Genomic DNA, 44,767 nt, shown 5'->3' with positions numbered 1-44,767 from the left:
TTCTAGGGAAGTTACCGATCGAATGGATCGTTCGTTTTGATCGCCTGACTCAAAAGTATGCCTCTGATGGGGCTCTTCAAGTTACAATTTCTGGTTAATCAACAGGCCTGAAATTATTGATTACTATGAAGAAATTATGGGCAAATGCAGATCTTTTCTATCTACAAGCGGAGGAAGTCCTATCCCTGAGGATTTCCCACCAATAGAAATCATAGAGGACAAGCCTATTTTTACTTTAGTTGATACCATGACAATCCCAGGCACAATACCAAGTGCAATTGCAAAATTGAAGTTTATTGGCGAAGGTTCATACGCGAAGGTATTAAAGTATAAAGATCCACATTATAATTCTTACTTCGCCGTAAAACGAGCGGAAGGTGATTTGCGACCTGATGAGCTGGAGCGATTTAAAAATGAATTTAACGATCTTCGAACCCTGGATAGTCTGTTTGTCATTAAAGCCTATTCCTATGATGATGAGAAGAATGAGTATGTAATGGAGTACGCAGATGAGACATTGTCAAAATACATCAACCGGAGCAATTCTACACTAACGTTTAGCAAAAGAAGAGTTTATGTAGAACAATTGATTCGTGCTTTTGATTATATTCATTCAACAGGAATACTCCATAGAGATATCAGTTACACGAATATTTTAGTAAAGCATTATGGCGATGGTGCTTCCTTCTTAAAGGTATCCGATTTCGGTTTGGTAAAACGACCTGATAGCACTTTGACCAGACAAGGAACAGAAATCAAGGGAGCTATTAATGATTACACTGACTTAACTGCAGTTGGTTTCGAAAATTATGAAATAAGACACGAGACTTATGCACTTGGAAAAGTCATTTATTTTATTCTTACTGGTCGAACAACTGGGTATCATCGTGAAACCAATGAAGCGTTGAAGGAATTTATATCAAGAGCAATTTCTCCATATAAAAGCCAGAGGTTTACTAGTATTGAAGAAATGAAGGCTGAATTGTATTCAAAGGTGTTCCCTTCACTCCGCAAAGAATCTGCCGAGTAGGTAATTACCATTACTCAATCAACCATCCTATTCCAAGGGTGGTTTTTCTGTTTCATAGTTTGGGGTAAAATGGTTATTAGGCTACCAAAACTTGAAATGAGGAAGCATGATGAATTCATATATTTTAGATAGCGCTTTGCTCGATAAATTCAAGCAAGCCGTAAGCGATTATGACGATTTCCTGATTAACACATACAGCAACTACAACGGCAAGAACCTTTGGAGCCTGATCTGCTCTGCGAAGGACTGGCTCTCCGTCAGCGTGAACGGTTTGCCGTATATCGACTTGAACCACTCACATGATGATGTTCGTTCATTGAATGTTCTACAGTTGATCACGACATACGACATTGTCCTTCAATCCATCGAGCAGCTCCATCGGGTATTTGAGATGGAACACCCACTAAAGAAGGACGATTCGGTATTCAATGCGGCAGTTCCAGACGATGCCTACTTCGCGCAGATCCGGGCATGCTTCGGGGCGCATCCGGTTGATTTGCGAAGTGCTGATGGAACCATGCCAGACAGGAAGAGTACGGACAAGTACTTCGCCTCTTGGTCTAGTGATGTCAGCAGCAGTATTGGAGGTAACGATGATTATTCGGTGTATCTATACAGTAACAATCCCGATACGGTTCAGCCGATTCGCTTCTCCATGAGCTTTGCCAAAATTCATGAGTATACGATTAAACGATGCTCCCTCTTATCGAACGTGATCAGCGTAATTGAGAAAAAGCATGGTATTTTTATCGAGCAGCAGCGGCAGCGTCCGATCTCTCGTCACAGCGACGATGTTGTCGAGCAGCTCCAGATTCTCTTGAAGGAGAACAGTACTCGAATTCGTGAGGGTGATGGGTATCATTATGACATCGAGACGCTGATCGAGCTGTTCACTGCTCCGCAGGATTTTCCCGAGCAGGAACGGCAAGAAGTAGCGCAATACCTGAATTCGTTGCATGTATTGGTCGATGAGCTATTCGAAGCATTCCAGAGCATGACATTTAATGAAGACGGTATGGCGCATGGCTACCTTCTACATTCGAGATCGTCTAAGTTCTACGGACTTCACTACGATCTGGAGAAGGTGTTCGAGTATTTGAACAATCCGTATTTCAGTGCTGATCGGGTCGACTATCACCTCAGACGTCTAATCAGTGAAGGGGTTCTCCCGCCTTACGTTAGTCCGCAGATGGACAAGCGGGACTTGCAGCTCCTGCTCTTGGCTAGGCTTACCGAGAAACGCTAAGCAGACAATTTCGATTATCTTCAAGCTTGACATATATGTAGCAATTCGGAGACAGCCTTTATGCGCTGTCTCTTTTTCTGTAGATTTCTGTCGACTTGGTGGAAGGTATTGGGAGGTTATCTGTTGAATTAACGAGTACAGATATGGCTTCGGGCTATAGGGGGTTCCTGCTTTGAAAGATGATGATCAGCGGATTGACGAGGAGAAGTTAAAGATAATGGATGTCCTGAAAGGTCTATTTGGCGACAGTGATTCGCTCGAAGATCTGAAGCGAATGCGTAACTATAAGCCGATTCCTTTAAAGCGAAAAGGCGACATCGAGTACGAAGTTAAGTATCAATCGTCTCAGATTGAAGGCGAGGGTCATCGTGTCCTCAATATCGTGACCAATAAGTATAACGAACGAGTCATCGTATACCGCCTGTATTATGATGACGATCAAGACGATATCAATATCAATTTGCGTATTCGGATCATTACAGATAAGGGTGTAAAGCTCCCGACCCAATATCTACTTACACGTATTCCAAAAGGAACAGCGCATTCAGATAGCAGATATTCGTATCGAGGGCGCTCACGTTAATCGCGGCTACGGCTCCATCGTCATGAGCGAGATCATAAAGCTCGCTCACCAGTTAGGTATCAGGTTCATCGACGGTTGGATTTCCGGTGTAGACCTGGGATCACATTGATCGGTCGGCTCACTTCTATAGGAAGTTCGGATTTGACGTCTTACTGAATGAGGGGTCTGGAAAGATTCTTTGGTTGAATGAGGAACTTGGGCTACTCGGGAAGAGTTTGAATCATTACTGTCTAACTCGACAAGCCTATAAACCTTATGGAATAAAACTCTCAGGTTGAGTCTAAACTATCAAAGTGAATTTAATAGACTCATTAGTAAATTAATTAAGGAGATGGTTTGGCAGTGGGAATTACTTATGAAGCATGGGTCAATAGAATTGTTAGTAGGTCGGATTTGACAGGACGGCTCACTCATTTGACTAGACCCGCAGCCGGAATTGATTTATCTGGAAAGTCCTTTGAAGAGATAAATCTACTGGCTTCGATAACTTAATCGAAATATTAATAACAAAGCAACTGAAAGGAAGCGCCAAAGATGCTTATATTGTTGGTGATTCAAAAGCCGTATGCTTCCAAGATGCTCCACTCTACGCTATTGTTCAAAATGTAGAACATGAAAAATTTCGGAGAAGTCAAAACCCGAAAGAAAAACTACGTTATTGTGGGGTAGGACTTTCATTCGTAAAATCTCAAATGTATAGAGAGTATGGTGCACGGTCAGTGATTTACGAAGAGACACAAACCGCTAAAGATTTTCTTCACAAGGATGAGTGGTGGAGAATTGTCGACAATGAGTTCATTTATAACGAATCCACGAAGGAATGGGATATAACTGATTGGACGCATGAGCGCGAGTGGAGGGTCAAGGGAGATATGGTATTTGACTTCGATAAAGGTCATCTTCATATCGTCTTATATAACCCTGCATGCGTCACAAAGTTCCTGATGGATTGTCCAAAAGAACTTATAAGTCAGATTCATGGGATCTCTACATTGAAAAGTATTTTGGTGTAAGCAGTGGACAGCCCTTATTAGATACCTTAATAAGGGCTGTCTGCTTGAGTAGGATGGCTATATGTTAGTATTGGCTCAGGGATGAAGGAATGAATTCGCGATTCAACATATCATTTTGGTGAAATATGTATATGCGGAAAATATAGAATTGAAGGTGTTCTAATGACAAAAACTATCAAGAGATTGAAGATTTATCGACTAAACTCTTTTAAGACAACGAAGATCGGTCGAAGTTATAGCTACTTATACTTTTGTAAGAGCAGGTCATTTCAGGTTAATTTTAATAATGCAAAGTTTAAGAACGTAAACTTCAGAGGTGCAATCCTGACCAAGTGTTTCTTCAAGAAGGCTAGTTTTGATGGGGTTGACTTTCTTGGGACTAACTTAAGGAAGGGGAATTTTGAGGGGGCTACGTTCAGAAACTGTATTTTTGTCGGAGCGCTACTCGAAGGGTGTAACTTTAGGAGTGCTAAGTTTGAGAATGTTATTTTTGTTAATACATCTTTTGAAGATGTAAAACACTTGAATTTAGGAACTGGAGTTACAATCCTAACCGCGTACCCCAAGGTTACAGTAAGTGATGAGTTGCAAGATGCACTTAATGCTTTGATTGAGAACAAAAATGTATTCACTTTTAGAGTCCTGCACTTATCGACCACGAAGCTTAACCACTTGAATTTGAAGTTACTCTTAGATAAGTTTCCTGAACATAAGCTAGTTAGAGGGTTGAGGAGACTGAAAGATCGTAACGAAAAGTTCCTGACATTCAAGTGTGTTGAAGATTATTTGCGCGCATATCTTCAAATGTGATATAACAGAATTGTCCCGCCTCATCCAATCGAGAGGTTGGAATTCAATGTCGATCGGGGACATGGCATAATGGATAACATTCGGGAGGTGATGTCTATGGTCGGTGAGGTTGCTACGGTGATGGGCTTTGTTGCTTTAGTCGTTGTCAAATTAATCGATTGTATGGCTCTCTCTCGATTGTGTGAGGTAAAATAATTCATCCGACATATTTCCACTACCAACAAACAAGTGGTATCGGTTTTTATTTTTAATAAGCATCCAACCCAACCACCCACCGTCCCAAGGGTGGTTTTCTATTTGTCCATCACTACCTTCCTCGCTCTGAATCCATCGGAAATAGCACACCTATCGAAAATTTCCTCAACAATATTTTCAAAAATCCGGATAAATGCGTTAAAAAGTTTGAGAAAAAACACATAGTAGTAGGCGGTAATTTTCTTGGCTAGGAGGGGTTTATATTGCACGAAGGCTTATCAGACCTCACCTTTGGCGTAGAGGTCGAATTTAGCGGTATTACGTGCGAACGTGCCGCGCAAGTCTTGGTGGAGGTATTTGACACGACCTTTGCCCGATTCGGCGGATGGGATAATGAAGAGTTCCATATTCCAGACCCCCAGGATCGTATCTGGAAGGTCGAGAAGGACGGATCGGTCGATGCTGTTCGTAAGGAAGGGAAAACTGTCGTACTCGCAACGGACAATTACAAATGCGAGTTGGTATCGGCAGTCCATTGTATAGCATTACACCATCAAGCATCTGCAGAGTTTCTCGCTACAGATGCTTTTTTCATTCCAAAAAATACAACTAAAACGATGAGGATAACTTGAAATAACGCCAAAAAGAAGCTAACATACAACAAATCTTCCTTTAGGAGGCGTTCCCATGAAACCCATCCGCCTGTACCAACTCGACATCGATCCCGCCAGCGAGCAACACTTACTCTCCCTCACCCAGCGTCACCTGAAGCTGGTAATTGAACACGGTCACCGCCAGACTCCTCCCGACCGCCGCGCCGATATCGGCAAAGAAGTTGAAGCTATCCGCACAGAACGCGAATCTATAATCGCCAGCCTGAGACAGCAGGCAGAATTACAGGTGGCGGTATGAACAAGGATCGTTGTCCACTCAACTCTGATGCTGCCCTCGTTTCCAGAATGGATGCAAGCTGGCTTAGATAAACGTTTTATGGAAACGGCAAATCAATTGAGCATGCGTCGATTGCAACCGCAGGAGGTTGAAAAGAGCGATCACCTGTTGGAGCGCTTGAAGGCTTCGCTTTCCTTCGATCAGTATCAACTGGTGCTGGAATGGGATGAGCTACAGAATCATCGGAATACGGTTGAAAAGGAGATGATGTATCAGGCAGGAATTAAGGACGGGCTGCGGATGGCGAGGCAAATACAAGAACTGATTACCGAATGAGAATGACGAACCCGCCTTGAAAAGCTCAGGCGGGTTTTAATGTGCAGCCTTGATCAGATCGTTGCCGTTGATGTCCAAAAGCTCGAATGCTTTCCCAACCATGGCTGTATCTTGATTAAACAGATGTGTAGCTTTTTCATGAATGCCGCTTTGCAAGGCAACATGGTTTAATTGTTGAACCATATAATCAGAGTTGCATAAGGCAACGACTTTCTTACCGTAGATGGTCAGTTCTTGTTGAAATTGTATCGCTTTTTCTGCGACTTCCGGCGAGTAAACAGCGATCTCTCCGTCTGCAGCCTTCATATCGCGATGATCCACAAGAATGCTGAGTTCGTCTTTTCCGAACGAGGAACAAATGCCGATCAACGTCTTGGACATATACTCTACATTAGCGCCTGTTAATAAACCGTGGACTTGAAAACTCAGCACCTTCTTGTCACTGTCCAACGAGTAGCCAAACCGCTCCAGGAACGGAATGGTGAAATCCTTTTGCTGATAGGCTGGTTCAGCTAAAAAGCGCTCGTTCGAAAAGAAATAAGCAATGGAAATGTTCAGTGCGGTGGCAATTCTTTCGATATTGACAATGCTCACATTACGTTCTCCCCGCTCAATGCCACTGATGTAGCTTCGATCAAGTCCTGCTCGGGCTGAGAGTGTTTCTTGGGACATTCCAGATCGTGCACGTAATTCCTTACATCTCAGTCCAACTTGTAGCTTGATATCCACTTCGACATCCCCCGTAAAACAATGCTTGATATAAAGAGATATCGGCAAAACGTTGTTGAAGCTTTAGAGTTGGCGTGTAATGGGGGATTATAGTCAACAGCTTTCTGTATGCACCTGAAGTAAAATAATTAGTGATGAATTGAAGGATTCAGTCATTATGATTCTGCTTCAACTTCTCATATTCGGCTTCTACGATCTTGAAGAAGGCAGAGGGGGATATTTTAAGCCCTTGGCAAAGTTCAAAGATCTTGCTGACTGAGGGTTCGTTTTTACCGACCTCGACTAACGATATGTAAGAACGGTCAACTTGGCAAAGACCTGCGAGATCCTCCTGACTTAATCCCTGTTTGATTCGAGTAGCTTTAATGGTTTTACCAATGACTTGCTTTATGATCAATGAATGGTCGTTCAAGGGGAAAACTCCTTTTACAACCATTGTCAGTATGGTATAATCCAAATGCCAGATCAAGTATTCAACAAAAAGTAAATAAGTGTAATCGTTGGTGTGGTAGGGTAAGTGTCGAGCTCTCGACACAGAATAAACAATAGAGGTATATTCGTGGTCAATCATAAGAGGAAGGTTGCCGTAATCCTTAGTACGGCTTTAGTGACATCAATGCTGGCTATAGGTGGCGTAGTCTCCGCGCAGAGTAAGTCTGGCGAAATGACAGTGTTAGCTGCATCACAGCAGTACCAGAAAGTTAACGTAGTCATAGACGGTGTTCTCCAGACGTTCGACCAGTCGGCTATTGTCAAGAATGGCAGCACGATGGTTCCATTGCGCGGGGTATTCGAAGCTTTGAAGGCGGAGGTGGAGTGGAATCAAGCCACTCGAACAGTCACTGCTACAAAGGATACTACCACCATTATTTTGGGAGTTGACGAGACTTACGCCTTTGTCAACTTGGTTCCAGTAGAGTTAGCGGCAAAAGCCGAGATCATCAATGGTTCTACAATGGTACCACTTCGCTTTGTATCTGAGGCGCTTGGAGCTAGGGTCGATTGGAACGCTGAGACGTTCACCGCCACCATAACAAGTGGCGTCAATGGCATCGTAGTGTTATATGGAAAGCACACCTATGGCTCAAAGAACCAAGCGGAATATGATAAGGTCATGGAAATTATAAATGAAAAGGTAAAGACAATCGATACCGTACCACTTGATTCGCGCGGCAGATTTGAAGCTCTTTTTGAAGCGTATCTTTACGAAGGGGACAGAGCAGCAAACTATCCTTCAGACTCGAATGAGCATAGGGGGTTAACCTTGGCTCACGGTACATTCGGTCCGCTCTTGGAGGCGGGGCTTACCGCTGACCAAGCCGCTCATGCATATAGAACATCGATGCTGGCTACCTCCTTCATACCGGGAAATGTTGATTCAGAAGATTTTTCGAAGAGATCGGCTTTTGATTCCCTCGTACATAAGGTAAGAGATTGTTATAGTGAAGCCCACATCTACTCCTCGGTCTTTGATGTTATGGGCTACAACACAGCTATTTTTGCTGCAAAAAATCACGCTGACGGAATTGCTGTGAATAAGGGTAAAAACGTATCAGCTACCATTGGAAATAGATATCATTCTATCATGGTTGTTAAAATCAGTAATATTTGGTACACAACAGAGGCTGGACATTTTTATAAGGTAGACCTACAAGATCTATTCGATAAGGGGCTGGTCGTTCACGGCCAACCTACTAACGGCGCAGTGATAAAAAAGTAACATGGTACCTCAGAGAGGTTGATGCTTACCAACATTAACCTCTTTTCTGTGTCTGGAGGCATTTTTCTTTAAGGTTGGTGCTTCTTTGGTGATGTGATCATTGTATGCGGTTATAATTTAATGAAATTAGGAGTTAAGTTCTTGTGAATTGTATATTTTATCTATAACAAGAATTAGGATTTGAAAATAGCAGTCTTTTATAGGAAAATGGGTACTTTTCATGGAGTTAGCTGTGTTCACCTGATTCCAAACCCTCCGATTAGTATTCTTTATTAGTGGTAATTATTGACGCAGATTTACTGGCTTCTCTGTGACATTTTTATGCTTGGTAGTAGTTTGGACGTAGCGGCTTATTAACCCGCTGTTTTATTATGGATTCCCCTTCTCAGGATTTTTTGATAGAATTTACCTAGAGGTAATCGACAAACTTCGCACTCCTACTTGAGATGCGATAAACTTCAACGAGAGGAGAATCTTTATGTTACAGTTGGTCAGGGAACGCAGCAGCTTAGACGCTAGCACACAAACTAAGGAAATGGCGAACCCTGTTGCTGATCTATGGGAAATTGAATTATTATACGGCAAACATCCTTTATATACGGAGAGCACATATGGTGTCCGATTCACAACGAAGCTTGAGGGTGGAGCTTCGAAATGCTTCTTGGTTATCGATCTGCGGGATCGTTTCGATGAATATCTCAGAGACTTAAATGTCTTTGGGAGTATGGAGAAGCCGAGCTACATAAAGCCATCGACTACGTGAAGTATCTTAAAATTAACGGTATTTTCAGAAGAGTGCCAGACTTGCTGGCGGAGATGGAAGGATCGGCAAGTATGGATGAGAGCTTGGAACTGTTCGAAATGGTGTCAGATGCGGTTATCAGCGATCCTGATGCTTTTCCAACGATTAGTTCGGATGCCTATAAACATGGTGTTAGACCTTCTGAAGCCGGTTTTTCTTTGCGGTTAGCCCACCCACTTGCTTCTTCCGAAGGCGAGTGAGCTCGCGAAGCTCACGAAGGTCTGCTTGAGGGACAAAACTTGGCTCGATCAAGCCGTGCCTGAGAAGTTTAGCGATCCATTCGGCATCGGATACATCGGTTTTGCGTCCCGGTACATTTTTGATGCGCTGGGCATTGGCAAGGGTAATGTCGAAGTAGCCTTCGAGCACATTGTAAACGGGACGCCAGTAAATGCCGGTACTTCCATGGCAATATGAGTGATTTCCTTGGATTCAAGCCATTGCAAGAGCTCGAACAAGTTTCTCGTCATGGTAGAAAAGGTTCTGGTTTCAACGGTCAACGCTAGGGGTATCTCCTGCAAGTCCTGTCATGGTGCAAACGACAATACTTTCTTGATGGACGTCCATGCCGGCACAATGGGTAATTAAGGTTTCCATAAAGTGAAGCTCTTCATGGTAAGGTACGCAATTGGTGGACTGGAAGGAAAAATAGCCATTTTTCTGTACGTGGTCATCCCTTCCGTAAAAGAGAGCCAACAAAGGGTTGTACACGCTTCGAATCCTCACTGTTTTATTTCCAGGGTCGAACCACCATAAAAAAACTGCGTGTTTATTCCAATTGCGTTCCTTACTAGTATGGAAAAGCAGAAAAACCGCTAAACCTCATGCAGTACTTTTCATGCTGGGGTTGCGGTTAAAAAACCATGGATGTTTTATTAACAATCTGTTACCTGATGTAGCAGGTAAATCCGGATTGATTTCTTTCATTATTGAGGGCAGGGCAGAGGCGTTGGATGATTTATGCATACATTGGTTTTTGGAGCATCATTTGCAGGAGCGGACATCGACGCAAGCCATTTTTTTACTTGAGGAAGAATACCTGTATACACATGTTCCGAATATCCTTCTTCCCTATGGGAAATCTATTCAAGTGATAGAGCCACAGAATCTAAAGAATAAGCTTGTGGCGCTTGCTTCAGAGTTAATGGAATATTATCAAGCTTAACAACTTCACTGACAGCAGTCGTCAGTGAAGTTGTTTTATTATAAGGATACCCACTCATTACAGATGAAGGGTTGCTGGTACTTACTAAATTTGATGAGGAGCATTTAGAAAATGAATCATACCGTATATCTTTATGTGTTTGATACCATGTCCGATTGGGAAATCGGTTATGTAGCCGCCGAACTGAACTCTGGGAGATACTTCAGACAGGGGCTGGCTCCAGCAAAAATAGTCACCGTTGGGATCGAAAAGACTCCAGTAACTACAATGGGCGGATTGAAAATAATGCCTGACATTACAGTGGATGAGTGCAGTATTAAGAGCGTAGATGCACTGATTTTACCCGGTGGAAATACATGGACAGAAGCTATTCACGTGCCCATATTAAAAATGGCCGAGATGTGTGTAAAGGAAGGGATAGTAGTTGGAGCAATTTGCGGTGCTACCTTCGGACTTGCTCAAGCAGGATTGTTAGATTCACGTTGGCACACAAGCAATGATTTGGCCTACCTTAAAATGATTTGCCCTTCTTACACGGGCGAAGAATATTACAAAGTGGAATCTGCTGTCGCCGATGGGAAATTGATCACTGCATCCGGAGTAGCTCCATTAGAATTTTCTGTTCATGTTTTAAAAGTGCTAGATGTATTTTCTCCCAAAACATTAGACGCTTGGTATCGTCTTAACAAAACTCATGAACCTAAATACTTCTACGAGCTAATGAGCTCAATCCAATGACAGTATAGGGATACAAGGCATGTGGAGTGCTGTGTGTGGTTGGTTAGGGAGTAGTGTTTTGGAGCCACATTTACCTGCTTTAATAAATAGCTGCTTTGCCCGAAGCTTCTAAAGTTCGGGCTATATTTGTTATAACCAAAGTAATTAATTCAGCGCAGGGCATTTGATGAGGCTTCCGTTCGTCGGATGGAGAAATGATAGAATGTCATGCTTTTTTTTGAAAGAATCCGGAGACAGCTGGACCGGATGAATGATATGGGGACCGTGGATACTGGCAGAAACGCCGATTTGGTCCTTCTGGACGCCAACCCTATAGAAAGCGTACAAAATCTTCATGGTATTAACGCTGTGATACGGGCGGGTGCATACCACGATAATCAAAAGCTAAGCTCAGTGAAGGAAAGGCTTGGAACAAAGTAGAATCTAAGGCCAAAATTATCCGCATGATGACAGAGAATCCTGCAAATTTTATGATATGGAATTTTCAATAACTTTGTGATGTTCAGTGTTTTCAAATGTCACAGTAAGACGCGGAAAAGGTATGCCTAACTTCTTTGCTTCTCTCACAACTTCAAGTACCGCAAAACCTGCTTTACTATTGTTGTATTCCATGAAAAGTCGTGGTAAGCTGCCCTTTGCAAAAATAACCTTGTTAAAAAGCGTGCCGAGAAGTGCCGGTGGAATCTTAGTCAACAATAGAGAAATCCTATCAATCTTTGCGCCTCTTGCTTTAAGTACAGGGATAATTTCCCTCATATTCTTACCAACATTTGCGAATGAGTCACTATGATTCATGAGTGCTGGAAAACTTCCCAGTTTTAACACCTCGGTCTCTATAGCCGCATTCATGGCAAAGTGACCCCATAGCCAGTTTTGCATATCCTTTATCCAACTAATTTTAAAATGGGCACTTTCAAATAGTTCTTTGACCTTGTTGTTAATTTGTTCAGTGCCTACACGTGGTTTTTCCAGAAATAGCATTTTCAAAAAGCCACCTCTAAGCCTATTGTCCGCGATGCCGCCTCCTCCTCCTGGGAACCCAAAGACAACATTGTTCATAGACAATGGTAAGATCGATGATTTCAAATCTTGCCAAACATTATTGAAAATTAGGACAGGGGTGTTTCCAGCAGCAGTCGATAGTAATTGTGCTGCTTCTGGAAGTTGTTCCGTGTTGACACTCACAATAATGAGATCATAATTTGGGCTCAGCTCCTCATGCAGTTTGACGTTCCAGCTTTCTTTTATTAGCTGTTTCCCTCTTCGTGCGTCCCACATTTCAAGCTCTATGTTGCTTCCGAAGGATTCTTTTCTCCCTTTTCTAACGTAAAACTCAACTGTATGCCCTGCCTTTTCAAAAGCCCAAGCATATTGGGTCGATATTACACCTCTACCGAAGAATAAAATTCTCATATTGCCTCCTAAAAATATATAGTAATCCTTGTTAATGATCAAACAACGTGTTGTATAATGTTATTGTATAAATTCACTATACGGTCATCAACCATCAGATTTTTAATATCTGTCGTATAATCGATTGAACAGAAAAATGGAGGCAAATAATGAATAAGCAACCTGAAATTACGGACAAAACAAGGCAAACCTTTATAAATGTATTCTGTGATTTATATAGCCGAAAACCAATTGAAAAAATATCCATTCAAGAGATTGCTAACCAATCAGGATATAATCGCAGTACATTTTATCAATACTTTACGGATATCTATGAGTTGTTGGACTGCGTTGAAGAGCGTGTCTTGAAATCCATTAACGAGGAAATGGCAGGCAGAGAGTTTTCTACACATACTTTCCAAGATGCACTTCAATGCTTGGAAAATGCAGAGGAAATTTCAATTCTTAAAGCCCTCTTGGGCGACTATGGTTCTGTTCATTTTGTTGAACGCCTGAAAAGAGAAATTCCCTTTGAGAGATTGATTGTGGACTTTCCAACAAATGATGTCTTAGCACCATACATAATTGAGTTTTACATATCAACATTAATATCTATGTTTCGCCTTTGGATACGCAACGGCAAAGATCTATCGTCGGAAGAATTGGTCAAGTTGATAGATAGCCTATTTGCAAATGGGATAACACCTTATCATATCTTTGGCATGGTCAATCCGCGGCGCCCTGATTCGAATAAAAAGTAAGGGGACGAGGAGAAACCATTAATATTGCCGTTCAAACCCTAGCCATTGTTAAGATTTTTACAAGACCGTCCTCCGGGCGGTTCTTTTTTTGAAAATTCTATGAAAATATGGCTTGTAAAATATTGACTACGAACAAATGTTTGGTATTATAGAGTTATAGAACATATGTTCCTACTATTCGAAAAGGGGTGCAGACGCCATGATCGCTAACAAAATCAGATTTATTGAAAGAGATTTTTACAGGAAGGTAATGTATGAGAATAGCGAGTTTTTATCGGAGGATCAGATCGATAAGATTCTTGACTCTGCTGATGTCCCCTGGGAGGATATCACATTCAAGTTTTACGATAACGGATCCATGGAGATTTTCGATAACAATACAGAACAGCTTATTTCTATACAGGACCTTCGTGGTGCTGCTTACGACTTTTACGTGAGGCAGAGAATACGGATCATTCGCTCCAATCTGCAAGCCAAGATCTTGCAATCGGCTTAATCATTTGGACACCTCGGACGCAGATCCCATCGGGTTGATCTTGACAAGATAGGAGTATCTCATAAGACTTGCAGCAACAACGCATCCAGAAGATGTATGGTTGTTGCTTTTTTGTGTTTCATTCGACCTTTGCGGTGTATATAATCGATTTGTCCATATATTAAGGCGTTATCTTTATATGACAGCAGGAGCAGGGGTTGTAAAATTTATGGAGTAAAGCGGTTCCACCATTACAGATTGATCACTTTGCATTTGGCTTAAAGGAGGAATGTAAGTGCATGTGAATCGGGATCAAGCTGTGATCGCGATCGACATAGTGGTCCCCTACACCGGTGCGGAATTGTTATGTGCAATCTGGGCAGAGGAGGAGCAGGAAATTGATTTCTATGGCGATCACGCCGCCGCTGCTCGTTGTACGACCGCCTTTGCAGCGATGGAATTAATGCGCTGCTTGAGCCGGACGATGCCGACCATTCCCATTCGAATCGTTGAGGCTTCTGCGGAAGGCGGGTTTACGATCGCCTTACACATCGCCGATCCGCTCCGGACGGATGAAGCATTTGTGCTCGAACGTAGCGGGGAAGGTGTTGTCATCACAGGGACGGGGAGAGCCGGTGTGCTATATGGGGCTTATGAACTTCTGCGAATCCAAGGATGGCGCTGGTACGCCCCCGGTGCTGGCGGAGAGATTGTACCACAACCAAGCAGGCAATTGATCCTTCCCAATGATAGGATTGTTGGCAAAGCGTCTATGGATTTGGGTCGTGGCTTCGACTTCGAATACGTATCGATGGAATCCAACACGTTCTTTCTGTGGATGGCAAGGAACCGCTTGAATGTAACGGCCTATCGTCCTGCTACAGCCGCATTCTGTCGTAAGCTAGGAATGGTATTTAAAGTTGGCGGTCACATCTTCGAGCCCCTTCTTGATACCGATCGTGTTCTTCCCAGCGGCAGAACGATCTGGGAGCAATCCCCGCAATGGTACGGCTTGCCAGCGAACGGGGTTCGAAGCAAGGAAGAAGCGTTACGCACTCAGTTTTGCGTATCACAGCCGGACTTGATTGACTATTTGGGCGGGGCACTCGTTCGACGGCTGCAAAAGGATTGGCGGGAAGCAGACCGTATTGATTTGTGGGGATTCGACACATGGGGACACGCTTGCATGTGTCCATCTTGCCAACGACTAGGCAACAGTGCTGACCAGCTTCTTCACTTCGTTGCCGGGATCAGGGGTATAGTCAACCTAGCTATGGAGAGGGGACACCTTCATCATCCTGTGCGCTTGATTGTTTGTGGTTATGAAGGGACCGGTACGCTCGTAGGTCCACAGCGTTCAGTACCGGAGGTGATAACCGCCGCTGGCGATATGGTCGTCTATTATCCGATTAACCGCTGCTACGAGCATGATATGGAAGCGGCAGGCTGTTCGGCGAACCAACGATATCATGCCGCTCTGCTGAGCTGGTGCGAGCACCAAACGGCTCTGCCTATCGTCATAGGCGAATACTATAACGTATCCAAGTTCGAAGACTTGCCATTGTTGTTCACGACTCGACTGGCGCACGATATTCCCGCCTATTACCGGATGGGGGTGCGGGGGATTACTTATATGCATGTCCCCCTTGTCAATTGGGGAATGCGAACTCTGACGCAACTGCTGTATGCGCAATTGAGCTGGGATGCCAAGACCGATATGGACAACTTCTTGCAAGAGTACTTCTCCAATTGGTATGGCCCGCATGCATCAGCCATGCGAGAAGCTTGCAGCTTGATCGAGCAGGGGTGGAGCGGTATAGCCGATTGGCGCGCATGGAAGAAAGACAGTGTGTTATCGCTGCTTCTGGCTTGGAATGGAGCGAGGCCGGATCAACCACTTGCAGTGAGCGACCACTTCAGCCATCAAGCTGCTGATGCAGTGAAATCAGGCAGAATGTCAGTCGCCCTTTTGGAGCAAGCGCTGAGGCTGATCCATTCAGCACTGGACGCCGATAAGGCCGTCCATCCACAGCAACAACCCACAGGCTGGAAGGTGGCGCTCAATCCGGTTGATGCTCGATCGCAAGCATTCACAGAGCTGCAATATGAGCTGCGCTTAGGCGAAGATCGGCGGTTGCTGCTGTACGGAATCGACACTCTTCAGCTGCAGGTGGAATTTGTTGAGTACTATAAGGCTCTGTTCATGGGGGAACAAACAGATGCAGATTCATCCTGGCACAGGATCGAATCTATTGCGGACCGGATGGATACGTATTTCGTGCCAATCGGATACGAACAACCGGGTGCAGGTATAGAGAGCAAGGCTGGATTAACGCGCAGCCAGCTAAGGGAATTGATCCGACGCTGTCGGAACTGGCGTCATTTGCAGGCTCAGAGCGAAGTTCAGAGACAGGGATGAAAGCGAGGAGAACCTTATGGCAACCGATCCATTAACCGATTCCTTCATTCGATGGGACACGGCACAGCAAGGTGAATATACAATTCAGCTTCCTCCATCGGAAGAGGCATCCCGTTTTATTGACTTACCGGTCCACTCCAGTAACAAATCGATGTTGGTGGTTGAGCTTATCGTGTCAGATCGCCATGATGAGGTCGTCCATGAAATGTCAATTGTTGTTGAGTGGGCGGGGCTGGAACACATGTACATCCTACTGCCGGAGGATGCACGGCAGAGCGCCTATACCATCGCGCTTCGTGCTCGGGATTACACATTTGCTGGCACTGTATTGGCAATCGGAAGTCCTCAATGGCTATCGCAGCGACCGCTCATGCCGATCAACGCAAACGAATGTTTATTGGACATATTTACGAGCACCGGTTACTTCAGTATAGAGATGTGGAAGCGGGAACGGATCGAGCACGTTCCGACAGTCGCGGAAGGCGAGCTTCGACGTGCCTGGTTGTATGCTCAATTGAAGTTAACTATTCCCCATGGCGGAGAAGCTAATAAAGTGGCTTATTCACGGGCCTATGATCATGACATTAGCGAGTTTCAGGCATTCATCGTTTGTGTCTCTGTCGAGACAAAAGGACAATTCAGTCTTCGTGCCGTCATTGACGGTGAGAACAAGCTGCTGATCGATAACCGCACAGGCTCCGGGATGGAAGAAATCCGTGTGCCGATTCAAGGAAACAAGCTGCAGGACATCACGATCGAGCTGGCAAGCGGCAACGAAGGCCAACATTTGGCACACTTGTACTGGTTCATGCTGGAGCGGATAGGGGCAGACCCGCAACAATCACATGAAATTACCGGTATTGCCGATATTGCCGATCCGGAGCAGACTGATCTGGCTCAAGATGAGGAGCTGCCACTCCAGCTATTGTTCGACCGTGAGGAACTGGTGCAGCTTCGACGGAAAATAACAACGGGGACCGGCAAGCAATTATTCGAGAATATGATTGCGGAAGCTGAGGCCAACTTGACGTACCGCCCGGAATCGTATGTAGGGACCTATTTTCCCGTGTATTGGGGGAAGCAGGGGATCGAACGACCTTCCGTTCCGATTGACGAGACACGACATTGGTTCAGCACGCTTGTCTACAGCTCGCTCGCATACTTGCTAGGCGGTGATCTTCGATACGGCCTCTCCGCAAGAAGGGCTCTGCTTGCTGCTATTCAATGCCAGGAATGGTGCGGGGGCTTCCTCTGCCGACTTCCGAGAGGCATAACCGGCTATCGCGCAACGTTCACAGAATCGCATCTCATGCAATGTGTCGCGCTCTGCTACGATTTTTTGGGCGGTCTGCTCACCTCCGAGGAGAAGCAAGCGGTAGAGGATGCAGTCTATGAGAAGGCGATTCCGCCAATCGATATGTATATGCGGAGGCACAAGGACGGCTATTTGCTGGAAAGCAATCAAGGCGCCGTTTACGCTTCCGGCATCTTACACGCCTGCCTGGTAGCCAGAAGAAGCCATCCCGATGTCGATTCGATTCTGGAACGGCAAACCGACTGGTTTCTGCGGATGATCGACAACTACTACAAGCCTGACGGGACGACAGGCGAAGGAATGATGTACTGGGAGTACACCACACATCATGTTGCAGAATGTTTACTATTAATTGCCCGTTACCGGAACCAAAACATTCTTGATCTCGCCCCTCCGCAATTAAGAGAAGGCATGAAGTATGTTCTGCATATGCGTTCGATGAATGAGGACAACCTGAGTTTTCTGCCGATCGGCGATTGCAGAAGCGAACGATTTAGATACATGGGTCCTTCCCTATTATTCTTCGCCAAATACTACGAGGAAGTATCTGCAGACTGGATGTGGCATCAGTATTACGACGCTCCTCAGCCACCAGGAAGTTCTTTCTTTGGCGCCGAGAACAATACGGGGCAGTACACGACGAATGGCCTGTTGACTCTGTTGCTGTATGAGGATCGGCCTTATGCAGAGGCAGCATTACCGGAAAGCCAGAGGTTCGAATGTGATCGTATTTTCTGGCGCACAGGCTCCAGGGAATCGGATACGATGTTGTTTTTCGAGGGCGGGAGACAGTCGTTCGAGCATACTCATTTTGATAAAGGTCAATTCATCATACAGGCATACGGGGAGTTCTTAGCGGCGGATCCCGGGATGATTGATTACAGCAAGCCTGGTCACGTGATGTATGTGCAATCAGTCTATCATAACATTGTAACGATTCGCGGACTCAACCAATCCTACAAGGATGCGGAACAGGCAGTAAAGATCACATTACATGAGCATGACGAGCAGTTCCATGTTCTCCAGACGGATCTGGCGAACAGCTACAAGGAATTGGAGCGCTACGATCGCACCCTGCTATTCATCAGACCGAATTATTTTCTCGTACTTGACGAGCTGGTTTCGCCAACCGGAGGGATGGAGTGGAATTTCCACAGCCGCGGCGAGTTACGATACGTGGGTGACCATCTCTTCCTTGCAGATGCTCCGAAAGCGGGACTTCTGTTGAACTACGCTTGTGACGTGAATCTTGATCATCGAATGAGCCGATATGAGGATGGCGATACGATCGTTAGCCACAATCTGGTGTTGGTTCCCGATCCAGGTGCGGCGGTCATGAATATTGCGGCAGTCATGGTTCCCTATCCGAAAACGGGAGATTCGCCGACAATTGACATCTTGAATGAACCGATTCAAGGCGGTGTTGTGTTCACTGTCAACGGTCCGTGGGGCACGGATAAACTTCTTGTTCGATTGGGAGATGGCCCCATGGAGTGGGAAGGCGATCCGATTAGGGAGCGTATCCGAATCTACCGCAGCGGGGCGGTTACTCAGACCCGATCGTTTGGGTAGTAGAATCCGTCATCGATACCGTCTTTCGATATTCGATTGGGGACAGGTGTTCATATTTTTTGAATAGCCGACTGAAATACAATTGATCGTCAAAGCCGACCAGCGAAGCGATTTGTCTAATATTCAGATGAGTATGGCGCATCAGATCTTTCGCTTTCTGGAATCGGTATTGAATCAAATACTGCTGTGGCGAAAGTCCGGTATATTGCTTGAATAGGCTGGAGTAACGGCTTAGACTTAGCCCGGCACGGGAGGCCAATTCCTGGACGGTCAGCTTACGGGCATAGTTTTTGTGCAGAAGGTCGAAGGAAGCGTGCAGACCCAGTTCCCTGGGGTCCATATGTTTTACTTTCTCGTGAATCGATAGTTTACGGGAAACGGTATACACAAGCTCTTGCAATAAAGTGGCGGATATGTGCTCGAAGCTAGGCAGCTTCTCGGTCTCCTCTTCAATGATCCTTGCGAACAGCTGAGGAATCTCAGGATTCACCCCTGTGACGAAGATGCTTTCCTGCCATAAACCGGCTTTGATCAACAGATCGGTTACGCCGTAGCCGGTGAAATGAACCCAGTAGCTGCCAGTCGGTTCATTACCGGTCTTGGCATAATATTGCCGTTCATACGGTTTGCTTATAAATACGGTTCCTGCTTCGATCTTCTGCTCGCGATTCGCAATTCTGACTTTCATGAACCCGCTGTGCAAATACGACAGCAGAAAATCGACACGGCCTTGTTCGCGATTGGCAAATCCTGCAGGCTCATCGTATTCGTAACCAATACAATTGATGATTAAGGCGTCTTCCCGGCTATGATAACCTTTATCATCCGGGTCTGGAACGCGGTAGGCATACTGATATTTCATTCGGTAGCTTCCTTTTCAAGTTAAATGATAGGTCCCAGTCTTCCGAGTGTTCGATTCATGTATTATATCGCAAATGTCGAGAAAAAATCTATTAGCCATGCCTATGAATCAAATATCGCGAGGGAGTTGAATAGGAGCATGATTAAGGATATGAATGAGAACCAGAATAGGAAGCTCGTTCTCATTGGCGCGGGGAGTTCCATGTTTACACAAGGATTGGTCGCGGACTTGTTGCGGAATCCAGGACGATTCAATTGGCACTTGGCACTTGTTGACACCGATCCGCGTGCACTGGATTCTATCGCCAAACTATGCGGGAAAATGATTAGCGCCAAGGAAGGCAGCATCCGGTTGACTTACTCCACCGATCGCCGGGACGTATTGGATGACGCGGATTACGTTGTCTGCACGATTGGTGTGGGTGGACGTAGAGCATGGGAGCAAGATGTATTCATTCCGCGCCAGTATGGTGTCTATCAACCGGTTGGCGATACGGCGATGCCAGGAGGCATATCCAGAGCTATGCGGATGATCCCGGCGATGGTGGACATCGTTCGTGATGTGATGAAGCAATGCCCCAATGCGACCTTCTTCAACTACTCCAATCCGATGACAATGATATGCCGAGCTTTGAGCAAGGCGACCGATTTTCCGGTTGTCGGACTTTGCCATGGCGTACACGATTCGGAACGACATGTAGCCCAGCTCGCAGGTCTCGATCTAAGCAAATTTACCGCTTATTCCATCGGGATCAATCATTTGACGTTTATGTACGATTTTCGCTATGACGGTCAGGACGCGCGTCCGTTGATCCGCGATAAAATTCATGCCTTGACCCAAGCCGGCATCGACTTCAAGAATGTGGGAGCTATGTTCCGCGAGATGGGGGAGGAAGCGCCTGCCATCAGCAATCCTTACGCCTGGTCCTTTTTCGAGCAATACGGGGCTTACGCGGCTCCCGGCGATAGGCATGTTGTTGAGTTTTTCCCGGAACGGTTCCCCGGCGCACAATATTATGGCAAGACGTTCGGGAAGGACGCCTATTCGTTCGAGAAAGTGATCGCCTATGGGGATCGGATCTATGACCGGATGGATGAGCTCGGCCAATCCCCTGACCCGCTCCCGGACGATTTCTTCGACAAGCTAAGCGGTGAACATGAGCAATTGATGGAAATCATCGATTCGATTGAAAATGACAAGCGGCATCTATTCTCCGTCAACGTGCAGAACAGAGGAGCCGTACCCAACTTGCCGCGCGATGCAGTAATTGAACTGCCAGGGGCAGCGACAGCTAGAGGGATCGCTGCTTTGCAAATTCTCGATTATCCGGATACGCTCGCACAGCTGCTCGCCAAGCCTCTCGCGATCGTCGAGTTGACGGTAGACGCCGCACTGCGAGGCGATCGGAATCTGTTCGTGGAAGCTGTCCTGCTAGGCGGATATTTGAATGATCGCTCTGCTGCGGAAGCGATGGTGGACGAAATGATCGCCGCACAAAAACAATACTTGCCGCAGTTCCAATAACGCCCTGGAAGATGAGAAGAACCTGACCGGAAACTCAAAGGTCAGGTTCTTCTCACCTATACAAGTGGAACGAATGTTTGGGAAGCCCACTTAGGGCTCAAGTCTGACCTCTTCGTCACGTTCCGCCGATCGATATACGGCTTCAATCACGCGAACGATAGAACGGCCATATTCACCAGAGGAATAAGGTTGTCGTCCTTCCTGAATGCATGCCGCCAGATCAGTCAATTGCAGCACGAATGGATTGACCGCATGTTCGATAGGAACTTGGCGGTACTTGCCGTCTTCACTAATCCATACGGAATCGTGGTTAATGATCTTGATCATCCCATGGGTGAATATGAGCTCCGTTTCTTCCCGATCGGCTCCCTCATAACCAGACAAGTTAACCGTACAGGTAACACCCTCTGACGTTTCCAGCATCATGACCGCGCTGCCTTCCATATCCGGGTAAAGCTCGGCGTGATAGCTAAGCGACGCGCGCACACGTGTGATGCGGCTGTCCGTCAGCCATTGGATTTTATCGATAGCATGAGCGCCCAAGTTGAATACGATGCCCCCGCCAGATTTGGCTTTGTCCAAAAACCAGGCAGGGCGGTCCGCATGGAAATAGGCGCCGTGCCGAACATCGTGAATCATGACCAGCTTGCCTAGCGAACCGCTTTGCACTAGAGCTTTGCCCTTCAGATTATGTGAAATATATTGTTGGGTTTGCCCGACGAGCATCACAACATGATTTCGTTCGACGGCCTCGTTGATCGCATCACATTGTTGTACGGATATCGCCATGGGCTTCTCCAAAAGCAAATGACATCCGCGGTCTGCGCAATAAATAGCGGCTTCCAGGTGAAGAAAGTGGGGAAGGGCGATAATCGCGATGTCAGGCCGCATCTCCTCCATCATAAGCCGATAATCCGTATAAGCCTTCAAACCGAACCGTTGCGCGCATTCGTCTCCTCTTGCAACGTTGACATCGGCAATGGCCACTGCTTCCATATGCGGCATCGACGCAATTGCGCGCAAATGATAATCCCCAATAATTCCTGCACCAAGTAACGCTACTCTCAATCCCATATGCCTCAACATCTCCTCAGTACGTTAGCTCCATCGTCTGGTAAGCTATCGTTTGTCCGCTAAAAGTCGGATACACTCCTCCAACCCGATTTGACCGGCTACGCCACCCGATTGAGTCGTGTTCATTCCACCGCAGATGCAGCCCATGTGCAAGCAGGTTTCAACATCATAGCCAGCAAGGAATCCGTGTACGAATCCGGCATCAAAGCTGTCCCCTGCGCCCACAGAGTCGACGACACGAATATCTTTGAGCGACTGTGCTCTAAAGCGTTGTCCTTGGTGATAGGCAAATGCACCTTCCCCACCGTCCTTCACTACGATTAGAGGAATGATGTCTTGCAGGGCAAGGATTGCATCTTCAACCGTGGATTGGCGCGTAATTGCCTTCAATTCATTGACGTTCGGGAGGAAAATATCCACATAAGGGAGCAGCTCCTGCAATCCATCTTCCCAGCGTTCATCAGGGTCCCAGTTCGTGTCGAGACTGATGGTCATGCCATTCGCTTTCGCTTTCTTGGCGATGGCCACCCAATGAGGCTGTAGTTTCTTCATCAGGAAGTAACTGCCAATATGCAGATGTCGAGCGCTCTCGAGCAATTCGTTCGGAATGTCATCTAGCCCTATGGCATCGAGTGAACCAAGATGAGTAAGAATGGCTCGATCGTTCGCATCGCACAAGGCAATACTCATTCCCGTCTTATAGCTCGGATCCGTGTGAACGTAATCCATGACAATACCGGATTGTTGCAAGTAATGTCGTACAATTACGCCGAATGGATCATCGCCAACAATGCCGACGCCTGCCGTGTTTAATCGCAATTTGGCCGCTTGGGAAGCGAATATACAGCAAGAACCACCGAGTTCGATCGAGTAATCACCCACAAGCTGTTCCGCTTGCCCGAATTTAGGAATAATGTCCCCGCCTCGAACGATTAAGTCGACACAGACGTCCATGAAGGTAACAACATCGAATCGTTTGGTCATTAAGGTGTACCGATTTGAATCCATGGGTTTAGTCCTTGCGGCGAATCGGGATTCACACCTTTCTGGATCGCTTTGTAATACGCCACACCCTGCGCGACGAAGGACCCCAGAAACGCTGTTAGTTCAGTATGGGATTGCTGTTCCAGAGAAAATAATTCATTCAGCTGTTGAAACGTGCCCGCTTTTCCAATCGCAATGACTTCAGCCCCCTTATTCCGGCAATCCTGTGCCAAATCCTCCTCCAGACGTTGCCCTTCCGTACTGTTGCCGCTGCTGAACAGGACGACGAGCGTTTTGGCATTCACATTGACGATAGGCCCATGCCGCAGTTCCAGCGTATTGTAGAAGGATACCGGAATCTGAGCCATCTCTAGCATGATTAGCGCCCCTTCACAGGCTACTCCGAACAAACTTCCATTGCCAAGTGCAACGACATGATCCCAAGGTTGTTCAGCAATGCGTTTCAGTCTGTCTTCATTCGCACGAATGATCATGCTTGCGTTCTGGATATAGCGATCAGCTTCTTCAATCAACGAGTGATCATGGGACCAGATGGACGTGAGGAATAACTGGGTCATATACAAACTGACGAAAGAACGAGTTTGGCAGACGCTCGCTTCATTGCACCAAGGAATGTAGAGGCACAGATCGGATATCTGGGCTAGCGGACTATTCTCGTATTCCACGATAGAGAGGACCGAACTATGGTAGGATTCCTTAAGTAGAGTTACAGCCTGTATCGTTTCTGATGTCGAGCCCGAACGGGAGGGAGCGATGATAAGAGGTTTAGTAAACCGTTTCTTGTAATAGTCCTGATTGAGAAGCACGTCCCCGCTTGCTACTGTATAGCAGCGCACCCCGAGCTTATGTTCCATGGTGACAGAAGCCGATAACGAGCCCCAATAGCTGGACCCGCATGCAACGAAGACGATCTCCTGTGGTTTCTCGCTCTCGAATAGCTGGGAAATGGATTCCCGCTGGGCCTGAACATATTCTGATGTTTGTTTTAAACTGTCGTACTGTTCGAATATCTCAATATAGGATTGGTACATGGAGCATTCCACCTTTTCGATTATAGAATTTCAACCCTAATTGTAATTAGAACGCATTCAATAATATATAGGCGTATTAGCTTTTTATATGGATAAATCGACTGGTTGACTAATGAACTCGGAGTATATACAAGGCTCGAAAGCCAGAAGGGGAATAACTCGAATAATCGCGAAATACTCTGGCGAAGTGGCTGGAATTCGTAAAACCTAAGTTCAAGGCAATCTCCTTGATGCTCCGTTCAGGAAGCTCGATCAGGTCCTTCTGGGCTTGAAGCATCTTGAGCTTGGTGAAAAATTCAATCGATGACATTCCGAATTTCCGCTGGATGAGTCTGGTTAAATGTTGACGCGATAGCCCAAGTTCCTGTGAAGTGCGGGCTACATCTACCGGGGAGGAAAGGTTGGCTTTCACCCAATCGATCGCCCGTTGAAGATGAATGTTCGTGGAATCAGCAGACTCTGTCATATCCGAGTCGGATTTGAACTGCATGAAGAAGTGGATCAGAATACGATACAGGATGACAGATACCCGATCAATGACAAAATGGTTCTCCACTTCCTCCAATACGGACAGGATGTCCAGATGGATACTCGGGTGAGAAGTGTCTTTGATCGCAACATAGGAATGATCAATTCCGTATTGCTCCATTAGCTGGTCCGCCAAGTAGCCATTGAAGGAAACCCAGGATAACTGGTACATCTGTTTCTGATAGTGATATTCATGAACAGTACCCGGTCGAATCAACAAGAGGCGACCCGGCTTCAAATCGATGAAGGCTTCCCCGATTTTAACGGTACCTTCCCCTTGATAACAGCACACGATCTGATAGAAAGGCCAATCACATTTTTCGGTATGTATTATTTTCTCATAACCTGCATCGACGGCTACCAACGGAAGAGAGGGGGCGTTGATTTTCGGGGCGAACTTGATATACATCCGACTGTACCTCCATCCATCGTTTTCTCACAGTCTCTACAAGGTTCATCATAGTATGAAGGGTCAATCTTAACAATGCACAATGTTCCATTCAGAACACCGTACGACATATTGGTTCTTTTGAGGGGAGAAGATCAGCTCTATAATTCCAAGTAGAAACAGGAAACCAATCAACAAGGAGTTGTAGTTCATGCATCAGTATGCAGGTATTCAAAATGCTCAGAAGCTGGGGCAATACGATGTGGAACAATCTTCAAAGATCGTAAAACGATTAGCGTATTCGCACTACCGGCTCATGATGATCGGAGCTGCACAGCTGCCAGCCCGAATGAACTGGGATTTCAAGGCGGGATTGGCGAGAAGTGTATATGAGGATGCTCAAGCGATGAAGATGTGGGTAGACCGCGCTTCAGAGCTGCGCAACCCGCAGTTGCAGAAGATGAAATCCCCCGATCCCTGGCTGGAGTTATTTTGGGATGAATTGCTTATGGCCCGCTCGGATTACGAACTGTGGGTAGGGGTATATGAGGTAGCCAAACCGGCAATTACCCGATTATACGAGCAATATCTGGAATCCACTCAGCCACTCGTCGATTACCCGACGGTTCGATTGATGAAGCATGCCAGGCTGGATCTTGAGGAACAACTCGCCTGGGGGGCGGCGATTCAACCCGTATTACTCGAAGATGCCCGTTATTTCAATGCCCATTCCGATCAATATCATGTCGTCATTGATGATGAAGCCAGTGCGCAACCGTACAAGGATCATTTGCTTGAGCTGCTTCATAACTGCGGCGGCATGGCGGGTGAAGCCGTTGAGAACAATCGAACGCCAATCCGTTGGAGATCCAAAGAAGCTTACCGCATACCGGATAAAGCTGTTCGTGATCCACGTATGGGCGGTGATACATTGGGCCGCACAGGTGTAAAGAACCAACCTGACGACGATGTGATTGCCGGGGCCGCGGAAGCTGCACGCATCCGTCAAGAGGAGCTGGGGGCGGCCGAGCTCTGTGCGGCAACTCTCGTCATGCAGCAAGGCATGCCATGGGAGTTTTACGATGACTTGTCCAGGCACTGTTGGGATGAGATGCGGCATACGTTGTATGGCCAAGCAGTCCTCGACCTGGGAGGGTTCGAGTGGTTCTCCCAACCCCAGTTCAAGGGTGATTATGATCCGCATATGGATAAACCGGTTGCCGCTTCCTACGTTTGGTTATCTGTCGGCATTGAGGGAGAGGCGATGAAGAAGGAACAGATGCCCAAGGAGTCGAGATTTTACACAAAGTTGGCGCAGCAGAGGGAAGAACCTTTCGTGAAACTGCTGGCTCAAGGAATCGACTTTGACTGGGCGGACGAAGTGACCCACCACCGATACGGACGAAAGTGGGCAGAGGAGTTAGTAGGCGGATACGGAAATGCCAGGCTGATTGCGGATAAAGAGATGGCCCTGAATAATGAAAGAATGAGGGTGGATACCCGTAATTACTGGACGGGCAAAATGTTCAGTCATCGTTATATAGGTTCATAAATGATGAGGTCGGAATCATCAACGTAAATTTCTCCCTGAACGTTCTCAAAAGTTGCAACCACCTATGATATAATGGTAAAACGAATGAGAGCGCATACAGGGGGGAGACGCATGCGGAGATTTGGCGAAGTATGGGGAAGTTACTTTATCCGGCTTGTTATGTCATACATTCTTCTTGCTATAGTATTGATTGCTGCCGTAGGCGGTTATTTGTTCACGCAGGCCAATGGGCTGATGGTGGGGGAAATGACTAGAGAGAGCACATCCCGCCTGAATACCGCAAAAGATTATTTAGAGAAAAACGTATTGCAGAAATATGTGGACGGCTTAACGAGCCGGTATTTCGTCGGTATCGAGCCTGATCTGAAAGGGATTCTATACAATCTGCTCGATACCGGCTGGGAAGGCAACATTTCTAACATCGTATCGCTGGTGAATCAGATGAACTTCATTCGTTCGGCGGACGATGGCATTGCGGGTATCACGATTTTCTTTAATAAGGATCGGTTCGTTCTGGATAACAATTATTTCTACACTCAACTGGAAGCAGGCAAAGATCAAGCCTTTATCGAGCAGTTAGCGACTGTTCCGAAACAGCGGTGGATCGGGCGAACCCTTCCAGATGGTAAACAAGTACTCACGTATGTGCTCACCCTTCCCTACGGGTTCCCGGAGGATAAAGCAAAAGGCCATATCTACATTGATATTAGACGCGATTATTTGTCCCGTTCTTTAGCTCAAGTGATGAATACTCCATTTGAACGGCTATATGTGCTGAATGGGAGCGATCGTCCTTTATTGAGTACTGGACCCGAAGACCCGTTAGAAGCGGATCATGTACTGCAAGCTCTTAGCTCCACGACCGATTCCAATGTGAAGATCGAGAAAGACAGTCAGGGAAGTAAAATTTTTGCCACACTGAATGGAGATTCAGCGTCGGGATCGTTCCAATACACCATCGTTCGCCCCTTCGACACATTCGTTCTTTCCTCCAAACAATTCCAGCAACAAGTTATTGTGAGCTGTGCGCTCATGCTGTTGCTAGGCTGGTTAATCGCTTTCGTTATATCCAAACGGTTCTACGTGCCGCTGAAGGCGCTTCTTCATACGATTCGAGGGCTGTACCAGAACAATCCTTTACCCGTGAAAGGCATCAAAGAATATAAGCTCATTGATCATACGTTGCAATATTTGGATGATAAAATAGCCATTCTTGAAACAAAAGTGAAGAAAAACGAAATCACCAATTTTCTCTTGGGCAACATGGCCGAGCTGCAAAGTGTGAACCTGCCGCTCGACTGCCTGTATGTTACGGTAAATATTCAGTTGGCACGGGGAGATAGTGAATCGTTTCGCAGCACTTATTTGGAGAATGGTCATTCGATTCCGTATGAAATCGCGATGATGAGTACGGATCAAGTGGTGATCCTGTACTTCTTGGGGTTGGATGACCCCGAGCCTATTGAAAGGGTTAAGGCGGAGTTGATTCAATTCCGAATGGTCTCGCAATGGTCTTTCTCAGCTTCAATCGGACCGTCGGTAAGCTCGCTGGAAGACATTCGGGCTGCTCATCAGTTGGCGAAGGAAGGATTACTGTATACGTACTTGTACGGCCCGCAAATGATTATAGCAGATCTAGATTTGCAGATGTTAAGCAGTGTGCAGCATGTATTCGCATTCACGCAGATCAAGAATGCGATTCGCGCCGGGAACACGGTAGAAGCGGAACGGTTCTTGACTGACTTTGCGATCCGATCACAGGCATCCGTTCGTATAGAGGTTGTGGAACTGTCCGTTATGCAGTTGTTAACTGCACTGTCGGAAGCGGTTCTCGAACTGAATCTCCATCATATCATCCCTAGCTCGGAGCTGTTCCGTGCAGAGAAGAAACCGACATTTGAAGAAACGATGGACTGGATTCGCGGTCTGGTCATACAGATGACCGTCTATATTCAAGTCGGTAAGACCAAGGGACATACCGAGCTGGTACATCGACTCAAAACCTATATTGATGAACATCTGCATGAAGAATTGTCGCTCGATGTGCTGTCAGAGGTCGCTTCGTTGTCAAGCTCTTATATATCCACTTTGTTCGCGGATATACTGAACATCTCATTCACGGATTATGTGACGAAAGCGCGATTGCAGATGGCTACGGAGTTGCTGAAGACCGAATCCTCCTTGACTGTCGCTGACATTGCGACCCGGGTTGGCTATCGGAACTCCCAATATTTTTGCACAAAGTTCAAAGCGAAGTATGGCATTACTCCGATGCAATACCGCAATGCATGGGCGGGGTCAGGCATAGCGAAGCTGGAATTGAAATAATCGGCAAGCTTATTGAAAAGAAATGGGCTGTTCACAATCCAAATTGTGAGCAGCTTTTTTTGTAGAAAGTATTTCATTTTCTTTGAATTCCGAGGTTGTGAATGAGTCTATAATGGTTGATCCAAAGAAAATGAATGATTTCAAATGATATTGCAATGGATAAAGCGCTTACAGTGAGCTAGCATGGAATCATAACAGAAGGAGGGAGAACTTGCTTGAGACAAAAACAAAATGCGCCACTCGCTATTGACGGGAGCCCTGAGGCGGCCACAGACGCCAGAGCGAAAAATTATCGACCCTCCCAGTGGAAGGAGTATTATAAAAACCGCTATTTATTTCTGCTCTTGGCACCCGTACTGATCTGGTACGCCATTTTCGCTTACGGGCCGATCTATGGGATCCAACTTGCCTTCAAGGAGTATCGAATTTTAGAAGGGATAACTGGAAGTCCGTGGGTCGGGATGGCTAACTTCAACTATTTATTCTATGCTTCACCCGATTTCTGGACGGTACTTGCCAACACACTTCGATTAAGCTTGTACCACATCATCTTCGGATTTCCTGCACCGATCATTCTTGCCTTGTTGTTCAATGAAGTTCGTTACACCAAATTCAAGCGGATCACTCAGACGCTGACGTATTTGCCCCACTTTTTGTCCTGGGTCGTGTTGTCTGGCATCTTGTTCATCATCTTGTCCCCGACTACAGGGGTCGTCAATTTTATGATGCAGAAGGTGGGCTTGGAGCCGATCTACTTCCTCGGGAACAGCCATTACTTCCGCTTCACTCTGGTCGTATCCGCGATCTGGAAGGAAGTCGGCTGGGGGACGATCATCTACTTAGCGGCGTTAGCCAGTATTGATCCGCAGCAATACGAAGCAGCTGTTATTGACGGGGCGAACAGATGGAAGCAGACGCTGCACATCACACTTCCGGGGTTACTTCCGGCGATCGCCATTATGTTTATACTGCGAATCGGCGGCATACTGGATGCCGGATTCGATCAGGTGTTGAATCTGTATACTCCAGGCGTTTATTCGGTGGCAGATATTATCGATACGTATGTGTACCGAATGGGCTTGACCCAAATGCAATTCAGTATGACAACTGCCGTTGGCTTGTTTAAGAACGTGATCGCATTTGCTCTCGTTCTGATGACGAACTATCTCGTGAAGCGCACCGGACAGGAAGGGCTCATGTAGCTCTCGCTCCCTACTCTAATCGAAAGGTGTGACGTCATGCATATGACGATAGGCGAGAAGGTGTTTCAAGCCTTCCTGCTGCTCTTCATTTCGCTGCTCTGTATTCTAATGCTGTATCCGTTCGTTCATGAGCTGGCCGTCTCGCTGAGCACGCCAGCGGAAGCGATTCGCCAAGGCATTCATATTATTCCGTTGGAGTTCTCCCTTGCGGCGTACAAGGAAGTGTTCTCATCCAAGACGGTCTGGAGCGGGCTTGGCAATTCCTTGTTCCGAACCGTAGTCGGGACGGCGCTGATGCTATTCATGATGACGATCGGAGCGTATCCGCTGTCCAAGAAAAACTTGCCACATCGCAACGTGTATACGATGTTCATCGTTATAACGATGTTCTTCAGCGGAGGATTGATCCCAACCTATCTGCTTATAAAGTCGTTGCATCTCATCGATTCCCGCTGGGCACTTATCATTCCCGGATTAATTAATACGTTCTCTATGATGATCATGCGCAATTTCTTCATGGGGGTTCCAGACGAGCTCGAAGAGTCGGCGAAGATCGATGGTGCGAATGATATTCGTATCCTGTTCACGATCGTCGTACCTCTCTCCATGCCGATTATGGCGACAGTTGGTCTGTGGTCTGCTGTGTATCACTGGAATGGCTGGTTCGATGCCCTGATCTATATTCAGGATAGTTCCAAGCAGGTGTTGCAGATCTACTTGCGTAAGCTTGTCGTCAGCAATGAAGATACCGCACTACAAGCGATGATGAGTGGGACTGTAACGTCAGAGAGTATCAAGGCGGCGGTTATTATGTTCGTCACGATGCCGATTCTCGTGATCTATCCCTTCTTGCAAAAGTATTTTGTCAAAGGCGCACTCATCGGCTCACTTAAAGGTTAAACCCGGTTTATATGGAAGGTGGTATGCATCGTTTCCGTATAAATAGATATTACAAAGATAAGGGAGGCAAAACGGATGAAGAAAGTGAAACAAAATGTTTCTGTTGTACTCGCAATAGCCGTCACAGCCACATCACTCGTAGCCTGCAATACGGACACGCCCAAAGCAACAACAGGAACTTCAACAACACCCAAAGAGCCGCCTATGGTCATAACTTGGACGGGGCGTAACCCTCCATCCTCGGATGACAATGCAGCCCAAAAGTATTTGGAGCAAAAATTCAACGTCAAGCTCAAGAACATCAATCTGGATCCGACGACATGGCGTGACCAATTGAATGTGAAGATCGCCGCCGGAGAAATTCCAGATGTCATTACTCAGGATGCCGGTCTCGATCTGATGCAGCAATGGGCAGATCAAGGCGTCATCGCCAGCATCTCGGTGGAAGAAATCAAGAAATATATGCCTAAGTATTCCGCTGACATGGAGAAAATCGATCCTAATATATTTAGTTTCGGTTCATACAAAGGGAAAAACTGGGGTCTGCCCAAAGTATATCTAGAAGGAAAAAGCCCTTTCCTACCAGCCTTTAATGCAGACTGGATGAAGGCGGTCGGGGTTACCAAAGTTCCAGAAACGCTGCAAGAGGTCGAGGATTTGCTAACCAAATTCCGTAACAACGATCCAGATGGCAATGGCAAGAAAGATACGTATGGCCTCTCAGCTAGCAGTAAGGACGCTCCCGTGCAAATGTTCAGCTCGATCTTTGCTGCATTCGGCATCAAACGTCGCGGCTGGAATCTTGGGGCAGACGGTAAAGTCGTATACGGCATGATAACGGAAGAATCGCGCCAGGCGTTCAAGCTGCTAAGCAAATGGTACAAGGATGGCCTGATCGATCCGGAATTCGCAACAGACGACTGGATTCGCAACCGTGCCAACTTCCTTGGCGGCCGTATCGGGATGGTGGATTCGGGTATGTGGTACCACCTTTACGAGTCAGGTGCAGTAGGGGCGGAATGGAAAGCCAAAGGCCAGACGCTTGCGATCGGCAAAGGGTTCAAAGGCCCTTCCGGCAAAGCGATGCTCATGTCCTCAAGCACGATTCCGCAAGCGCCGCAGATGTTCAGCGCCGCACTGATGAAGGACGAAAAGAAGCGGATCAAAATCTTGCAAATGATGGAGGATATCGCGACGAACGAAGAGACTTATTTGATTACGGGTGCTGGTCGCAAAGGTATCGAATACGACCTTGTTGATGGATCCATTGTTGCAAAAGGGGATGGGACCGACCCCGTCAAACTAGCAGCTGCCGCTGGAGCCGGTATCTGGTTCAACCATGTGAAGGGCGCCGTTCCATCCATGAGTAAATTCGATAACCCGCAAGCTATGCTGGACTACAAGGAGAAGCTGAACAGCGGGATCGAAGTGACCAAAGACCCGGTCAATCCGGCGCTGCTTCCTTCGACGGCTACCGTATCCGCGACACTTAATAAACTGGTCGATGAGTACATGATCAAGTTGATTACTGGCGAAGTCGATACGGACAAAGGCTTCGATGCATTCGTCGCCCAATGGAAAAAAGCCGGCGGTGATCAACAGACGCTAGAAGTTAATCAAATATATGAAGAGCGCAAAAAGAAATAAACCGCGTTCCACAGTGACAGCTTACATGTTTGTCGATTGGGCGAGGGAAATCCCTCGCTCAATAACTGTTTTATCCGATCGTACTTTCATTAGAACAATCAAGGAGTGAATACACCGATGACGAACTCCGAAAACCGGGTGTATTATGTAGCGTTAACGGGCAGTGACAGCAACAATGGACAGTCCTTGGAATCCCCATTCAAGACGATTGGACGAGCTGCGGAGATCATGCAAGCAGGAGATTCATGTTACATTCGCGAGGGTACGTACCGGGAGACAGTCAAGCCTGCTGCGTCCGGGACCCAGTCTGCTCCAATCCGGTTCGAGGCATTCCAGGGGGAACAGGTTGTCGTGAGCGGCTGTGATCTTATTACCCAATGGACGCTCCACGAGGGGAGTATTTACAAAGGGGCTATGGATTGGAATGTCGAGGATGGCAATGGCAACATGATCTTCGTAAATGGAGAAATATGCGGCGAGGCCCAATGGCCAAACGTATCTGATCGATTAGCTCGCACGCAGTACGCCGTTGTTGACCGAGCCGAGAATGATAACCGGACAGGAGCGATATTCGACGAAGATTTGAAGGCATTTCCAGACGGCTATTGGGATGGCGCGATGGTAGCCTGCGTGAACGGTGTGGGGTACTTCATATCCACGGCACCCGTGAATCGGTTCGCATCCGGAACGCTTTATTATGACCAATGGGTCAGCTCGGCACCTTATTATCATGCAGGGGCAGGCGACATTTATTTCATTACCCGTTCCTTGCGGGCACTCGACACCGAGAAGGAGTGGTACTACGACAGCAGTGAACAGAAGCTGTACTTGTGGGCACCTGGCGGTGATCATCCGGAGCACCATGTCGTGGAGGCCAAGCGACGTGAGTATGCCTTCGATTTGCGAGACCGTGCTTATATTGAAGTAGTAGGGATCGGATGTCGGGCTGCCTCGATTACGACGCAAGAGGCTCATCATTGTCAGATTATCCGTTCAGCACTTTGTGGGCTTGATCGGTATTTTGGCCCCCGCCAATCGATCTACGGCAGGACAAAAGGCATTGAGCTGGGTGGCCGTAATAATGTATTGCGCGACTGCGAAATCTCACATTTTGAAGGGATCGGCATTCACATCTCCGGTGCTCGCAACCAGATAGTCAATTGTTATATTCACGATGGCAATTTCGAGTCGTCCTATGCCAGTCTTGTCTGGATGACAGGGTCTGATCATCTGATAAGCCACTGCACGATTACAAGATCGGGAAGGACGTGTGTGTCCGGGGTATTCGCACATTCGGTTATTCAATATTGCGATATTTCGTTTGCCAATTGTTTGACGAAAGATTCAGGAATCATTTATTTATTTAACCATGACTTCGACAATACAGAAATTCACCATAATTGGTTGCATGACAACGTATCGAACCATTTGAGTTTTGGCTTCTACATGGACGCTTGGACGAGCGGTGTGAATTTCTTCAACAATGTCGTCTGGAACATCCCGCATCACGGACTGCATATGAACCGCCCCATCCAGCGCGCGCTCATCTATAACAACACGTTCCATCGCAGTGCGAATACACGCTCATCCGTGTTCGCATTGGATGATATGATGGGGGTCCATCTGGCTAACAACATTTTCGCCGATGGCGAAATTATCGATTGGAGCGAGGAGAGTCTCGTTACGAACAACGTTATCGGCCAGGAGGTCCGGTTCGTCGATGAAGAACGCGGAGATTATCGCTTGCAGGCCAATTCCCCTGCGGTTGGGGCAGGGCTACGCATTAATGGAGTGACGGATGATCACCCGGGAGCGGCACCAGATGCCGGGGCATACCCTTATAACGGTGAATACTGGGCGCCGGGTTACAACTTCTCTCAATCGGTTCAGGCAAACTTACAATTTACCGCTCTTTCCGCGAAGAGTCAGATTGGCAATGTCGGCTTCGAAACAGGTGAATGGCATCCTTGGACCGTTTTAAGCGGCAATCCGTCCATCGTTTTCGAGTGTGCGTGGGATTATAGCAACTTCGGCTACAAATCCGTGACACGCAGCAATAAGTATGCGGCCATGCTGGGTAAAGGAGATGCGATCGAGCAGGTAGCAACAGGTCTTCAGCCGAATACAACGTATTCGTTCTGGGCTGGTATCCGTACTGGCGGCTATTATCGTTCTGCGGACAAGTACGACGAATGTCAGGCCAGTCACAGCTTCCATAAAGCACCGAACGGCGGCTTGCCCATCTATCGTGATGTCACCTACGTAGGGCCTTTACGGGATGGTGATTGGCTGAGATACAACGGTATCGACTTCGGTAAAAAGGGCAAGTACGATGTGTTCGACGCCGGAATGACCAAAATCGTTGGGCCGATCCTGCTGGAGGTAAGACTTGACCGTGCAGACGGGGAGCTGATTGGCACCGTATCGGTCGTATCGGAATACGACAATGTATGGAGGTACTTCTCGACGCCGATCCGCGGTGCTGCTGGCGTACATGATGTGTTCCTTGTGCTGAAGGGGGCAGGACAATGTTTGCTGCAGAGCTTCAAGCTCTATCATTCGCAGCATGCCAGCCCAGTGCGCATTTCAGTCCAGGGACACGATGGCGACAGCAAGACCCGCACCGTACGCAGGCTCAACTGGGATGCGCGGATGGAACATCTGGAGTTCACGACCGGGCCGAACGGGGACAGTGCGACAGTCTCGATTGAGAATGCCGGCGAACATTATATATATGTGGACGACTGCGGATTATGGAATCCGAAGCTGTAGGAGAAACAAATAATGAGGTTTTGGAGGCAGACAGAATGAACAGCAGATTTAGTTTAAACGGATCATGGAACCTGTATTACGGGCCCGAGCAAGGCCAAATGCCAATAAGCATAGAGGCCGTGAAGACAAGTGGCTGGCCAGTTATTGAAGCGAGCGTGCCCGGCAATGTTGAGATCGATCTAAGTCGTGCGGGTATTGAGCAAGACCCGTTCCTGGCCGAGCATGTATACGATTATCGCAAGTATGAGTTTTATCAGTGGTGGTATGAACGTTCATTCGATGTACCAGCAGATTTTATAGGACAAGATGTGATCTTGCGTCTGCACGGGATAGATACATTCGGTACGATCTGGATCAATGGTGAGCTAGCAGGAACCACCGACAATATGATGATTGAACATGACGTGAACATTACGGACTATGTGAACATCGGGCAGACGAATCATATCGCGATCCGCATCGAATCATCGATCAACCAAGCAAGGAAACAGAATTATCCTGTCGCGCTTGCAGGTTTGGAGCATCATGACGAGATGGTGTGGTTGCGCAAACCGCCACACGCATTCGGTTGGGATATAGCGCCAAGACTCGTATCCGCTGGCATATGGCGGGATATTGAGATCCTGGGCAGAGAGCGAACTTATTTGAAGGAAGTCTATTATTCGACGCAATCGATCATAAATGGTGCTGTTCAGTTGAAAGTAAATTACCGGTACGAGACCGATCAGCCCTTTCTGGATGCATTCTCCGTTAGACTGAAGGGGGTATGTGGCGATCATACCTTTGAATTCGAAGGGAAAACGAACTTTTGCTCGGACAATATTCAACTGACGATCCCTCAAGCGAAGTTATGGTGGCCAAGGGGGTACGGAGCCGCTCATCTGTATGAGGTAACCTTGGATTTGTTGTATGCAGGGGAAATTGTGGCTACTCGGACCGAGAAGATCGGGTTTCGCATCTTCAAGCTGGAGACGAATTTCGTACCAGGTGATGCAGGCGAGTTCAAAGTTATTGTGAACGACGTACCCATTCTCGTCAAAGGAACGAATTGGGTCCCGCTTGACGCGCTGCACAGCCGTGATAAAGGTAGACTGCAGGAAGCTTTCGATCTGATGGTTGATATTGGCTGTAATACGGTTCGGTGTTGGGGCGGCAATGTATATGAGGATCACGATTTCTTTGACCTGTGTGATCTTCACGGTATTCTCGTCTGGCAGGATTTCGCGATGGCTTGCGCCATTTATCCGCAAACGGACGATTTTGCAGACATGCTCCAAAAGGAAGCTGTCAGTATTATCAAGAAGCTGCGTAATCATGCTTCTCTCCTCCTGTGGGCCGGAGATAACGAGATTGATCAAGTGTACTACCGTTGGGGGCACCGGCTGCCTCATGCAAGGTTCAACCGCATTTCCAGAGAAATCTTGCCGCGCATTGTCGGAAGTCACGATCCGTATCGCGCCTTCGTTCCGTCGTCTCCGTACATGCCGGAGCATATCGAAGGCGGGGATCTGATGGTCCCTGAGCAGCATAATTGGGGGCCGCGCGATTATTTCAAGAGTGATTTCTATAAGCACTCCACCGCGCATTTCATTAGTGAGATCGGCTATCACGGCTGTCCGGCTATCGCTTCCCTGAAGAAGTTCCTTTCACCGGACAAGCTATGGCCCTATCAGAATTCTGAATGGGATACCCATAACACGGAATATTTGCCCTTGGAGAGACGTCGGTACGACCGGAACGAGTTAATGGTCAATCAAGTGAATACGCTGTTTGGCTTTATTCCGGATACACTGGAGGATCTGGCGCTTGCTTCTCAAATCTCTCAAGCCGAAGCGAAAAAGTTTTTTATCGAAATGGTCAGGTTGAAGAAGTGGCGAAGAACCGGTGTGATCTGGTGGAATCTGCTGGATTGCTGGCCGCAAATATCCGATGCCGTGGTCGATTATTATTTCTCGAAGAAGATCGCCTACTACTATATTAAGCGCGTTCAACAGCCGATCTGCTTGATGATGACCGAAATGGAGAATTGGCGCCATCGGATCGTATTGGGTAATGACAGCAATGAATCCGTATGGGTCGATTTTCAAGTTGAGGACGGAGACACGGGCGATATTTTGCTTGCCGGACAAGTGTACTCCCCGGCGAATGAAAATGTAGAAATCGACCAGATTAAACTGAACTCGGCCTCGCTGCAGAAGTTCTTTGTGATGAAGTGGACCGTGGGCGGGGTAACACAAGCCAACCACTACATCTCTGGTTACCCGCCGTATTCATTCGAGCAATATAAGATATGGTTAAGCAAGATTGAGAGCCTGCAACACCGTTTCAGCAGTGCGGATTGCTACAACTGAGGGATAGAAGGGAAGAGGAACCATTGAATAACTTGACGAGAGAATCATTGCCGGAAGCGATACGACAAATTGTTCATCAGCAGCCGATCACAGATATGCATACCCATCTCTACCCGCCGGAATTCGGCGGGCTCATGCTGCGGGGCATCGACGAACTATTAACTTATCACTATCTGGTTGCGGAAGTCATGCGCTGGTCGGATATGTCAATCGAACAGTTCTGGATGCTGAACAAGCAAGAGCAGGCCGAGCACATCTGGCAGAAGCTTTTCCTTGAACATTCTCCAGTAAGCGAAGCTTGTCGCGGGGTGCTTACATCCATCCAGGCCATGGGTATGGATATGAAGTCGCGTGACTTGAATCAATACCGCCAATTCTGTGCGGCGTTGTCTGCGGAAGAACATATCAATCTGCTCTTGCAGCGCTCCAACGTGGAGCATGTCGTGATGACGAATGATGTGTTCAGCACGGAGGAGCGAAACGTATGGTTGAGTGGCAAGAGCATTGATTCCCGCTTTCATGCGGTGCTGCGTCTGGATCCGCTGTTGAACGACTACTCGCGAACAAAAAGCTTGTTGCAGGGGTGGGGCTATCAAGTAGAGGAAGAATGGAGCGAGATCAGTCAGGCGGAAGTTAGACGATTTCTGCTGGACTGGATCGATCGGATGAACCCGCTCTATGTGGCGGTCTCGCTTCCTTCGACGTTCGTGTTCCCGGATGACTCGGATCGGAGCCGTTTGATTGCGGATTGTTTATTACCGGTATGCCGTGAGCGGGACCTTCCGTTTGCCTTGATGATCGGGGTGAAAAATAAAGTACATCCGGCGCTTGGCGATGCAGGGTACTACGTAGGGAAGGCGGAGACGGGCGCACTTGAACATCTGTTGATGCGATACCCATACAACAAATTTTTCGTCACCATGCTCTCACGGGAAAATCAGCATGAGTTGACCGTATTGGCACGAAAGTTCCGTAACCTGATGGTGTTCGGATGCTGGTGGTTTTTGAATAACCCGGTGTTAATCGGCGAAATGACGCGGATGCGCCTGGAATTGTTGGGGACAAGCGTCATCCCGCAGCATTCGGATGCGCGTGTATTCGACCAGCTGCTCTATAAATGGAGTCATTCCAAACAAATTATTAGTGATGTGCTGATTGAGAAATATAGCGATATTGCGGACACGGGATGGCAGTTGGAGCGAGAAGAGATCGAGCGTGATGTCGCTGATCTGCTGCACAACAATTTCTGGAACTTTTTGAGCAAAAAGCTGAGGTAGATTAGATGGAATCTTGAATTCGATAACCCTGAATCCGAGAAAAGGGCTGATGCTCGTTCCTCGGGTTTTTTTATTATTTACAAAGGTTTCATGCCCGAATAAATGTTCAATCATATTTCTTGAAAGAAATATAACCAAGTGGTAATATAATAACATGAACAACGATAAACTGTTTGAAGTGTTGGCTGAACCGAATCGCAGAAAAATGTTGGACTTGATGCTCGTTCGAGAACGGTCTGTCGGGGAATTAGTCGATCTACTGACGTTAAGTCAACCGGGAGTATCCAAGCATTTGAAGATTTTACGGGAAGCCGGTCTCGTTACGCTGCGAAAGGATGCCAAGCAGCACATGTATCGTTTGAACCCGCTGCCTCTGCAAGAGGTTCATCATTGGTTCGAGCCGTATCGGCAATTTTGGTCCACGAAACTGGATGTTCTGGAGAAACAGCTGGACCTGGAAGATTAACAATCTGGAAGCACGCAGAGGAGGGTACGGATGTTAGCCGTATTACAACAAACCGGGGATGGCTATGTGGCTCGTTTCGAACGCCATCTCAAGCATCCCGTCGAGAAAGTTTGGTCCTTCTTGACGGAAAATGACAAGTTAAAAAAATGGTTTTCCGAGCTGCACGTAGACGAACTCCGCGAAGGAGGGGTCATTCGGTTTGACATGCAGGACGGTACATTCGAAGAAATGAAAATCCTGGATTTCCGGCTGCACTCTGTATTGGAGTATACGTGGGGAGAAGACCGGGTTCGGTTTGAGCTATACCCCGAGCCCGACGGCTGCCGCCTGGTGTTGATTGAAACGATCACTGAGATTACCGATCACACCCCTAAAGATCTTGCAGGCTGGCACGTATGTTTGGATGTAGTCGAAGCGCTGCTGGATGATCGTACACTCGACTCGCGAAAAAAAGAATGGGAAGCGCGGTACAAGGAGTACGTTCAGCTGGTTGACGGTCTTTCTAAGCTGTAAACATAAAGGAGCTGCCCTTCAGTTGCAATGACTGTTGGGATGGCTCCTTTCTTCGTTTCTCACGATGAATCGATATGACAGAAGTCTACTTCTTACATGACGCCGCAGGGCGTCTTTTTTTATCATATTTTACTTGAAAGCGTGCCGGTTAAAACACGATTCCCATTGGCGCAAATATGTTGGCCGGAAAACTTGCAAAAATCAATTGCATTCCCATGATTTCTATGATTCAATAAACTGACGAACGTTCGTCAGTTAGGAGGGGTTCGATGACGGCAGTCAAAATAAGGGAAGTCGCGCTCTGCCACTTCGCACGAAATGGCTATGAAGGCGCCTCGCTCGCCGATATTGCTGCGGAAGTCGGGATCAAAAAGCAGTCGATATACAATCATTTCAAAGGCAAAGACGACTTGTTCCTCGCTGTCTTTCAAGATGTGGCTGTGAGGGAAATGCTCTTTGCCGAGGATTATGTAAAGCGAAGGGGCATGCTGTCGCTGGAAGAGATGCTGTACGGCTTTTTAAGTGAATATAGAAAGCGGTACGAGCGAGAAGACGATACAAAATTTTTTCTGCGAATGGCTTTTTTCCCTCCCGGTCACCTGCTGCGGGAAGTTGTTGTTTATTGCAATGACCACCTCGCCAGGATGGAGTTGTTGCTCATACCGCTCTTTGAATCCGCGGCCGGCAAAGGCGAGATGCATCCTGATATTTCCGTCGAACGAGCCATAGCAGCTTTTTCCGCGGTATTGGATGGCATGTTTGTCGAGATGCTATACGGCGATTTGGAGCGTTCTCTAAAAAGACTTGACGCATCTTGGTTCGTCTACTGGCGAGGGGTAAAGAACAGCTAGAGGAGGATTACACCTATGAACCGCAGTTGGATTTTCATTTTTGTCGGTGCGGTGTTCGAAGTCGTTTGGGTTATCGGCTTTAAGCACGCCGACAATTGGATGACGTGGACCGGGACGGTTGTCTCCGTTATCATTTCGTTTTACTTAGCGATCACCGCATCTCTAAAACTACCGGTAGGGACCGTCTATGCCGTCTTTACCGGACTCGGTACCGCAGGCACCGTGCTTGCCGAAATGGTCCTATTCGATGAACCGGTTAAATGGGCGAAGCTGCTGCTGATCGCTTTGCTTTTGACCGGCGTACTTGGCTTGAAATTGGTCGGCGGCTCTTCGGATTCCAAGGAGGTAGCGCGATAATGGCTTGGATATCGTTATTGTTAGCCGGCATGTTTGAAGTCGTAGGCGTGCTCGGGATGAACCGAATCAAACGGGATCGCAACGTAAAGGCTTTTCTCCTCTTTGCGATCGGAATCGTCATGAGCTTTCTATGCTTGAGCTTTTCAATGAGAAGTCTGCCCATGGGGACGGCTTATGCGATATGGACGGGAATCGGTACGATTGGAGGAGCGTTGGTCGGCATGTTTTTCTTCGGCGAATCCAAAGAGTGGCGCCGCATCCTGTTCATTGGCATGGTGTTGGCTGCTGCCGTCGGTCTGAAGCTTATTTCTTAGTAGGAGAGGAAAGAGGAAACCCGTGAAGTATTTGACAAAGGAATGGTACGACTTATGCCAGCGGACGGGACTTCACTTTGGCATGAGGGTGCACAACGGAGCCCATGCACACGACGAAGCTCTCTATTTGCGGCTCTATAAAAGAAAAGAAAAAGAATTTGTAAACATGCAGCGGGAGGTCTATGATGTCGATCCCCGGTTTATGCTGGAACAGGACGGCACGGTCCTTGTGCCTCTCCATACATTTTCCAGCGGAGATGAAATCTCAGAAGAGGATACAATCGTGTATCACATGCCGTCCGAAGAGAAGGCGCGCATCCAGAAATTAATTGCGGATTATGATGCCCGGCCTCCCTTTGATGAGATAAAATGCAAGCAAGAGTTCAGCCGCAATATGGAGTGGAGGTGCAGAGAAGAGGCGGCTCGGCTGCCACGCGAACTTTTTAGTCAAATTGCGGATATGCGGGTATTTGCTCTGGGTTACTGTACGAAAGATGTTCTGCGCGAGTTGAAAAAACGTAGCGAAGAAAATGAGAGGAACATGAAGCTTGTTTTGGATGAATTTACGAAGATGCAGCAAGCCCAGCATATTCCCGAAACTATCCTCGAAACATTTAATTTTCACGATTGTAAAGTGACGGAATGGGTCTCTGGTCAACAGGTTGTCATTCGACTCGACACCCAGGGAGGATTTACCGCTTTTAATAAAGTCACGTTCGTGGCTGCAGAAATAATAAAGCAAGAGGATCATTTTGTAGGGAGCACTTGGATTTATAACGAACTGTATCGCATCGACAATGGATATGAAGTCCATATGCTTTTTGCAGGTAAGGGAATGCCTGAACTGATCCTTCGCTGCCATGATATTGTTATAGAAAAAGAATGAGGAGAGGAAGGGCTATAGCAGAAGATGCAGAGCTGATTTCTGCATTGACGCGACGGCTCCCGGCATCACGGGGCTGACTACGATCAATGGGCCGAGCGAGCGCCAAACGCATGGGAAGAACGGTACAAAGAGCAAACCGAAAAAAGCTGGCTACCCGAAACGAGCTTCCTTCAGTCCGATACGACTGCAAGGACGGCTCTTTTTTATGCACAGCGGTGAGGCTACCCTCTACTCGGGATGGGCGGATTGTGCTATAATTCAGCGCAGTTGCTTAATGCCATCAACTAGAAGAGGTGCACGTATGGGGTACGTATTGCTCCTGCTGGCTACGCTGGCCTGGAGCTTCGTCGGAGTGCTGGTCAAGAGCGCGTCCGCGATGGTGGACAACTCGCTGATTACGTTTTCGCGCTTTTTTTTCGGAGTGGTCTTTCTCGGCATTTTTATTCTCATCAAGGAAAAACGGCTTCGTCCGCGCTTCAGCCTGAAATGGATCTGGATTGGAGCTGCGGGCAAAGGGGCCAATTACATTTTCGAAAATTTGGCGATTACGCTTGGCTACGCTTACGGCAACATTCTGGTACAGCCGGTCCAGACGGCGGCGCTGCTGATCGCAGCCGGTCTGCTGTTCAAGGAGCCGGTGAGTCGGCAGGGCTGGTCCGCCGCGGCGTTATGTATGCTGGGCGTGCTTGTGATCGGCTGGAACGGCTTGCCGGCCCGGGAGCTTCTGTCCGGCAGCGGGCTGACGACGCTGCTCTTTACGTTCGCCGGCATCGGAGCGGCCATTCACGTGCTCAGTCAGCGCATCCTGTTGAAAAGCATGGATTCCGGCAATATGAATCTGTCCGTTTTTATGGTCAGCACGCTGCTGGTCGCCTTGCCCATTCCGTTCGAGCCTCACCAGATTACCGGGCCGGTTACTGTATGGGGGATTACTACGCTGGTCGTGCTCGGGGTCATTACGGGGCTCAGCTTTTTATGGTTCGCGGAAGCGATCAAGCGGGTGTCGTTTGCCGTCGTGGCCGTCGTGGGCAACAGCTCGGTGCTGTTCTCCATTCTTTGGTCGTACTTGTTTTTCCACGAGCCGATTACCGGGTACGTGCTGACCGGCACGTTTATCTTTCTAGCGGGGTTCGTGCTGCTGAACGTCCCTTATGGCAAAAAAACGGCTAAACCGGCAAGCTAGCGCAAGTCAGAGCTAATCCAGCGTGTTTGGGAAGGGGCGATCCCTTGCCATGGAAGGGATTCGGTCCATTCCAAGGATACCGTTTAAGGTCTGACTTTGTACAAGTACGTTGACCGCATCAAATTCAGGGTAAGATGTTTTAGTTTCCCTCTGATTTGCTTGGTTGTGAGATGCGGGTGGAGCGGGATTTTCTCGAGGCGATCCGCAGTGGGCGCAAAGGCTCTCCATCGTTCCGGGACGGGGTCCGCTATACGGTGCTGTCGCAGGCGATTGTCGATGCGGCGGCAACCGGGCGTCGAACGGACGTGTACCGGCTGCCGGACGCGTAAACGGTAGGACAGAAGAAAAAAGCGAGACTGAAGCCCACGTTAATGCTCGAAAGAGCATTATTTCGCGACGCTAGGCCGCTCCGGCGCGGAATAATGTCGGAAAGAGCACTAACGTCGGATGAGGGGCAGCAGATCGGCCGTATTCCAGCCGGGAAGCCCACGTTAATGCTCGAAATGGACTTATGTCAAGAAAGTGGACAGTGAATTAAGGAACCTTTAGCTGGAGCGGCGTTTG

Annotated in this window: 40 protein-coding genes and 1 pseudogene; 32 read left to right on the top strand and 9 right to left on the bottom strand. The window is 47.4% G+C overall.

The window, feature by feature from the left end:
• Nucleotides 1-136: 136 nt before the first annotated feature.
• The 7 genes from ABD796_RS09460 to ABD796_RS09435 all read left to right on the top strand — a co-directional run bounded on the left by ABD796_RS09460 (nt 137) and on the right by ABD796_RS09435 (nt 6,104).
• A complete protein-coding gene (locus ABD796_RS09460) occupies nt 137-1,030 on the top strand; it encodes a serine/threonine protein kinase (protein WP_344906448.1) in 894 nt (297 codons plus the stop codon).
• Nucleotides 1,031-1,139: 109 nt separating this feature from the next.
• Nucleotides 1,140-2,276, top strand: a complete 1,137-nt coding sequence (locus ABD796_RS09455; protein ID WP_344906445.1) for a hypothetical protein — start codon at nt 1,140-1,142, stop codon at nt 2,274-2,276.
• A 172-nt stretch (nt 2,277-2,448) separates the two neighbouring features.
• On the top strand, nt 2,449-2,859 hold the full coding sequence (locus ABD796_RS09450) for a hypothetical protein (protein ID WP_344906442.1): 411 nt from the start codon (nt 2,449-2,451) through the stop codon (nt 2,857-2,859).
• Nucleotides 2,860-4,034: 1,175 nt separating this feature from the next.
• The gene (locus tag ABD796_RS35640) at nt 4,035-4,682 is read left to right on the top strand and encodes a pentapeptide repeat-containing protein (RefSeq protein WP_379121322.1); all 648 of its coding nucleotides are present in this window, start codon (nt 4,035-4,037) and stop codon (nt 4,680-4,682) included.
• A 458-nt stretch (nt 4,683-5,140) separates the two neighbouring features.
• Nucleotides 5,141-5,509, top strand: coding sequence for an amidoligase family protein (locus tag ABD796_RS09445; protein WP_344906439.1), 369 nt, complete (start codon nt 5,141-5,143; stop codon nt 5,507-5,509).
• Nucleotides 5,510-5,564: 55 nt separating this feature from the next.
• Nucleotides 5,565-5,789, top strand: coding sequence for a hypothetical protein (locus ABD796_RS09440; protein WP_344906436.1), 225 nt, complete (start codon nt 5,565-5,567; stop codon nt 5,787-5,789).
• A gap of 78 nt (nt 5,790-5,867) precedes the next feature.
• Nucleotides 5,868-6,104 (top strand): hypothetical protein, encoded by a 237-nt coding sequence (locus ABD796_RS09435; protein ID WP_344906433.1) that lies wholly within the window; start codon nt 5,868-5,870, stop codon nt 6,102-6,104.
• Nucleotides 6,105-6,140: 36 nt separating this feature from the next.
• Here ABD796_RS09435 and ABD796_RS09430 read toward each other — a convergent pair whose 3' ends face one another.
• The gene (locus ABD796_RS09430) at nt 6,141-6,833 is read right to left on the bottom strand and encodes a helix-turn-helix domain-containing protein (protein ID WP_344906430.1); all 693 of its coding nucleotides are present in this window, start codon (nt 6,831-6,833) and stop codon (nt 6,141-6,143) included.
• A gap of 148 nt (nt 6,834-6,981) precedes the next feature.
• Nucleotides 6,982-7,245 carry a helix-turn-helix domain-containing protein gene (locus tag ABD796_RS09425; protein ID WP_344906427.1) on the bottom strand — a complete coding sequence of 88 codons (264 nt, stop codon included), beginning with the start codon at nt 7,243-7,245 and terminating at the stop codon, nt 6,982-6,984.
• Between the two features lie 147 nt (nt 7,246-7,392).
• Here ABD796_RS09425 and ABD796_RS09420 point away from each other — a divergent pair, with 147 nt between their 5' ends.
• Both ABD796_RS09420 and ABD796_RS09415 read left to right on the top strand, forming a co-directional pair.
• Nucleotides 7,393-8,553: a copper amine oxidase N-terminal domain-containing protein gene (locus ABD796_RS09420; RefSeq protein WP_344906424.1), complete on the top strand. Its 1,161-nt coding sequence runs from the start codon at nt 7,393-7,395 to the stop codon at nt 8,551-8,553.
• An 804-nt stretch (nt 8,554-9,357) separates the two neighbouring features.
• The gene (locus tag ABD796_RS09415; RefSeq protein WP_344906451.1) at nt 9,358-9,555 is read left to right on the top strand and encodes a hypothetical protein; all 198 of its coding nucleotides are present in this window, start codon (nt 9,358-9,360) and stop codon (nt 9,553-9,555) included.
• Here the strand turns inward: ABD796_RS09415 and ABD796_RS09410 are convergent.
• A pseudogene (locus tag ABD796_RS09410) lies at nt 9,491-9,952 on the bottom strand (IS110 family transposase); the annotation flags it as partial. The gene ABD796_RS09415 and the pseudogene ABD796_RS09410 sit on opposite strands and share 65 nt — an antisense overlap.
• Nucleotides 9,953-10,193: 241 nt before the next feature.
• Here ABD796_RS09410 and ABD796_RS09405 point away from each other — a divergent pair.
• The gene (locus tag ABD796_RS09405; protein ID WP_344906421.1) at nt 10,194-10,520 is read left to right on the top strand and encodes a WYL domain-containing protein; all 327 of its coding nucleotides are present in this window, start codon (nt 10,194-10,196) and stop codon (nt 10,518-10,520) included.
• Between the two features lie 111 nt (nt 10,521-10,631).
• Nucleotides 10,632-11,258: a type 1 glutamine amidotransferase family protein gene (locus ABD796_RS09400; protein ID WP_344906418.1), complete on the top strand. Its 627-nt coding sequence runs from the start codon at nt 10,632-10,634 to the stop codon at nt 11,256-11,258.
• Nucleotides 11,259-11,726: 468 nt separating this feature from the next.
• Here the strand turns inward: ABD796_RS09400 and ABD796_RS09395 are convergent, their stop codons facing one another.
• Entirely contained in the window at nt 11,727-12,671 is a 945-nt protein-coding gene (locus ABD796_RS09395) for a ketopantoate reductase family protein (protein ID WP_344906414.1), read from the bottom strand.
• Nucleotides 12,672-12,820: 149 nt separating this feature from the next.
• Here ABD796_RS09395 and ABD796_RS09390 point away from each other — a divergent pair, with 149 nt between their 5' ends.
• From ABD796_RS09390 to ABD796_RS09375, 4 genes are all read left to right on the top strand, one after another.
• Entirely contained in the window at nt 12,821-13,411 is a 591-nt protein-coding gene (locus ABD796_RS09390; protein WP_344906411.1) for a TetR/AcrR family transcriptional regulator, read from the top strand.
• Nucleotides 13,412-13,610: 199 nt separating this feature from the next.
• Nucleotides 13,611-13,907, top strand: a complete 297-nt coding sequence (locus ABD796_RS09385) for a hypothetical protein (RefSeq protein WP_344906408.1) — start codon at nt 13,611-13,613, stop codon at nt 13,905-13,907.
• Between the two features lie 280 nt (nt 13,908-14,187).
• On the top strand, nt 14,188-16,305 hold the full coding sequence (locus ABD796_RS09380) for a DUF4838 domain-containing protein (RefSeq protein WP_344906405.1): 2,118 nt from the start codon (nt 14,188-14,190) through the stop codon (nt 16,303-16,305).
• 16 nt (nt 16,306-16,321) lie between these two features.
• The gene (locus tag ABD796_RS09375; RefSeq protein ID WP_344906402.1) at nt 16,322-19,192 is read left to right on the top strand and encodes a heparinase II/III domain-containing protein; all 2,871 of its coding nucleotides are present in this window, start codon (nt 16,322-16,324) and stop codon (nt 19,190-19,192) included.
• On the opposite strand, the gene ABD796_RS09370 is transcribed toward ABD796_RS09375, so the two are convergent.
• On the bottom strand, nt 19,167-20,054 hold the full coding sequence (locus ABD796_RS09370; RefSeq protein ID WP_344906399.1) for an AraC family transcriptional regulator: 888 nt from the start codon (nt 20,052-20,054) through the stop codon (nt 19,167-19,169). The genes ABD796_RS09375 and ABD796_RS09370 overlap by 26 nt on opposite strands.
• A gap of 24 nt (nt 20,055-20,078) precedes the next feature.
• On the opposite strand from ABD796_RS09370, the gene ABD796_RS09365 reads away from it, so the two are divergent.
• Nucleotides 20,079-21,578 carry a family 4 glycosyl hydrolase gene (locus ABD796_RS09365; protein WP_344906396.1) on the top strand — a complete coding sequence of 500 codons (1,500 nt, stop codon included), beginning with the start codon at nt 20,079-20,081 and terminating at the stop codon, nt 21,576-21,578.
• Between the two features lie 90 nt (nt 21,579-21,668).
• Here the strand turns inward: ABD796_RS09365 and ABD796_RS09360 are convergent, their stop codons facing one another.
• From ABD796_RS09360 to ABD796_RS09345, 4 genes are all read right to left on the bottom strand, one after another.
• Nucleotides 21,669-22,652, bottom strand: a complete 984-nt coding sequence (locus ABD796_RS09360) for a Gfo/Idh/MocA family protein (protein ID WP_344906393.1) — start codon at nt 22,650-22,652, stop codon at nt 21,669-21,671.
• Nucleotides 22,653-22,697: 45 nt separating this feature from the next.
• A complete protein-coding gene (locus tag ABD796_RS09355; RefSeq protein ID WP_344906390.1) occupies nt 22,698-23,660 on the bottom strand; it encodes a carbohydrate kinase family protein in 963 nt (320 codons plus the stop codon).
• Nucleotides 23,636-24,688 carry an SIS domain-containing protein gene (locus ABD796_RS09350; RefSeq protein ID WP_344906387.1) on the bottom strand — a complete coding sequence of 351 codons (1,053 nt, stop codon included), beginning with the start codon at nt 24,686-24,688 and terminating at the stop codon, nt 23,636-23,638. The genes ABD796_RS09355 and ABD796_RS09350 overlap by 25 nt, the downstream gene beginning before the upstream one ends.
• Before the next feature lie 109 nt (nt 24,689-24,797).
• The gene (locus ABD796_RS09345; protein ID WP_344906384.1) at nt 24,798-25,625 is read right to left on the bottom strand and encodes a helix-turn-helix domain-containing protein; all 828 of its coding nucleotides are present in this window, start codon (nt 25,623-25,625) and stop codon (nt 24,798-24,800) included.
• A gap of 190 nt (nt 25,626-25,815) precedes the next feature.
• Between ABD796_RS09345 and ABD796_RS09340 the strand changes: the two genes are divergently transcribed.
• From ABD796_RS09340 to ABD796_RS09265, 16 genes are all read left to right on the top strand, one after another.
• Complete coding sequence (locus tag ABD796_RS09340) at nt 25,816-27,156, top strand: hypothetical protein (RefSeq protein ID WP_344906381.1); 1,341 nt, start codon at nt 25,816-25,818, stop codon at nt 27,154-27,156.
• 111 nt (nt 27,157-27,267) lie between these two features.
• Nucleotides 27,268-29,484 carry a helix-turn-helix domain-containing protein gene (locus tag ABD796_RS09335; protein WP_344906378.1) on the top strand — a complete coding sequence of 739 codons (2,217 nt, stop codon included), beginning with the start codon at nt 27,268-27,270 and terminating at the stop codon, nt 29,482-29,484.
• Nucleotides 29,485-29,699: 215 nt separating this feature from the next.
• Nucleotides 29,700-30,686, top strand: a complete 987-nt coding sequence (locus ABD796_RS09330) for an ABC transporter permease (RefSeq protein WP_344906375.1) — start codon at nt 29,700-29,702, stop codon at nt 30,684-30,686.
• A gap of 36 nt (nt 30,687-30,722) precedes the next feature.
• Complete coding sequence (locus ABD796_RS09325; RefSeq protein ID WP_344906372.1) at nt 30,723-31,586, top strand: carbohydrate ABC transporter permease; 864 nt, start codon at nt 30,723-30,725, stop codon at nt 31,584-31,586.
• A gap of 75 nt (nt 31,587-31,661) precedes the next feature.
• A complete protein-coding gene (locus tag ABD796_RS09320; RefSeq protein WP_344906369.1) occupies nt 31,662-33,233 on the top strand; it encodes an extracellular solute-binding protein in 1,572 nt (523 codons plus the stop codon).
• A 117-nt stretch (nt 33,234-33,350) separates the two neighbouring features.
• The gene (locus ABD796_RS09315) at nt 33,351-36,005 is read left to right on the top strand and encodes a carbohydrate-binding protein (RefSeq protein ID WP_344906366.1); all 2,655 of its coding nucleotides are present in this window, start codon (nt 33,351-33,353) and stop codon (nt 36,003-36,005) included.
• A gap of 35 nt (nt 36,006-36,040) precedes the next feature.
• Complete coding sequence (locus ABD796_RS09310) at nt 36,041-38,356, top strand: glycoside hydrolase family 2 protein (protein ID WP_344906363.1); 2,316 nt, start codon at nt 36,041-36,043, stop codon at nt 38,354-38,356.
• Between the two features lie 23 nt (nt 38,357-38,379).
• Complete coding sequence (locus tag ABD796_RS09305; RefSeq protein ID WP_344906360.1) at nt 38,380-39,633, top strand: glucuronate isomerase; 1,254 nt, start codon at nt 38,380-38,382, stop codon at nt 39,631-39,633.
• A 154-nt stretch (nt 39,634-39,787) separates the two neighbouring features.
• Nucleotides 39,788-40,099 (top strand): ArsR/SmtB family transcription factor, encoded by a 312-nt coding sequence (locus ABD796_RS09300; RefSeq protein WP_344906357.1) that lies wholly within the window; start codon nt 39,788-39,790, stop codon nt 40,097-40,099.
• Between the two features lie 30 nt (nt 40,100-40,129).
• Entirely contained in the window at nt 40,130-40,612 is a 483-nt protein-coding gene (locus ABD796_RS09295; protein WP_344906354.1) for an SRPBCC family protein, read from the top strand.
• A 269-nt stretch (nt 40,613-40,881) separates the two neighbouring features.
• Nucleotides 40,882-41,463, top strand: a complete 582-nt coding sequence (locus ABD796_RS09290) for a TetR/AcrR family transcriptional regulator (RefSeq protein ID WP_344906351.1) — start codon at nt 40,882-40,884, stop codon at nt 41,461-41,463.
• Nucleotides 41,464-41,478: 15 nt separating this feature from the next.
• A complete protein-coding gene (locus ABD796_RS09285) occupies nt 41,479-41,820 on the top strand; it encodes a DMT family transporter (RefSeq protein WP_344906348.1) in 342 nt (113 codons plus the stop codon).
• Nucleotides 41,820-42,134 carry a DMT family transporter gene (locus ABD796_RS09280; protein ID WP_344906345.1) on the top strand — a complete coding sequence of 105 codons (315 nt, stop codon included), beginning with the start codon at nt 41,820-41,822 and terminating at the stop codon, nt 42,132-42,134. Before ABD796_RS09285 ends, ABD796_RS09280 begins: the two co-directional genes overlap by 1 nt.
• A gap of 22 nt (nt 42,135-42,156) precedes the next feature.
• Complete coding sequence (locus tag ABD796_RS09275) at nt 42,157-43,020, top strand: DUF4085 family protein (protein WP_344906342.1); 864 nt, start codon at nt 42,157-42,159, stop codon at nt 43,018-43,020.
• 301 nt (nt 43,021-43,321) lie between these two features.
• Entirely contained in the window at nt 43,322-44,203 is an 882-nt protein-coding gene (locus ABD796_RS09270; RefSeq protein ID WP_344906339.1) for a DMT family transporter, read from the top strand.
• Between the two features lie 176 nt (nt 44,204-44,379).
• Nucleotides 44,380-44,532: a hypothetical protein gene (locus ABD796_RS09265; protein ID WP_344906336.1), complete on the top strand. Its 153-nt coding sequence runs from the start codon at nt 44,380-44,382 to the stop codon at nt 44,530-44,532.
• Nucleotides 44,533-44,767 lie beyond the last annotated feature (235 nt).

Origin of the sequence: Paenibacillus hodogayensis, assembly GCF_039536325.1 — a bacterium.
In the GTDB taxonomy this organism is placed as follows: Bacteria; Bacillota; Bacilli; order Paenibacillales; family NBRC-103111; genus Paenibacillus_AB; species Paenibacillus_AB hodogayensis.
This window is presented reverse-complemented; position numbering and strand designations above follow the sequence as displayed.

What these genes read in the sequence shown, in the direction of transcription:
- ABD796_RS35640 (WP_379121322.1), top strand. Translation starts at nt 4,035, where the DNA reads ATGACAAAAACTATCAAGAGATTGAAGATTTATCGACTAAACTCTTTT.
- ABD796_RS09375 (WP_344906402.1), top strand. Translation starts at nt 16,322, where the DNA reads ATGGCAACCGATCCATTAACCGATTCCTTCATTCGATGGGACACGGCA.
- ABD796_RS09400 (WP_344906418.1), top strand. Translation starts at nt 10,632, where the DNA reads ATGAATCATACCGTATATCTTTATGTGTTTGATACCATGTCCGATTGG.
- ABD796_RS09440 (WP_344906436.1), top strand. Translation starts at nt 5,565, where the DNA reads ATGAAACCCATCCGCCTGTACCAACTCGACATCGATCCCGCCAGCGAG.
- ABD796_RS09290 (WP_344906351.1), top strand. Translation starts at nt 40,882, where the DNA reads ATGACGGCAGTCAAAATAAGGGAAGTCGCGCTCTGCCACTTCGCACGA.
- ABD796_RS09395 (WP_344906414.1), bottom strand. Translation starts at nt 12,671, where the DNA reads ATGAGAATTTTATTCTTCGGTAGAGGTGTAATATCGACCCAATATGCT.
- ABD796_RS09350 (WP_344906387.1), bottom strand. Translation starts at nt 24,688, where the DNA reads ATGTACCAATCCTATATTGAGATATTCGAACAGTACGACAGTTTAAAA.
- ABD796_RS09315 (WP_344906366.1), top strand. Translation starts at nt 33,351, where the DNA reads ATGACGAACTCCGAAAACCGGGTGTATTATGTAGCGTTAACGGGCAGT.
- ABD796_RS09405 (WP_344906421.1), top strand. Translation starts at nt 10,194, where the DNA reads ATGCTGGGGTTGCGGTTAAAAAACCATGGATGTTTTATTAACAATCTG.
- ABD796_RS09270 (WP_344906339.1), top strand. Translation starts at nt 43,322, where the DNA reads ATGGGGTACGTATTGCTCCTGCTGGCTACGCTGGCCTGGAGCTTCGTC.
- ABD796_RS09325 (WP_344906372.1), top strand. Translation starts at nt 30,723, where the DNA reads ATGCATATGACGATAGGCGAGAAGGTGTTTCAAGCCTTCCTGCTGCTC.
- ABD796_RS09365 (WP_344906396.1), top strand. Translation starts at nt 20,079, where the DNA reads ATGATAGGTCCCAGTCTTCCGAGTGTTCGATTCATGTATTATATCGCA.
- ABD796_RS09335 (WP_344906378.1), top strand. Translation starts at nt 27,268, where the DNA reads ATGCGGAGATTTGGCGAAGTATGGGGAAGTTACTTTATCCGGCTTGTT.
- ABD796_RS09460 (WP_344906448.1), top strand. Translation starts at nt 137, where the DNA reads ATGGGCAAATGCAGATCTTTTCTATCTACAAGCGGAGGAAGTCCTATC.
- ABD796_RS09360 (WP_344906393.1), bottom strand. Translation starts at nt 22,652, where the DNA reads ATGGGATTGAGAGTAGCGTTACTTGGTGCAGGAATTATTGGGGATTAT.
- ABD796_RS09285 (WP_344906348.1), top strand. Translation starts at nt 41,479, where the DNA reads ATGAACCGCAGTTGGATTTTCATTTTTGTCGGTGCGGTGTTCGAAGTC.
- ABD796_RS09345 (WP_344906384.1), bottom strand. Translation starts at nt 25,625, where the DNA reads ATGTATATCAAGTTCGCCCCGAAAATCAACGCCCCCTCTCTTCCGTTG.
- ABD796_RS09385 (WP_344906408.1), top strand. Translation starts at nt 13,611, where the DNA reads ATGATCGCTAACAAAATCAGATTTATTGAAAGAGATTTTTACAGGAAG.
- ABD796_RS09295 (WP_344906354.1), top strand. Translation starts at nt 40,130, where the DNA reads ATGTTAGCCGTATTACAACAAACCGGGGATGGCTATGTGGCTCGTTTC.
- ABD796_RS09435 (WP_344906433.1), top strand. Translation starts at nt 5,868, where the DNA reads ATGGAAACGGCAAATCAATTGAGCATGCGTCGATTGCAACCGCAGGAG.
- ABD796_RS09300 (WP_344906357.1), top strand. Translation starts at nt 39,788, where the DNA reads ATGAACAACGATAAACTGTTTGAAGTGTTGGCTGAACCGAATCGCAGA.
- ABD796_RS09340 (WP_344906381.1), top strand. Translation starts at nt 25,816, where the DNA reads ATGCATCAGTATGCAGGTATTCAAAATGCTCAGAAGCTGGGGCAATAC.
- ABD796_RS09455 (WP_344906445.1), top strand. Translation starts at nt 1,140, where the DNA reads ATGAATTCATATATTTTAGATAGCGCTTTGCTCGATAAATTCAAGCAA.
- ABD796_RS09370 (WP_344906399.1), bottom strand. Translation starts at nt 20,054, where the DNA reads ATGAAATATCAGTATGCCTACCGCGTTCCAGACCCGGATGATAAAGGT.
- ABD796_RS09390 (WP_344906411.1), top strand. Translation starts at nt 12,821, where the DNA reads ATGAATAAGCAACCTGAAATTACGGACAAAACAAGGCAAACCTTTATA.
- ABD796_RS09355 (WP_344906390.1), bottom strand. Translation starts at nt 23,660, where the DNA reads ATGGATTCAAATCGGTACACCTTAATGACCAAACGATTCGATGTTGTT.
- ABD796_RS09320 (WP_344906369.1), top strand. Translation starts at nt 31,662, where the DNA reads ATGAAGAAAGTGAAACAAAATGTTTCTGTTGTACTCGCAATAGCCGTC.
- ABD796_RS09280 (WP_344906345.1), top strand. Translation starts at nt 41,820, where the DNA reads ATGGCTTGGATATCGTTATTGTTAGCCGGCATGTTTGAAGTCGTAGGC.
- ABD796_RS09310 (WP_344906363.1), top strand. Translation starts at nt 36,041, where the DNA reads ATGAACAGCAGATTTAGTTTAAACGGATCATGGAACCTGTATTACGGG.